Source organism: Enterococcus sp. DIV0086 (genome assembly GCF_050498705.1).
GTDB lineage: Bacteria > Bacillota > Bacilli > Lactobacillales > Enterococcaceae > Enterococcus > Enterococcus faecalis.
Window position 1 is genome coordinate 519,042 of the sequence record NZ_JBNIDN010000001.1, and the last position, 57,671, is coordinate 576,712.

Genomic DNA, 57,671 nt, shown 5'->3' on the forward strand with positions numbered 1-57,671 from the left:
CGCTGGTGGGTCGCCATCCATACTTCCGTTGTTTCCGTGCATTTCAATTAGTACTTCCCGTAATTTCCAGTCTTGACTTAGACGGACCATCGCTTCATAAATACTACTGTCGCCATGGGGATGATAATTCCCCATAATGTTTCCGACAGATTTTGCTGATTTACGAAAGCCTTTATCAAAGGTATTGCCGTCTTTATTCATTGAAAAGAGAATGCGGCGTTGTACTGGTTTTAGCCCATCTCGAATATCTGGTAGGGCCCGTTCTTGAATGATGTATTTGGAATATCTTCCAAAACGATCGCCCATTACTTCTTCAAGGGTTAATTCTTGAACTTCTTGGCGTTTTTCCAAAATTGTCACTCCCTACTCTATGTCAAACAAACTGATTTCAGTGTCATCGGTTTGTTCTGCTTCTTTTGTTTTTTCCGCATCTAAAAGACTTTCTCCTGTTGGTGCAGAAGTGTCTTCTTCTGAACGATCTAAAATACTGCCATCTTCTTCCAACGTAAATTGAACATGTTGTTCAATCCATTTTCGACGAGGTTCGACTTTGTCGCCCATTAATGTGGTCACACGGCGTTCTGCTTGAGCTGCATCATCAATCCGAACACGAATTAAGGTTCTAGTTTCAGGATCCATCGTTGTTTCCCAAAGTTGTTCTGCATTCATTTCCCCCAGACCTTTATAGCGTTGGAGCATATAGCCTTTACCAACTTTATCAATCACTTCTGCCAATTCACCATCGGTCCAAGCATACTCAATGACTGATTTTTTTCCAGTTCCTTTAGAAACTTTATAAAGAGGTGGTAAGGCAATGTAGACTTTGCCGGCTTCAATTAATGGTTTCATATAACGATAGAAGAACGTTAATAGCAACACTTGAATATGGGCACCATCGGTATCCGCATCGGTCATGATGATGATTTTATCATAATTACAATCTTCAATTGAAAATTCAGGACCAACGCCTGCGCCAATTGTATAGATCATAGTATTGATTTCTTCGTTTTTCAAGATGTCTTGCATTTTCGCTTTTTCCGTATTAATGACTTTTCCTCGTAGCGGTAAAATGGCTTGGAATTTCCGATCGCGTCCTTGTTTTGCTGAACCACCGGCCGAGTCTCCTTCGACAAGATATAATTCATTTTTCTTAGGATTTCTGGATTGAGCCGGTGTTAATTTTCCAGAAAGTAACGATTCACCTTTTTTCCGTTTTTTACCGTTCCGGCTTTCTTCACGGGCTTTACGAGCCGCTTCACGGGCTTCACGGGCTTTAATCGCTTTCCGAATTAATGATTGACTCATTTCACTGTTTTCTTGTAAATAGAAGCCCATTTGTTCGCCTACGACGTTATCGACAACGGTTCTTGCTAAAGGTGTACCTAATTTCCCTTTGGTTTGGCCCTCGAACTGTAGTAAGTTTTCTGGTACTCGAATAGAAAGGACGGCTGCTAAGCCTTCACGGAAGTCGCTACCTTCTAAATTTTTATCTTTTTCTTTTAATAGTCCTACTTTACGTGCATATTCATTGTACGCCTTTGTCATTGACGTTTTCATACCGACTTCGTGGGTACCGCCATCTTTTGTGCGGACATTGTTAACGAAAGATAAAACATTTTCAGAATAGCCATCGTTGTATTGGTAAGCTAATTCAACTTCAATACCTTCTTTGGCTCCTGAAAAATAAACAACGGGTGTTAATGTATCTTTTTCTTCATTTAGATAGGCAACAAATTCTTTAATGCCTTCTTCGTAGTGAAAGACTTCTTCTTTGGGTTCTTCCCCACGTTCATCCGTTAAAGTAATTTTGACGCCTTTTAGTAAGAAAGCTGATTCTCTCAAACGTTCTGCTAAAATTTCGTAAGAAAAATTTGTCGTAGAGAAAATGGTGTCGTCAGGTAAAAAAGTAACGGAGGTGCCGTTGCGTTTTTTTGTTTTGCCGATTTTTTTTAAGGTACCAACTGGTTTACCGCCGTCCTCAAATCGTTCCATGTATTCTACGCCATCACGAACAATATGAACTTCTAACCACTTAGATAAGGCATTAACAACACTGGCACCCACCCCATGGAGTCCGCCTGAAGTTTTATAGCCACCTTGGCCAAACTTACCACCCGCATGTAAGACAGTAAAAATTACTTCTACTGTTGGGATACCAGAAGCATGCATCCCTGTTGGCATTCCGCGGCCAGAGTCTGCAACACAAATACTATTATCTTTTTGGATAGTTACGTTGATTTCATTCCCGTAGCCAGATAACGCTTCATCGACTGCGTTATCGACAATTTCATAGACTAAGTGATGGAGTCCACGGCTATCGGTTGAACCGATATACATACCAGGTCTTTTCCTCACTGCTTCCAATCCTTCTAGGACTTGAATAGAGGCATCATTGTACTCATTGTTAATTTTTTTAGCCAAAGAAAAAACTCCTTATACTTAGATTCTCGTTTAGTTAATAAGCGTACATTAACTATTTCTTAAAGAATTAGAAGAAGAGTGAGCCGGTTTCTTGCGTTTTCCGTTCGCTCCTTCTAAAACCATCATTACAATAATACTCTATCTGGGTCAAAAAAAAAAGAGCTTTCCGTTCAGGACGCTCTTTCTTTATAAAATTACACGTGTTTATTCAGCATCTGCCATTTTTGCCAATTCAATTTTAATACAACGGTCCATAATAACTTGACGACCTTCATTTAATAACAAGTTCGCTGCCTCTTCGTTTTCCAAACCTAGTTGGGCCCAAAAGACAGGCGCTTCTGTTTTCAATGTTTCTGCGGCCACTTCTGGCAAAAATTCACTCCGCCGAAAGACGTCAACAATATCAATCTTTTCAGGAATCTCTGTTAATGCCCCATAAACCGTTTCACCAAGCACCGTTTCACCTTTTAAAACTGGATTGACAGGCAATACACGATAGCCATGTTGCTGTAAAATTTCCGCAATTTTGTAACTCGTACGGTCGGACTTGTTACTCAAACCAACCACCGCAATATTTTTTGCTTGTTTTAAAATATCAAAAATTTGATTTTGACTTGGATTCTCAAATGTCATTCACTCAACCCCTTTTTTTCGTTCTTATCTATTATAACGCTGAGTAAAGGGTTTTGGCAAAATTATTCTCTGAATACCGGTAAAATAATTATTGGCTTTGCCAATCTGCTGGATAAGTCACGTAGACAAAGCGGGCATCACCCGTCACTGAAAATTGAATTTTGCTACTTTTCGGGATTAAAATAATTTCGCCGGCTGTTGCAGAAATTTTACGTCCGTCAATCAGTATATCTAATTGTCCTGAAATAATATAATCAATTTCATCGTATTCTAGTGTCCAGTCGAAGGTGGTATCTTTCATCACCATTAAACCGCAACCAAGGCGCGGGCTTTCTTCTAAAGAAAACAGATCTTTTGTGTAAACAATGTCCGCTGGGTTGCCTGTATCTAAGCGATCGTCTTCTGTTACGTCGATTTCGGGTAATTTGATGGACATAATTCCACTTGGATCCACTTGTTTAGTCGGCATTAATTTTTCTGTGACAATTTGTCGAACAAGCGTTTCAATCATTTCACGATTTAATTCTGTCATATTTACACCTCATTATTTCACTTCTGTTTCGGGTTTCCCTAGCATTCGATTTGCCATAAAGATAGCCACAAAAATGGCGGTAATCCCTCCAACTAATTTGCCAACAATCATTGGAAAAATCATTTCTTTTGCTACGCCTGCAGTAAAACCAAGGTGGTCACCTAAAACGAAAGAAGCCGAAACAGCAAAAGCGATATTAATAATTTTTCCTCGATTATCCATGTCTTTTAACATTTGGAACATAGGAATATTGTTAGCTAATGTAGCAACCATTCCTGCAGCCGCTACTTCATTCATTCCTAAAACTTTTCCTAGTTTCATCAATGGTTTATTAAAGGCTTTCGTAATCACAGCTACTAAACAGAAAGCGCCAGCTAAAGTTAAAGCAATCCCGCCAACGACTTCAATTCCTTCAGTAACTGGTGCAATGCCAGGAATCACTGTAATTCCTAATAATAGTTGAATCGCCCCCACAACTAAACCAAAGATAGCGACAATCACTACGCCTTGGCCAAAAATTTGGAAGCCTTTAATCATGCCCTTTGGCGCTAACCATAAACCTAAAATAATTAAAGCGGCAACAATAATAATTGGAATTAAGTTAGGAATAATCAATGACAATGGCATGCCAGCTGTTAAACCACCTGCTAATAAACCAAAAGGAATTGTAATAATCCCGCTCAAAACACCCGTTGCTAAGAATTGTTGGTCGTCTTTTTGGATAATGCCAAGCGCTACTGGAATTGTAAAGACTAACGTTGGCCCCATCATTGCGCCTAAGATTGCCCCCGCAAATAAACCAGCTTGTGGATCATTGGCTAATTGTTGCGCTAACGCAAAGCCGCCCATATCATTGGCCAATAAGGTTGTGGCAAACATTGCTGGATCAGCCCCTAGTAATTCATAGACAGGAACGACAATCGGACTTAAAAGATTGGCTAAGACAGGCGCTAAAGTGATAATCCCTACCATAGAAAGCGCTAGAGAACCCATAGCCATAATCCCTTCCTCAAATTGCTCCCCTAAACCTAGTTTGTTGCCAATACATTTATCGATTCCTCCAATAATCATGAAAAGAACCATAATATACATAATAATTTCATTAATGCTCATGTCTCGTCCTCCCTATTCTTCCTCTGTAGAATCAATGACACCAACAATCATTGCATCAATTGGGACATTCGGATCTTCTGCCGAAATACGGGCAGCATTGCCTTGACTAATTAACACTTTGTCCCCGACACCAGCTCCAGCGTTGTCAGCAGCAATTAAAAATCCTTGCTTTTCGTCCTCTTGATTCAAAATATCAACCATCATAAATTTCCAGCCATTTAATTTTTCATCTTTTCTTGTTGACCAAAGGCTACCAGTCACTTTTCCTAAAAGCATCGTTTTTCCTCCTTACGTCAGCAATTGATGTTTCCTAGCATAATCTTTCGCTAACGGGGTTAAATAGGCGTTTTTACTTAAAGAAACACCTGCTTCTGTCATTCTTATCAATTGTTTTTCAGTAATGTAGGTTCGTTTGGTCTCAGCCAAAGAACGAAGTTGTTTTTGACAGGCCGCCTGAAACATAGCATAATTTTCTGAATCATGATAAAAAATCAGCCCAAACTGTTGGCACGTGTCCACGTTTTCCTGAATCGTTCGTTTCAAACGATACTTCAATCGTGAATTTTTAGTCACTGAAGGTATTGGGGTTAAAACCAATACCGGCTTACCTTCAAATAAGAATGCTAAGATGTTTTTGACTAATTCATCTGTTTCCTGTAAATGCGCAATCGCATTTACTTGGGAAATCGTTAGCCTCTTTACAACCAAACCTCGTGCTAGCTTCTGCTCCTTGGTTACCCAATTTACATCAGGAAAACGAATAAACATTTCTTCAGGAAATGCTTCTTTTGCTTCTGCTAAAGCCACTGAATAAGACGACGACAGCAATTGTTGACAAATTTGATCAGTAATCTGTTGAATCAAATTTTCCATTTCAGAAACGTTCATTGTCCTTCCTCCTTTTACTTAAGAATATAGCCACGAGCTCCTTTGGTTAAGCCGCAAGCGTTGGCTTCATCGTAGTCAATGTGCATGTACGTTGCAAATCGCGGACTGATTCGCACAACCACATCATCAAAGATTAACGGACGTGTGCCTTCCACTTTGACTTGCACAATTTGGCTATTGCTTACTTTATTTTTTAAGGCATCTTCTGGTGTCATGTGAATATGACGTTTGGCAACAATTAAGCCGTGACTTAATGTCACAACTGCTGATCCGTTCATCAGCGTGACGCCAGGTGTCCCTTCTGTCTTGCCACTCTCTCTAACTGGGGCATTAATTCCTAAAATACGCGTATCCGTCATAGAAACTTCGACTTGTGATTCGCTACGTTCAGGGCCTAAAATAACCACATTTTGAAAAAGTCCTTTAGGTCCAGCAACCGTAATTCGTTCTTTACAAACGAACTGTCCAGGTTGTGATAAATCTTTCACTTTTGTTAGTTGATATCCTGGTCCAAATAATGCATCAATCTCTTGACGAGACAAATGAACATGTCGGCCAGAAGCTTCAACTTCAAAAGTATTTTGTTGTTGTTGCTGAATTCGTTTAACAACTTCTTCAACAATTTCATTCATTGAATCCAATTTGTTCATCTCCTAGTTTCGTGATATTTCAGCCATGGTGCTAATTAATTCTGTAGCCCAAGATTGAAAAAGGCCGAACAGTTGTGATTCTCCTTTTAACTTGAGAATAATTTTATCTAGTTGTAATTGAATTTCTTTTGAGGAATAGCGCCATTGTCTCTGTTGGTTAGTTAGAATAGTTACCTTTGATTCCAAAATGACTGGTTCCATTACAATCGACTGTTCTAAAATAAACTTCTCTAACCACTGTTGTTGTTGTTCGAAATATAACCAACCTTCTGTTGATAACGCTTCATTCGTTAAGAAAGGCAAATACAATAGATGGCTTAAGTGCCGAATCTCATAAATTGTTTCTTTCGATAAATGTTCTTGTTTTTGTGAGGAGGCCTTCACTGAATGAACCTCAGAAAGCAATGGGTTTGTTGAAGAGAAGCTGCTATTAATCCGATGCTCGCGTAGATAGCTTTTGGCGGCTGGCGTCAAAAAACTGCCTACAGGAAACACAAAATCCGTGCCATCTTCTAGTTCTTTTTTTAGCCTTTTGATGCGAAGCATATCTTCTGTAATAACTGTCATAACACCCCTCCTCAATGAAAGTTTAGGACAGAAGTAATGAACCTACCTCTGCCCCAAAAAATCAAAATTATAATTCAGTTGTTGCGTGTGGTAAAATAGCGTCTACTTCTGTATGTGGACGTGGAATTACATGGACAGATAATAATTCGCCAACACGTTCTGCTGCAGCAGCACCAGCATCTGTTGCTGCTTTCACGGCACCAACGTCACCGCGAACCATTACTGTAACTAAACCGCCACCGACTTGTTCTTTTCCAATTAAAGTAACGTTTGCCGCTTTCACCATTGCATCGGCTGCTTCAACAGCACCTACTAAACCACGAGTTTCGATCATTCCTAAAGCATTTGTACTTGACATTATAATTTCCTCCTAAGATGTATGTTTTATTTTTAAAAATTTGGGACAATTATCAATTTGACTTAGGTCCCAAACCCTAAATCCAATAATTCATTTGTTTTACTCTTACTCGCTCGTTTCTTGTTAGTTTAAGCGAGCTAAAACTTGGGCTACCACGGCATTTACTAGTTCTTCTTGATTGGTTGTTTCGCAAGAAGTAGCCACAGATGTGGTTGATGTTTGACCAAATTCTTGACGAATCTCTTCTAAATCACGCACGCCATAAGCAACACGACGTAAATTGAACAGATTTTCAACCCCAATATTATCAGAAGTTGAGCTGCCACCAACTGCGCCACAACCAAGTGTTAATGCTGGCACTAAGTTAGTTGAAGCACCAATTCCGCCAAGTGTACCAGAGGTGTTAACAAGCAAACGAGAGACGGGTTTTCTTAAGCCAAATTCACGAATGACTTCTTTGTTTTCTGTGTGAATACCCATCGTATGACCCGCACCTTCACCTTTCAAAATTTCAATTGATAACGCGCAAGCTGCTTCCCAGTTTTCAACTGTATAGAAAGCAATAATCGGTGCCAATTTTTCTCTTGAAAATGGATATTTCAAGCCTACATGTGTTTCCTCGGCAACAATTAAGCGGCGATCTTTTGGAATAGATAAACCAACTAATGAAGCAATATGTTGAACGGAACGACCCACGATTTGCGGGTTCATTGTACCGTTTGGTCGTAAAATAAATTTAGCTAATTTGTCGGCTTCGGCTGAACTTAAGAAATACGCTCCCTGCTTAATTAACTCTTCTTTGACCGCTTCACGGTTGACAGTTTCAACAATAATTGATTGTTCCGATGCACAAATTGTACCGTTATCGAAAGTTTTTGAATCCATTATTTGTTTCACTGCATGAGGAACATTTGCGCTTCGTTCGATGTAGGCTGGTCCGTTACCAGGCCCAACACCGATTGCTGGTGTTCCAGAAGAGTACGCGGCTTTAACCATTGCGTTTCCACCAGTAGCTAAAATTAAATTTGTTTCTTTATTTTTCATTAATTCGCTGGTCGCTTGCATAGTTGGCGTTTTGATGACCGAGACACAACCTTCTGGTGCCCCTGCAGCAATAGCCGCTTTTTGGATAATTTCCACTGTTTCAATAATCGATTTCAACGCATTGGGATGTGGTGAAAAAACAATGCTGTTGGCAGCTTTTAATGAAATTAATGCTTTGTAAATGACTGTTGATGTCGGGTTTGTAGAAGGAATTAATCCTGCAATTACACCAACTGGGACAGCAATTTCAGTGACTTTTTTGGCAGCATCATCATGGATCACACCAACTGTAGCTTTGTCCTTCATTTCGTCATATACTACTTTTGAAGCGAAAGCATTTTTGATGATTTTATCTTCATAGATACCAAATCCTGTTTCTTCATTGGCCATTTTCGCTAACTTTTCTCGTTGGTTAAATGTAGCCTCTGAAACCGCTTGGACAATCGCATCGATTTGTTTTTGCGAAAATGTTGCTAATACTTGCTGTGCCTCTTTGGCTTTTCTGATTAAATTTCTTGTTTCTTGGATGGAACGTAAGTCTTTATCTACTAATTCCACTCGTCTTCACTTCTTTCTATTTCAGCCATGATTGCTTGAATTAAAGCTTCTTTATTGGCAAATTTAATCTCACTTTTCTTTAAACTACTTAGGTTCATTTTGTAGGCTTGTTTGCGTAAATCAACCACGCGTTGTGTTTCTAATTTTTGGCGTGTGCCAGTGTGTTCTTCCAAATCTGGTGTTTCAATCTCTTCTTCAATTACTTCTACTTGTTCCATCGGTTCAGGTGCTGACTTGGGTTCTGGATCTGATAAAATTACTTCCGTTTGAGCATCAACCCGTGAGATCACATGATGAGCAATTAAACAATTTAATTCTTTAGCTACTTCCGTGCCTACTTCAACGGCAGCTTGGACCGCGGCAACGTCACCAATCAGTTCCACAGTTGTTAAACCGCCATTAATAATTTCAGCTTTTAACAAAGTAACGTCGGCGGCTTTCAATGCCGCATCGGCCACACTAATGGCACCTAAAAATCCTTTGACTTCGACCATTCCTAATGCTTTCATTCAGGTCACATCCTTAATAACTCAACGGATTGTCAGCGATATTTTGAATGACTTGTTCAAACGCACTGCAAGCAGCTTTACATGCAGATTGACTACCTGTCAATAAGGCACCGCCAAAGTTCGTTTCAGAAGGTGGGCCATAAAAGACACCCATTTGAACATCGGCAGCTTTCATTGCTGCATCTAAGCCAACCATTGCTTCTAGCGGTGGTGCAATCAGATAAGCAATCGCTTCACCTTCAGGAATATTCGCTTGTTCAGATAAAAAGCTACCCGTTCTTGATACTACATGTGCAAAATAAACAATACTGTCATCTTCGTTAGCACTATAGAAGCTGGCTTCTTCTTCAATGACTTGCGTAATGACACTCAAGCCACTATTGACTTCAGCAGGACTCGGACCAGCAATAATGCCAATCACTTCACCGGCTAATTTGGTTGAAGCATTTGCTGCGCCAGCATACATACTTTTACCGTAAACTACAGTAACATCGGCGGCTTTGGTTGCTTCATCTAATGCAACATAAGTGACATCATCACAATCTGAAGTAACAATTCCTAATGAGCGATGTTCTGGTTTCAATGATAATTCTTTTGCTAATGCCGGATCGACATTGGGAATGACTTTCATACTTAGGACATTTGCGCCTAGACGATCATTTTTCATGAGAAATCCTCCTTTATTCAGCTTCTTTTAAATCAATACCAGATTTTTTCTTGTCTAACATTTTTTTGATAATTTCGGCAATGTAGGCCCCTGCTTCAACAGCCGGTGTCCCACCTTTGTGAATATTTGAAATAACTGTCCGCCGTGCTTCTGGCATACCGACAGTTGGTTTGTAGGCAATGTAGGCACTCATAGATTCTGCTGTTACTAAACCAGGACGTTCGCCAACTAGCAAGCAAACAACATCAGCGTCAGTGATTTCACCAATTTTATCCATTGCTGGCACACGACAATATTTAACAAAAACTACATTGTCGAAATCTAAGTTGTACATGTTTAATCCTTGTTTAATTGCTGGTAGGACTTCTTTAATATTCGCTTCGATAGCAGCTGAACTAAGGCCATCCCCTACGACCATTTGGATTTTGGCTTTTGGTGTCGTATTTTTCCGAATGATTTCACTATTTTCTTCATCAAATTGACGACCATAATCTGGACGTGTTAAATATTCATCTTTACTGTTACAGATTGTTTTTGTAGAAATAAAATTCATTTCTTTTACCAAGTCTTCGCTTACGTCTGAAAAGACCGCATCTTGTGCTGCCGCATGGTCCGCTCGGAAACGTAATGTTGAACTAGTCATATAACGCGTCCCTGCACGACCAACGCCTAAACGAGCTGGCGAGAAAGCTTTCATTTTTAATAGTGCTTCAGGATCTACGGTATTTTTCAATAGTAATTGTTTACGTAAATCTACTTCAGTAATGTCAGGAATTAGGCCTTCTTCAATTTCTGTCGTTTCAGTGACGTGTGTTGTGACTGGTTTTTCTTCAGCAGTCACAGTGGCAGTCGAAACCGCTTGATTGTCAGCGACCATTTCTGTTAAAATTCCGGCAATCATTTCTTTTAATTCTTTTTCGTTCATTTGTATTCTCACCTCGTTTATTTAATAAATACAGATGCATCGCCAGCGCGACTTGTTAATTTTCCGTTTTCCATTAAGCCCATTTTTTCCATCCATTCTTCAAATTCTTTAATTGGACGTAAGCCTAATGTTTCACGAATCGTCGCAGTTTCATGGAACCCAGTTGTTTGATAATTTAACATGACATCATCGCCATGAGGAATCCCCATGATATACGTACAACCAGCTGTTGCTAATAACATTGCTAAGTTCTCCATATCATTTTGATCAGCTTTCATATGGTTGGTGTAGCAGACATCACAGCCCATTGAAATTCCAGTTAATTTGCCCATGAAATGATCTTCTAAACCAGCGCGGATGACTTGTTTTGAATCGTAAAGATATTCTGGTCCAATAAAGCCAACAACGGTATTTACAATATACGGATCAAATTTTTTGGCTAAGCCATAACAACGCGCTTCCATTGTGACTTGGTCTGCGCCAAAGTTCGCTTCAGAAGAAAGTTCTGAGCCTTGACCTGTTTCAAAATACATCACATTAGGACCAGCTGCTTGACCACTGTGAAGCGCTAAATCTTGTGCTTCAGCTAAAATTTCTGCATTTAAACCAAATGCTGTGTTTCCTTTTTCTGAACCAGCGATGGATTGAAAGACTAAGCCAGTTGGCGCGCCTTGACGCATGGCTTCCATTTGTGTCGTTACGTGAGCAAGCACGCAAGTTTGTGTTGGAATTTCCCATTCGCTGCGGAACTCTTCAAATTTGTTTAAGATCCGTTTAACACTTTCTGTAGAATCATCAACAGGATTCAAACCAATTAACGCATCACCGGCGCCATAAGAAAGACCTTCCATAACTGATGCCATAATGCCATCGACATTATCGGTTGGATGGTTCGGCTGTAAACGATTTGAAAAAGTTCCGGGACGGCCAATTGTTGTGTTGGCGGTTTTTTCAATATTGATTTTTTTTGCGCCAACAATTAGATCCATGTTGGACATTAATTTACAGACAGCAGCAATCATTTCAGAAGTGAATCCACGGGAAATTCGTTTGATATCAAAATCGGTTGTTTCCGAAGATAAGATAAATTCGCGTAATTCTGCAACTGTCCAATGTTTAATACTTTCAAAAATTCGCATATTGACTTGGTCAATAATAATGCGTGTCACTTCGTCTTCGTCATAATCAACGACGGGATTGTTAAACAAGTCATTTAAGGACAATTCTGATAAAACGACTTTCGCCGCCACGCGTTCTTCGGCTGAATTAGCAGCTACGCCAGCTAACTTGTCGCCAGACTTTTCTTCATTGGCTTTGGCTAAGACTTCTTTAACGGATGTAAATTGATAGACTTTGCCAAATAGTTTGGTTTTTAAAATCATCTTTGTGTCGCTCCTTTTTAATTAAATACTAAGGTCTTAACAATGACTGGAAGGACGGCTCCTTCTGCCACTGGTAAACCGATATCTACATAATCACCGTTTTCTACTTTGACCGAATCAAGACAGATAAACGGATAGTCTTTTGGCAGATGGGCACTTAAGGCATGCCCTAAAGCTTTCGCCATGTCTTCATCCACCATAACAATAATGGGAATTTGTTCAGCAACTAAACTAGCTAATCCTTCCACAATCCCTTGACCATAGCGTTGAATATCAGCAAATGTTGGATTGCTCATGCCTCTAATTGTTAGGGCAATCTGGGGTGTTTCTTCAATACGATGCCAATTGAGTTTTTCTTGGATTCGCTGGCCTAATTCTGTCACAGTAAGGGTTTCATCCTCTTGCGCTAATTTTAGAATTGGGATATTTTTTACCGGCAAAATTTGCTCACGGTAAGCGATCGTGCTTCCGCTAATTTCAGCAGTGTGTGAACCTGCTCCGACGACCGTCGCTCGGATTGTTTCTGCGCTTTCTAAGACTTCTTTTTCCGAAAAAATCAGTGACTTTCTCAAGTATTTCCCTAAAAGTAAGCCGATGTCCCCATATTTAAAGAGATTCGTACTTGTCGTATTTAAGCAATCAGCCACACCACCAGAAAATGTTACAATTGGTAATTCCTCACCTTTTCGTAGTGGATGGTTGGTTACTAATAACTGGTAGAACGGACTTTGTGTCCCCAAGCCAATGCTATTTTCTAACACGGCAACTAATTCCGAAATAATTGGTAGTAAGTTTTGTTCGGTGGCTTGGTCACCAAGGTGCAAGGTTAGCCCTTTTTTATTTATAATTTCTTGAATCTTCGGAGCTATATAGGTGATTTTTTGTTGTTGATCTAATTTAATTAAGCGTCCGCCAATGTCAAAACAAGCCGTGTCAATCACTTCGCCATCTTTAAAGACAGCTAAATTTGTCGTTCCCCCACCAATGTCTAAATTAACCACCGGTTTGCGTTTCGTTTCAGAATAAGTTTGAGCACCAGCGCCTTTCCCGGCAATGATACTTTCTAAATCAGGACCAGCCGTAGCAACGACAAAATCACCTGCATAGCCACTAAGTGCTCGTAGCACATTGTTGGCATTGCTTTTTCGAGCAGTTTCACCTGTGATAATTACCGCACCCATTTGAATATCTTGTTTATGAATGCCTGCTTGGCGATATTGCTCCGCTACAAACGCTTTGATAGGTTCTGCATCAATTTCTGATTGGTTAAGTAAGGGTGTAAAGATAATGTCACTTCGATAAATGACTTTTTTATCAGAAATGCTGATACGTGGTACTGTAAACGCAGAGGCAAAATTTTCAACAGTTAATTCTGACAAGACTAATTGGGTTGTAGACGTCCCTAAATCAATCCCTACGGTTAAAAGTGTTTCCTTCGACATCGCCTGACTCGCCTCCTTTTGCATACAAAAAGGCACTTAAAGAATCGTTAGAAAATTTCTTTCTACTTTTCTTTAAGCGCCTTTGCTTAATCAATGAACAACATCACTGGTGTTCTGTTCGAAATAGAAACAGGTTTTAGTTCCCTGTTTATTGGATTCAATTGTAATTTTTCCTTTTAATTTATCTTTTACGTAGCTTTTGACAATCATCAAACCTAAACTGGTCTCGTTACTTTGATGAACGTCATAGCCTTTACCATTATCTGTAACAGTAATGGTAATCATTTTATTATCTAATGTTCCACTAAGTTTAACAACGCCAGTTGTTTGTGGCTCAAATGCATGATCAAAAATGTTTTGTAATAGTTCGTTGACAACAAGGGAAATGGTGACCATTTGTTCGCTAGAAACCATAATGGCTGGATCAACATTCATCATCATCTCAATGGGTTGTGCGCCTTGAAAAAGATGTCTAAAATTATACATCACTGCTTCCAATGTTTGCCGTAAAGCAACGTCATCTTTGACTTGTTTTGACAGCAATTCATGGGTGGCTGCAATCGCCATAATTCGATTGACACTTTCATGAAGGACTTTCTTTGCTTCGGGGCTTTGCGTTCGCCGTTCTTGAATACGCAATAAGGAAACCACCGATTGCAAGTTATTTTTAACACGATGATGAATTTCACGAATCGCAACAGATTTGGAAATAATTTCCGCTTCTTTTTCTTTAAATTCTGTATTGTCTTGAATAATCATAATCAGTTGTTCTTCTGATGCCAACCACACTTTCCGAACCTTAAAATAATAATTAAGGTAGGTCGTTTTGCTTTCAATTGGTTGATTACTCATTTTATATTTCATTTGATACAACACATATTCAAAAGTTGTATAATCGATGGACAAATTGTCATAACTCATTCCAATGATATTATCCCGATAACCAAGTTTGCGATAAAGCTCTTGTGCATTGTGATTGGTAATTAATAAGTGACCCGCCGCATCAAAAATCAAAACGGCTTCTGCCAATTGATCAATAAATAATGCGCCGACTTGACTAGTTGATTTCGCTACTTTTGCTAACTGGCAGTTATTTAGCTCCTCTTTTTGTAAGTCCGCTTGAATCTCTTCATCTGCCGCAATCTCGACAATAATGACACCAATCGTTCGATGTTCATTGCGAATGGGATAGATATTTTGCTTAATCAAACGATTTTCCTGAGTCACTGCTAACAAACCAATGCTATTTAAGCTAGTTTGCATGGTACGCAGAACACCAGGTTCATTTTTTAATAAAGCTTCCATCCCGACGACATCTCCGCTATATAAAGAAGTTGTCTTCGCAGGCGGCTTATGATAAACGACTAGTGCTTGCTGTGACATTTCCTTATACACATCAATAAAAACATCTGCACTTTGATAGAGTGTCGTCGAAGAAAGATAACGTGCTGTACGTTGTAATTCTTTAATGTCTGATTCTGAAAGATTGGTATATTGGTGACATAATTGCTCTAATCGTTTCATTTATTCATCATCCATTACAATCAATTCTGCAATTTCACTCATACGTGCGCGTTTGTTCATACTTAACGTACGCAACATTTGGTAGGCTTCTTCTTCCGATATATGATTTTCTTTTACAAGAATACCTTTGGCTTTTTCGATAATTTTACGTTCTTCTAATTTTAAACTTAATTTATCGATTTGACTTAGTAACAGCTGCGTTTGTTTGCCTCGTTCAATGCTCATTTCAATTGTAGGTATTAATGATTTTTCGTCTAGAGGTTTAACTAAATAACCCAGTGCGCCTAATTTTTTAGCCTTGTCCGTATTTTGTACGTCACTGTATGCAGATAAAAAGACAATACTACTGGCTAGTTGGTCTTGAACAATTTTTTTACCTGCTTTTAGACCATCTAAAATTGGCATTTGAATGTCCATTAATACTAGGTCAGGTTGTGTTTTTTTACATACTTCAATTGCTTCAAAACCATCGGCTGCTTCACCGACTACTTCGTACCCTGCTTCTATCACAATATCACGAATATCGAGTCTCGTAATAGGTTCATCATCGACTATTACAATTCGTCCATCCATTTTCTTCACGCCCTTGTCCTTTCAACGCTATGTTCTGGTAATTTTACAAGTTACAGAAAAGTTTAAAATCTGTTGTAAACCTTCAATCACCGCTTGTAAGGCTGCTTCCACTGAGCTTACGTCACCAGAAATGACTACCGATCCAGAAAAACGATCAATAAAACCGATTTGGATATCTCCGCTTTTAGTCGCAATATCAACAGCGATAATTGCCGCTTCGCTCGGAGTGATTGTCAAAATACCTAGTGCATTGCTGGTGCCTTCTGGCAACCCTAATTTTGTATAAATTTCTTTATTAGGACTAGCAATGATGTGCGCTAACGTTACTTGTTTCCCAGGAACATATTCTTGAATCATTCGTTGTTTTTCTTCCAACCAGACTCGCTCCTTTAATTTAGCAAATAAAAAATCCTCAATAAAAAACGTAAAGGTTCCACTTTCGCTTTCTACTAAGGAGCTTCTTTGCTCTTAAATTTTGAAGCACGCCGTTGTGCTACCCACATTATATGTTATCGATTTCATCCTGTCAATCGCTTATAAGATAGAATTTAAAATTTTTGTCACTTCTGCTGCTGTTGGTTGGACAGGATTTGTTTTGGTGCAGCCATCCATCAATGCGCCTTCAGCTATTTTTGGGATCGCAGCTTGGACTTCTTCTTTTGGTAAACCATAATCACTAAAAGTGGCAGGCATGTTTAATTTTTGACGGAGTTGCTTGATTTGTCGAATAAATTGTTGAACACCAATCCGTGCATTGGTTGTCTGTGTATCATTTAGACAATTTGCTAACTGCGCATAACGTTTAGCTGTTGGTTCGTTGGTGACTTTGCCATTCGCTAAGCCACTGTTATATGCAATGACTTCAGGTAAGAGCATTGCATTCATTCGTCCATGTGGCACATGTAAACGCGCACCGGCCGCATGAGCAATACCGTGATTCAAGCCTAACGAAGTAACATTAAACGCCATCCCTGCCATACATGAAGCTAAATGCATATTTTCACGGGCTTGTTGGTTGCTACCCTCATTAAAGGCTATTTCTAAATTGTCGAATACTAAGCGAACGACTTTTTCGCACAACGCATCTGAAATCGGATTTGCTTCTGTTGAAACATAAGCTTCAATAACATGCGTTAAGACGTCCATTCCTGTATCCGCTGTGATTTTTGGTGGCACACTCATCACTAAATTTGTATCTAAAATCGCAATTTCTGGTTGAATTTCATCTGTTACAAGCGGGATTTTGGTGCCAGTTTCAGCAACCGTAATCACTGAAAAATTCGTAACTTCTGAACCAGTTCCACTAGTTGTAGGAACCGCAATAAACTCAGCAATCTGAGTTTGCAAAGTACGTTTGCCAAAAAATTTCATTGCTTTGGCCGCATCAATAGCGGATCCCCCACCTAAAGCTAATATCGTATCTCCTTGAAATGTCGCTAACTGCTTAATTCCCGCAGCGATCTTATCAATTGGTGGATCGGGGATGATGTCACTAAAAATTTGCCATTCACTTTTTGTTAAATGCTTTGTCACTTCATTCACAAATCCAGAGTCAACCATGAATGGATCTGTGACAATGAAAACACGTCTATCATGAAGTGTTTCCAAATTGGCTAATGCGCCTTCTCCTACCCATAGTTCGGTAGGGAAATGAATTGTTTTCATCTCAATTCCTCCTTAATAAAATACAAAAAGACACTTCAAACAAACGAAAAATCATCTGTCTGAAGCGTCTTTGCTTCCTTATGTATACGCCATTGTACACGAAACCTTATCCATAGAGTACAACGCCTTTAATTAATTGTCAATAAAAAAAGGGAATATAGCAGTACGTCATTGTACCTGAAATCTCCTTCAACATTGAAAGACCAGCCCAAAATTCCCAAAAGCACTTCCTCGTGCCATTAATTGGATTAATACAAATATCTTGGGCTGGATTTTCAACACAAGCGTTGTTAAGAAACATCCTGTTTTGCCTCGAAACAGCATGCCCAATAATGAAAAAATGAAAAGACCTGACTTAAAAGCAACCTTGCTTCTTCACAGTGGCGGGACCGTGCCAGATTCTCACTGGCTTCCATTCATATTTTTCATAAAATATTCGTTTAATCTATCTGAAATTTACCATAAGTTTTTTAGAAAAGCAACTGTTTACAATCCATCTTCTTTAATTTTATGGAAAACCTTTTCGCTTCGTTCATAAAAAACATCAGGTCGTTGTGCTTGAACATTTAAATAGCGAGCCAACGCATAAAAATAATCTGATAAACGATTGGTAAAAATTAATACCTCTTCGTTAATTTTGGCTGTCCAATTTAAACGAACAATGATGCGTTCTGCGCGCCGTGCAATCGTCCGAGCCACATGAACCATACTGGCTGCTGGGGTTCCGCCAGGTAAAATAAAACGATCAATATCTGGTGATTGTGCAGTGTAGAAATCAATCCGCTGTTCTAGCCAATGCACACTTTCCTTTTGTAATTTAAATGGTCGTTGTGCTTCAATCGGTGTTGACAAATCTGTTCCCGCATCAAAAAGTAAATGTTGTAAAGCTTCTAGTTCTCCTTTAATTTCTTGATTTTCTTGTGGAAGTTGGCTGATAATATAGCCGACCCAAGAATTCAATTCATCAATCGTTCCATAACTTTCAACTCGATCAGAATCCTTAGCGACGGTTGAGCTGCCGACTAATTTCGTCATTCCCTTATCGCCAGTTTTTGTATAAATTTTCATTCTGCTTCATCCTCCTCTAAATAATCTACTAATTCTTGCAAGCCAATTTTTTCAACAGAAGAAATTTCAAAAATTCTTGTTGCACCCGCACTTTTTAATTGTTGCCGAACAATCTCTAACTGCTGAGAATCTTGTGCTAAATCAATCTTGGTTAAAATACCAATGATTTCTTTCGGGAAAATACTACCAAATCCTGGTGAAAAAACTTGTTGTGTTTCTACAGCACTTTGAACCAAACCAATCACATCTGCTTCTGCCGCTGTGACGTTTAACGCATTATAATATTGTCGATGCAAAATAAACTCGCCCGGTGTATCAATCATTTCTGTATGAAATTCCACCGCCTGTGTTTTATCATAAATTAATTCTTTGCCTTGCAGAGCTTGACATAACGTGGTTTTGCCACAACCGATAGCTCCCATTAAAATGATTCGTTTCATCGCTACCTCCATAAAAAAGGAGCCCAAAGCAAGTACCATCACGTACTTAGTCTTGGGCTCCTTTGCCGATTTGTTAAAACACGCCATTGTGTTTCTGATTCTTTGCCTTTATCTTACCTGTTTCCAAAAAACTTGTCAAAATTATTGAATAGTTTCCCAAACTTTATGTTGTTTCTGAAAATAGGAGACAATATCTGTTTCAAAAATTGTTTGTAAAAATTCTTTGGAAGCCAACGTTTGAAAATCACCTTGCGCGGCCACTTTCCCTTGCTTCATAAACACAATTTTTTCACTTAGCGTTAACGCTAAACGGATATCATGAAACACCCCGATTAACGTTTTCCCTTCTTGCGCACTCCACTCATTTAACTGATGAATCAATTCTTGTTGATACCGAATATCCAAATGATTATTGGGTTCATCCAATAAAATAATTTCTGGATCTTGTACAAATAATTTAGCCAAAAATACTCGTTGTTGTTGTCCTCCTGAAAGCTGATTGACAACTTTATCTTTTAAAGGCAATAAACCCGTGTGTTCTAAATAATAAAGGACTCGTTCTTTTTCTTGTTTAGAAACAATAGGTAAAAAACGTTGTGCTTGTTGTCGATACGCCCCCATCAAAACTGTTTCGTAAACCGTATAATCAAAAGCAACTGTCGTGAATTGACTCATCATCGCTACTTTCGTTGCCAATTCCTTCCGCTTTTGTCCATGAACTTCTTGACCATCAATTAAAACAGAACCACTATAAGGGACAAGTCCGGCAATCGTTTTTAAAAGTGTCGTTTTACCGCAACCATTTGGACCTAAAATACAAGTTTTACTACCTGTCGGAAAAACGAGGGAAATATCTTTTAAAATGGGGGTTTGTTGGAGCGTTACAGCTGTTTTTTTTAATTCAATCATGCAGCAACGCCCCTTTTTTTAAAGTAAATATACAAGAAGAATGGCGCTCCAATCAAGGCTGTTACGGCCCCGATGGGAATTTCTCTTGGTGATAAAATCGTGCGGGCAATTGTGTCCCCTATTACCATGATGGTCCCACCTAAGATTGCTGAACCGGGAATCAGCCAGCGATGAGTCGCCCCTAGATAGCGACGGACAATATGTGGTGCTATTAAATCAACAAAACCAATCACACCGACAAATGAAACCGCACTTCCTGCTAGTAAACTAGCCAAAAGAATAATGCGTAGTTTTGCTGTTTTGACTTCTACTCCCGCTAACATCGCATGTTCTTCTCCTAAACCGAGAACATCCAATGCGTTGGCATCAAACCAAAGAAACAGACTGCTGACAAGCAAGATTGGACAATAAATAGCAATTTTTTGCCAATTACTGCCAGAAAAACTACCCATTTGCCAAAAGACTAATTGTTTCAAATAATCTTGGAAAAGTGCTGTAATCAACGTCAAAATAGCACCGACAAACAAGGTCATAATCATTCCTACTAAAACAACTGTTTGATTGGACATTTGACTATCCATTGTTTGCGTAAATAACAAAACTAAAAAGACCGTTGCTAAGCCAAAGATAAAACCAGTTAAAGGCAATAAAAACGCCCCTAAGATCGAAGCAGTTACTCCAGTTACCATGATTAACGCAGCGCCTAAGGATGCTCCCGCTGATACGCCCAAAGTATACGAAGAAGCTAAAGGATTACCTAAGAGCGATTGCATCACCGTGCCACTTACTGCTAAGCCTGCGCCCACGAGATAGGCCATCACGACACGCGGTAACCGAACATTCCAGATGATTCCTTCTAAAATCCCGTCTTCTGAAACCGTCTTTTTCAATAAAATTTGAAGCAAATCCGTTAACGAAATCTGAACACTTCCAATTTTAATACCCAAAAAGAGCATGCTCATACTGATCAAGAGCATCAGTATGAGACACGTTTTTTTACTCATCTTTTAAATCCTTATATTCCTCTGGATAAACAGCTTTTGCCATTTGTTTTAATGCTTTGGTAATGTGGTTATTTGGTAAAGAGCTAGACATGTTATCGATTTCGAAAACTTCTTTGTTTTGAACTGCAGGAACGCTTTCCCAGTTTTTACGAGCTAAAATTTCTTTGGCGGGATCTTTCATATAGTTAACATTGGTTAAAATGACTTCTGGTTTTGCAGCAATGGCCGCTTCTTCTGTCACTGGTAACCAGCCTTTTTCATTTGCCAAAACATTTTTTGCCCCAATTGTTTCAATCATTTCATTTAAAAATGTCCCATTACCAAAACTATAAATGTCTGGTAAGGCAGCCACTTCAAACAAAACAGTTTTTGGTTTTTTAATAGTTTTCCCAATTTTCGCTACTTCGTCGATTTCTTGATCCATTGTTTTGATTAACTTTTGTCCTTTTTCATGTTCGGATAAGCTATCCGCGATGAATTGGACGTCTTCTTTGATTGCTTTGATACTTGTACTAGTGGGAATATTAACGACTGTAATTCCAGCATCTTCCACTTGTTTCCAAACACTTTCTGAGCTAGCTAAATTGATGTCATTCACATAAACAATTTGTGGTTTCAAGGCAATCAATTTTTCTGCATCGACAGCCATCATATCCATTTGTGGTAATTTTTTTAAATCAGTCATCATTGTACTACTTTGAGTATCAACTGCGATTAATTGGTCGGTTTTACCTAAGTCTTCAATCACTTCTGTTGTTGATGGCACTAGGGAAATAATTTTGGTTGCTTCTTTGGGTAAAGTAATTTCTTTGCCGCTACGGTCTTTGGTTGGTAACGTTACTTCTGTTTTTTCAGAAGAGGTAGTTGCTTTCTTTTCCTGTTTACCACATCCTGCTAAGCCAAGTGTTGCTACTAAACCTAAAGTCATCATTGTTAAAGTAAATTTTTTCATTTTTTCATCCTCGCATTCGTCTATTTTATTTTGGGGAAAATTTTCTGAAATGAACCTCCTTTGTCTCAACGTCAAAACAATACAAAAAAACCACTTTTTTCTCCAATAGAAAAAAAGCAGTCACTTAACTATGCTAATGATATACTCAGCCAGTTATCTTCAAAGCCCCTTCTTTTTCCTACAAAAGAATGATTAGACTTATCAAGCCGGTATCCTGACTTAGCTTCTTCTTACTCCCAATCCTTCCAGAATAATCTGTGGTCTTATTGGTTTCATCCACCATACAGTAGGTAGGTCTGTAGAGGATTCACACCTCTTTCCCTGACACTTCATAAGTACATATATATTGTATCTTCGTTGATAACTAATTTTCAAACCAGTGATTAGACGTCTTTGTCTAATGACACACATTTATTATAACGGTTATCAACCATTTGTCAACGCTTCCTCAAGCAAAAGAAAAACTTTTCTTGTTTTAGTTATTAGACGTTGTTCCGTTTTTCTATTCATGATAAAATAAATCCTAGTTTGAATAAGAAAGAGGTTAACTTGATGAAAATCGTCATTTTGTTACTTGTTGCCTATTTATTAGGTTCGATTCCCTCAGGTGTTTGGATTGGTAAACTTTTCTTTAAAAAAGATATACGCCAATTTGGGAGTGGGAATACAGGAACAACCAATACATTTCGTGTCTTAGGGAAACCTGCCGGAATTACGGTATTATTAATGGATATCTTGAAAGGAACGTTAGCCACTTCATTACCCTATTTGTTTGGTTTACAAGGCGTGAATCCGCTCTTCTTTGGGGTAGCAGCTGTTTTAGGGCATACCTTCCCTATTTTTGCCAATTTCAAAGGTGGTAAAGCCGTAGCCACTAGCGCTGGCATGTTATTAGCATACAGCCCCACATTTTTTATTTATTCTGCTCTTATTTTTGTGATTTGTCTGTATCTAACCAGTATGGTGAGTTTAACAAGTATGATTAGCGCTGTACTAATTACACTTTCTACTATTATTTTGCCTTTCACTGTCCCAGCTATTTTACCAACATTTAACTGGTTATTAACCGTGATTGCGATTGCTTTGACTACTTTTATCTTTGTCCGTCATCGTGAAAACATTCAGCGAATTAAAAATGGAACAGAAAGTCATCTTTCTTTTGGCTTACGTGCAAAAAAATAAAGAAAAAGGCTGTGAACAAATAATGTTCACAGCCTTTTTCTTTATTTTACACTAATCATATACTGTGTTTTAAATAGTTCGTTAGCTGGTAACTTATTGATGCCAAATTTTTCAGCAAGTTGGCCAGTTGCGTCGACAGCATCAGCAATCCCGCACCAAGGTTCGATACAGACAAAAGGCGCTTCTTTCGGTGTCGGTGACCAAATCCCCACAAAAGGCATTTCTGGATAACTCAAAGTGACTTGATGGTCACTTTCGTCTGTGGCAATCGTAATTGCTGTTTGACCTTTTGTTTCAAAAATCATTGCATCATTTTCAAATAATTGATGCGTTAAGTCAAAGCTGGTATTCGTTTGGGCTAGCGTTTTATTCGCTAAATCAATAAACGGGCCTGCTAAGGGAATCTGTGTCCGTGATTTTTTAGGTGAAAAACTTAGATAATAATCTTCAAACGTTAGTGAAGATTCTAAAGGTACATTAAAGGCTGGATGACCACCAATCCCAAAATACATCTCTTCTTTCCCTGTGTTTTCTACTTGGTAGTTTACAGTCAATTCTTGATGTTCTAATGTATAAGTAATCACAAGTTCAAAATCAAAAGGATACTTCTTCTTGGTTTCTTTTGTTGATTTTAGTGAAAAAGAAACTTCTTCTCCACCTTTTTCAATCACATCAAATACTTGATCACGAGCAAAACCATGTTGAGTTAAATGATACGCTTGATTTTGGTACATATACGTATCTTCTTTTAGACGACCGACAATCGGAAAAAGTACGGGCGCATGGCGGGCCCAAAATTCAGGATTTCCTTGCCAAATATATTCAATGCCGGTTTCTTTTGATTGTAAACTTACTAATTCTGCTCCTTCTTCAGCAAATGTTGCGATTAGAAATTCATTTTCAATTTGTACAGTCATTGCGTTGTCCTCCTAGTTGATACGAGCAATTGCTTATTTTTCCAACTCTTTAATAAATTGTTGATTTAACACTTTTAAATAAGTCCCTTTCATACCAAGAGAACGTGATTCAATAATTCCAGCTGATTCTAATTTTCTTAAGGCATTCACAATTACGGAACGAGTAATGCCTATTTCGTCTGCAATACTTGAAGCAGTTAAACGACCTTCTTCGCCATCTAAGGCTTCAAAAATGGCATGGACGGCTTTTAATTCACTATATGAAAGAGTGTTGATGGCCATTTGCACGGCAGTCGCACTGCGAACTTCTGCTTCAATTGTTCTGGATTGATGATACAAAATTTGCATGCCGACAACGGTCGCACTATATTCAGCTAACACTAAATCATCCTCGTTAAAGGATTTTTCAACACGCGCTAAAATAATCGTACCCAAGCGTTTGCCAGCACCGTACAAAGGCACAATAGTGGTTAACCCAAACGGATACAGCTCTCGTGATTCAAAAGGAAATGCAGTTAAATCACTGTCTATTGGAATATTGGCTTCGGTTACTTTGAGCATATCCACGGCCTCGGTGTATCCTTGAGGAAATTTTTTCTCTTTAAACATATTTTTGATACGGGCATTATTAACATCTAATTTTTCAGTATACCCCAACAAATCCCCTGAACTGCTAATAATATACGCATTACTTTCTAAAATATCTCCTAAAATCATTGCCATTTTGTTGTACGGAAGTTCTGCTTGTACGTCAAACAGATTGTTTTTTTGCAAAAGCTCGTTCACTTGACGTGTTTTTTCTAATAATGTAGCCATCTTTTCTCCTCCAGCCTTTTTTATAAGATGTAACGACTTAAATCTTCATTTTGAACAATGTCATTCAATTTTTCATTGACATATGCTTCGGTAATCGTAATTTCACCCATTTGCATATCTGGTGCTTCATATAATAAATCTTCTAATAAACGTTCTAAAATTGTGTGTAAACGACGCGCCCCAATATTATCTGTATCACGGTTTACATCATAAGCGATGTGTGCTAACCGTTCAATTGCTTCTTTTGTAAAGATGACTGAAACATTTTCTGTGCCAATTAATGCTACATATTGTTTAATTAAAGCATTGTTTGGCTCAGTTAAGATACTTACGAAGTCATCAGCCGTTAAATCATCTAATTCAACTCGAATTGGGAAGCGGCCTTGTAATTCTGGAATCAAGTCACTTGGTTTTGACAAGTGGAAAGCACCTGAAGCGATAAATAAAATGTGATCCGTTTGTAAAGGACCATACTTCGTGTTAACTTGGGAGCCTTCAACAATCGGCAAAATGTCTCTTTGTACTCCTTCACGAGAGACTTCGCCCGAATTTTGTTGACTTTTGGAGGTGATTTTATCAATCTCATCGATAAAAATAATTCCGCTTGATTCAGCTAAACGAATAGCTTCACTATGAATATCAGCGTCATTGACAATTTTTGCTGATTCTTCTATCACTAATAATTCTTGTGCTTCTTTCACCGTTACAGTACGTTCGATTTTTTTCTTTGGTGACAGAGCGCCTAACGTTTCATTTAAGTCGATACCCATTTGTTCTAGGCCATTGTTCATAGCTGGCATCGTTTTCTTCGGTTCTTCAATTTCAATTGTTACTTCACGATTATCTAATAGACCTTTTTCCAGCTGTTCCAAAATTGTTCGGCGATTCGTTCGAATATCTTCCGTTACTTCTTCTTGTGCTTCTTGCTGTTGCTGAGCCATGTTAAACATGTTCATCATTTGTTCAAATTGATTACCGCCAGCCTGTTTTTGTTCTTTTTTAATTCCAGGCACTAATACTTTGACTAAACGTTGATTGGCCTTTTTCAACGCTTGCGCATACACGCGACTGTATTGTTGTTTTTCAACAATTTGGATCGCATTTTCTACTAAATCCCGAACCATTGATTCGACATCCCGACCGACATAGCCTACTTCTGTAAATTTGGTTGCTTCAACTTTTACAAAAGGCGCATTGACAATTTTTGCGAGACGACGAGCAATCTCAGTTTTACCAACACCTGTTGGTCCAATCATTAGTAAGTTTTTAGGCGTAATATCTTGTTGCATATTTTCTTCTAATTGCAAGCGACGATAGCGGTTACGTAAAGCTACCGCCACTGATTTTTTGGCAGCTTGCTGTCCAACAATATATTGATCTAGTTCTTTGACTATTTCTTTTGGTGTTTTGTTTAATTCATTCATGGATTTTCCCTCGCTTATAATTCTTCTACAATGATATTATGATTCGTAAATACACAGATATCTGCAGCAATATTTAAGGCATTTTTAGCAATCTCTTTCGCTGGCATTTCTTTATCGCCAAAGTTTTTCATGGCTCTTGCAGCGGACAAAGCAAAATTACCGCCTGAACCAATTGCTAAAATACCATCGTCTGGTGTGATGACTTCCCCAGTTCCTGAAACTAAGAGCATTTCTTCCTTATTCATCACAATCAGCATAGCTTCTAATTTTTGCATAGACTGTTGTGTACGCCACTCTTGGGCTAACTCAACCGCAGCTCTCGTTAAGTTTCCGTTGTATTCATTTAATTTTCCTTCAAACTTTTCTTCTAATGTAAAGGCATCTGCCACACTCCCTGCAAAACCGACAACGACTTCATCATTGTAAATACGGCGCACTTTTTTGGCCGTACCTTTCATAACGACAGATTCGCCCATTGTTACTTGGCCGTCACCAGCCATTGCAAATTTTCCATCTTTTTCGACTGCACAAATTGTTGTAGAGTGAAATTGTGATTCAACCATTATTGTTCCTCCTAGACGTTTACCTCCATTATGCACGAGGATGAAACGTTCGATAATTTTTTTGTAAACTTTCTTTTGTCACATGCGCATATATCTGAGTTGTTGATAAATTAGCATGTCCTAATAATTCTTGAACTGTCCGCATATCGGCGCCATTATTTAATAAATGTGTCGCAAATGTATGGCGTAACATGTGGGGATGAATTTCCGCATTTAATGAACTTTTTTTAATTAGTTGGTTTAAGACATATTCAATCCCTGTTGGCGTGATTTGTTCACCATGATGATTAACAAAGACATACGGATGTTTTTTTTGATATTTTGTCATTAATAGCGCGCGGCCATTCTCTAAGTAATCCTTTAAGGCGTCTTGTGCAAATGAACCAAAAGGCACATAGCGATCTTTATTTCCTTTTCCGTGAACCAATAAAACAGAAGCTTGAAAGTCAACTGCGTCCACCGTTAAGTTCGCACATTCACTGACCCGAATACCAGTCCCATACAGAACTTCTAGCAACGCTTGATTTCTCAAATCAAGCGGTTGCTCCCCTTGTGCGCTCTCAAATAATGCATCCATTTCTTTTTCATAAAAAAAACGGGGCAACCGTAACTGTTTCTTTTTCATATGAACATAGGAAAAAGGATTCTCTTGGATTGCTTCATTTTTTAATAAGAATTGATAAAAAGAACGCAAACTGGCAATTTTTCGACTAATCGAATTGCGGCTATATTCCTGATCGTATAATTCGCTCAAATAAGCCCGAACATCCAAATGTTCCACAGTCAAATAATTGTCATTACCTGAAGTCTTTAAAAACGAAAAAAAATGTTGTATATCTTCTTGATATGCTTTTTTTGTTTTTTCTGAATAGCCTCTTTCGACAATAAGATAACGAGCAAATAACTCAGGCCAATTCTTTTCTTCCATGTGATAGCCCTCCTCATTCGATTACAAAGTAACTTTAGCATAACCTTTTTCAAAAGACAATTAAGTTGTCAGAATTTAATCAATATTTCTAAATATGTTCACAATTTTAACTATTCTTTAGCTTTTGTTATTTTTTTCTAAAAATTAAAAGACTGAGTATCATCGCATTTCTTAGCAATGATGCTCGGTCTTTTCTCATATTTTTTCTAATTTAGTCTAAAGATTGGATAACTTGAGCTTGGACATCTAAGGCCCGATTAGCAATTGCTTCATAGCGTTCTTTTTTGTCACGAATTCGTTCAGGTAACTCTGGGAAAAGCCCAAAGTTTGCATTCATTGGTTGGAAATGTTTGCCTTCTGCATGTGTAATATAATAAGCCATACTTCCTAAAGTCGTTTCGCGAGGGAATTCAATCGGCTCTTCCCCTTTGGCAAGACGAGCTGCGTTAATACCTGCAAGTAAACCACTTGCCGCGCTTTCAACATACCCTTCAACACCAGTCATTTGTCCAGCAAAAAACAGATCGTCACGTTTTTTTGATTGGTAGGTTGGTTTTAGCAACTCTGGAGAATTCATAAAACTATTACGATGCATGACGCCATAGCGAACAAATTCAGCATTTTCTAATCCCGGAATCATACGGAATACTCGTTTTTGTTCACCCCATTTTAAATGCGTTTGGAAACCAACAATATTGTATAAAGAAGCTGCAGCATTGTCTTGACGTAATTGAATTACAGCATAAGGGCGTTTACCTGTTTTAGGGTCTTCTAGTCCGACAGGTTTCATTGGACCAAACAACATGGTTTTAATGCCACGTTGCGCCATTACTTCGATGGGCATACAGCCTTCGAAAAACTTCTCTTTTTCAAACGTGCGTAAAGGAACCACTTCTGCATTGACTAGTGCTTCATGAAAAGCATTGAATTCTTCTTCAGTCATCGGACAGTTTAAGTAAGCCGCTTCTCCCTTGTTATAACGAGATTTCAAATAAACTTTATCCATGTCAATAGTTGATTTATCAATAATTGGTGCTGCTGCATCGTAAAAATAAAAGCCTTCAGAACCATTAAATTCTTGAATTTTTTGAGATAAGCTTTCAGAGGTTAAGGGCCCCGTTGCAATAATTACAATCCCTTCCGGAATATCAGTGATCTCTTCATTTTTGATTGTAATTAATGGATGACTTTTAATTTTTTCAGTGATTGTTTCAGAAAAAGAATCACGGTCAACTGCTAAGGCGCCGCCAGCTGGTACAGCGGTTTGATCTGCACTACCAATAATGATTGAATTTAAACGGCGCATTTCTTCTTTCAAAACACCTACCGCATTGGTTAAACCATTTCCACGTAATGAATTAGAACAAACTAACTCTGCAAAATTTTCTGTTTGATGCGCTGGTGTCTTTTTGACAGGGCGCATTTCATATAAATCAACTGGTACGCCAGCATTGGCCACTTGCCATGCCGCTTCACTTCCGGCTAAACCGGCACCAATAATTGTGACTTTTTTTGTCATGTATAAAAATTCCTTTCTATGTCAAGAAGTTAAGAGCTGTCTCTTACAAACTCAATTCATTTTACTAAAAGAGAAGACCGAAGTAAATTCTTCGGTCTCAATTTTTCTTATTTTTGGACGTTTTCTTCATAATCGCCATTGATACAAACGACTTGTTTGCCGCCTTTAACTTTTTTCTCTACTAAATATTGCCCACATTTTGGACATGGTCGGCCTACTGGTTTGTCCCAAGAAGTGAAGTCACACTCTGGGTACCGACTACAGCCATAGAAAATCCGATTTTTCTTTGATTTGCGTTCGATAACTTGTCCTTCGTGACACACAGGACACGTCACGCCAATTTCTTTAACGATCGCTTTTGTATTCCGACAATCTGGGAAATTACTACATGCATAAAATTTTCCGTAGCGACCCAGTTTAATCACCATTGGATGTCCACATAGTTCGCAGTCAAAGCCTGCTGGTTCATCTTTAATTTGGATTTTTTCAATCTTTTCTTCGGCATTTGTTAATTCTTTTTCAAAGGGCTTGTAGAAACGATCGACAACTTCAACCCATTTTTCTTGGCCTTCACCGACTTTATCTAAGTCCGTTTCCATTGTCGCTGTAAAATGTGTATCGACAATTTGTGGGAAAAACTCTGAAACTAGGGAATTCACAATTTCACCTAATTCCGTTGGTTCAAACCGCTTATTGGTTAGCTTCACGTAATAACGCCGTTGAATGGTTTCTAATGTTGGCGCATACGTTGATGGTCGGCCCACACCATTTTCTTCTAAAGTCCGGATTAACGTGGCTTCACTAAAACGAGCCGGTGGTTGAGTAAAGTGTTGTTTCGGTTCGATATCGACCGATTTAACAACGTCACCTTCCACTAATTCAGGTAAAATATTTCCCTTGTCTTCTTTACCATCATCGCGTCCTTCAACATATACTTGCATAAACCCTTTAAATTTCACTTTGGAGCCATTGGCAATAAACGTTACGCCGTTTTGTTGAAGCGTGACCTTCATGGTATCTAAAATCGCTGGTGTCATTTGACTAGCAACAAAGCGCGACCAAATAAGAGTATATAATTTTAATTGATCTTTATCTAAATACTTCTTCATTTCATCAGGTGTTCTTAAAACGCTTGACGGACGAACCGCTTCATGGGCATCTTGTGCACCTTGCGTATTTTTTGCTTTGCGGCCGCCATGTGCTGAGAACTCATCTCCGTAGGTCTTTTCAATGAATTCAGCAGCTTCTGCTTTGGAGGAATCGGCAATTCTGGTTGAGTCTGTACGCATGTAGGTAATCAGCCCCACAGTGCCTTGTTTCCCTAAAGCAATTCCCTCATACAATTGTTGCGCAACCATCATGGTTTTACGGGTACGGAAATTTAATTTACGTGCCGCTTCTTGTTGTAAACTACTGGTTGTAAAAGGTAATGCAGGATTACGTTTCCGTTCTTTTTTCTCAACTTTTGTAACATCGTAATCTTTACCGTCAATCCGAGAAGTGATTTCTTTCACCGCTTCTGCATTTGGTAATTTTTTCTTTTTACCATCTACGCCCCAGAAATTTGCTTTGAATTTCTTGCGACCTTTTTGGAAATTCCCATCAATGCTCCAATATTCTTCAGGTTTAAATTCTCGAATTTCATTTTCTCGATCAATAATCATTTTTAAAGCAACAGATTGCACACGACCAGCACTCAAACCTTTTTTGACTTTACGCCATAAAATAGGACTAATCGAGTATCCAACTAAACGGTCTAAAATGCGCCGTGCTTGTTGTGCATCAACTAAATCAACGTTGATGGTTCTAGGTTCTTTAAATGCCGCTTTTACCGCTTCTTTAGTGATCTCATTGAATACCACACGGTTTTTATCTTTTAAATCAAGGCCAAGAAGATAAGCTAAATGCCAAGCAATTGCTTCACCTTCTCGGTCCGGATCGGCTGCGAGATAGACTTTTTCAGCTTTTTTTGCAGCCGCTTTTAAACTTTTGATGACATCGCCTTTTCCGCGAATCGAAATATAATGAGGTTCATAATTATTTTCAATATCAATCCCCATTTTACTTTTTGGTAAATCGCGAATGTGACCAACACTGGCAACCACCTTGTAGTTTCTTCCTAGATATTTTTCAATTGTTTTGGCTTTGGCAGGTGATTCTACAATCACGAGATACTTATAGGCCATTCAATTAGCTCCTTTCGCGTTCGCTTTCCTACTATATAATATATGTAAAAAACGCACAAATCGTAATACATCATATGCTATATAGAATAGGTTTGTCAAGACTAGGCTTTCTAACATTTCTGTCATTTCTGTTTGACTGTCCGAATTTATAAATAAAAAATGCCTATGATTTATAGATTTTATCCTAAAGCATTAAAATACCCAAAACATTCCAAATAAAATGAGTCAAGACAGCAGCTTCAAAGCGATCCGTGCGTAGATAGACCCAACTTAAAGCTAAACCCATGCCCCAATAAATAACAAAACTACCTATATCTGTCGGCGTATGCACAAGTGCAAATAAAATAGAAGAAACGAGTATGCCTATTTTTGAAGCTGGCTTGAAAAACGCTTGAATCCCGACACGAAAAATTCCCTCTTCGAAAATTGGCCCAATCACACCTGCAAAAATAAGTATAAGCCCTTTAGGAATAGATTGGACAATTTCTTCAACACTTTGTTGGTTAGAGGTCGTCTCTAATCCTTCCAGACGTAATAAGAAATCACCAAATATTCCCACACAAAAGATTATCACCAAACCTAACAAGACCACTGGCAAGGTTTCTTTGATTCCTAAAAAAGTCCAAGTTATGAGCTTTTTCTTTTTCAAAAAAGCAACAAATAGATAGACGAAATAGGCACCAAGTCCAACAGCCACTAATCCACTAACAAAGCGAAACCAAAAGTTTTCTGTAGAAACTTGAACAACTGAGACCATCATCAAAGGAATTTGATCCAAAATCAAAAAGCCCAGTAGCTGCATACCAAACAACCATCTTTTTCTAACAACCGTTTCCATTTAGACACTCCTAACTACCAACCAAAAGATTAAAATCTGATTAAATAGTACCGAAGTGAACGTAGGTTGTCAATTCACAATTAGTAAAAGTCACAATTCTTCACAAATATCATCAATTGTCTGAACACATTTAGCGCCGTCCTGAATTAATTCATGGCAGCCTGTTGAAAAAGACTGGAAAATACTTCCCGGTACGGCAAATACCTCGCGCCCGTAATCCATCGCCGCTTGTGCAGTAATTAAAGAGCCACTATTCTTACGAGCTTCCATCACGCAGACCCCTAAAGATAATCCAGCAATAATGCGATTACGTGCAGGAAAATGATATTTTTTCGGCCCACTCCCATTCACATATTCTGTTAAAACAAGCTGATTCTGCTTCATAGTTTGCTGTAATTCTTTCTTTTCATACGGATAATATACATCTAATCCAGTGCCTAAAATTACAATTGTCTGACCCCCGTTCTGGATGGCCATCTCATGGCTACGACTATCGATACCTTTGGCAAGACCACTGACGATTGTGAATCCTTCTTTGACTATTTTAGGAACCAGAGCTTCAGTCACTCTTAACCCATACGAAGTGGCATAGCGAGCGCCGACGATGCCAATTTTCCTTCTACTTAACAATTGTAAATTTCCTCTATAAAAAAGAATTGCTGGTGGATTATAAATTTCTCGTAATAATTTAGGATAGACGGCATCTAAAATTGTCATAAATTGGTGTTGGCATTGTCGTATATATAACGCTTCACTATGAATCGTATGGTGTAACCAAGATTGTTCAAATAATTCACGATATTTCTTGATTTCAGCAATTCTAATAATTTCTGTACTGGAAAAATCAACACGCTTTTGTGCGATAGCTTCTTGTAACACTTTTAAGATACCTAAATTGCCAATTCCTTGACATACCGCTAATTTAAATAATAATTGTCGTTGTAAAATTTCCAACAAAAAACACCTCTTTCACATCTTCTTAAAATAAGAATACGTAAAAAAAGTGTTTTATTTTTAAATCATATCTTTTATTGGCGCAAACGTACGTCGATGAATGGGTGTTACACCGTATTTTTCTAACCCGAGAAGATGTTCTTTTGTTCCATAGCCTGCATTGTTTTTAAATCCATATCCAGGATATAATTCATCATATTCTTCCATTAATCGATCTCTTGTTACTTTTGCAATAATACTGGCTGCTGCAATCGAAATGGAGCGTGCATCCCCTTTAATCAAACTTTCTTGTGGTTGGGGAACGTCTAACTGCATTGCATCAATTAATAAATAATCTGGTGCAAAAGCTAAATCGTCAATTGCCATTTTCATCGCTTGTTTAGTTGCTTGATAAATATTAATTTGATCAATGACTCCTTGATCAGCGATACCTAACCCGATAGCGACAGCCTGTTCTTGAATCTGGTTATATAACGTTTCCCGTTTTTTAGCAGATAGTTTTTTTGAATCATTTAAGCCTAATAATTGACAATCTTTCGGCAAAATAACTGCAGCTGTCACAACAGGACCAGCTAATGGTCCGCGGCCTACTTCATCAATTCCTGCAATTAAACGATGGCCTTTTTTATAGGCCGCTTCCTCAAATTGACTCATTTCTTTAAAAAGTTGCCATTCTTTTTCTTTGGCTAACTGGCGACGTTCCCATTGTTTGATCGCTTGTTGCACTCCTGAACGTTCATCTTCTCGCCAGCTTGCTAATCGTTCATCGGTTGCATCAGTGACAGTTAACAGCGCTTCTTTGATTGCCTGAATCGACTCTTTTGCCATGTTATTCGTCTCCTAGTTCTTCCCAGCGGTCCAAAGTATACGTACCTAATTTTCCACTGCGAATTTCTAAAATAATCATTTCGCTGGCTCGATTATAATCATCTCTAAAACCACGTTTTTGGCTAATTAACATCAACTGTTCTGGGGCAGGTAAAAATAGCTCTTCCTCTGTTAAACCATATCGTTCCGTCAAACGTTGCGGATAAAAACGTGCAAAAAATTCTAATCCATAAATCGCCAAATCATCTAGATGCAATAATTGATCTTTTATAGCGCCAGTTAAAGCTAATTTTTTTCCAATTTCTTCATCTTCAAATTTTGGCCAGAGAATCCCTGGTGTATCCAGTAATTCCAATTGGGAACCAGAGCGTAACCATTGTTGTCCTTTTGTCACGCCTGGCTTGTTCCCAGTTTGCGCAATTTTTTTTCCGACTAAACGATTCATTAAGGTTGACTTACCAACATTGGGGATCCCAATACACATTGCGCGAATCGCACGCGGTTTCAAGCCTTTCGCCTGTTCACGAGCCAATTTTTCTTTTAACGCTTTCTTGGCTGCTGGCACAATTTTATTGATTCCTTTATTTTGTTGGGCATTGATGACTAGGGTTTGATACCCTTTCTTTTGAAAGTAATGTTGCCATTTTTTATTTTGGTCGTTATCTGCTAAGTCCCCTTTATTTAAAAGGACTAATCGTGGTTTTTGTTGGACAATTTGGTCCATCATTGGGTTACGGGAAGAAAGCGGTAACCGCGCATCAACTAGTTCAAATACAATATCGACATATTTGATTTTTTCCGAAACTTCTCTTCTTGCTTTGGCCATATGGCCGGGAAACCATTGAATGGTCATAATCTGTTCAAATCCCTTCTTTAACACATTGTTTCTTTGATTCAATTCTTCAACGAGTCCTGTGTTCCGCGTAGATTCTTGCGAAAAAACACCTTCTCTAGTTTAACATATTTTTCACGGATTTGATTTATTTTCTGTAGTGTTCTTTAAAAAACAAAAAAGCTGAGACAAACTCACTTTGGATTTTGTCTCAGCCTTGTACACTGGCAAAGTATAGAAAGAAGTAGGTCAAGCTCTTCTCAAGACCGACTCAAGAATATTTCTGTTTTTACTTGTTATTTAGCATGAAGTAAATTTTCTTTACAATGAATTAACTCTGTTAAAAACTGACAGTACGGTGTAGCAATCCCATAGACTTTCCCTTTGCGAACAATTGCTCCATTGATATAATCAATTTCGGTTAAACGATGATTGGTTATTAAGTCCTGATACATCGATGGATGGTGCAAACCAATTGTTTCTCGATTATAACACGAGCGGATTTGTTGAAGCACTGCTTGTTTATCTAACGTAACTTGTTCCACTTCAGCGACTGCTAAAAATTCATTAACTATTTGTTGAACAATTTGATCTGCTTGCTCTGTTTCGCCAAAGTCTGCCATATTACAATCCAACAAAGTACATAAACCATTCATTGTTCCATTCACACAGGCCTTCTTATAAATGGATGATAAAATATTCTCAGAATAACGAGCATTTAAGCCAGCGTTATTTAATACCTTAATGACTGCTTCTGCTGCTTGTTCACTTTGCGCTCCTAAATTTTGTAAATCAATCGAACCATTGCCAAATAATTTTACTTTGCCAGGTCCTTCTAACCCAGCGGTCCACATTGTGTTTCCTAATAAAATATTTTCGTATGGCACGTATTTTTTGATAATATCTTCGTGACCAATTCCATTTAACAAGCATAAAACTTTCGTATTTTTATTAAGGAAATGTTCTAATGCTTCAAGCATTCCTTCCAGTTGCATTGCTTTTGTAAATAGGATAACTAAGTCTGCTGTAAAATCGATGCTTGCTACTTCTGTCTGAGGATAAATAGGAATTTTAGCGGTCACCACTTCGCCATTAAAATCAGCAACTAACCCGTTTTTTCTTATTGCTTCAATATGTTCTGGCCAACCATCAACAAAAATAACGTCATTTCCTGCTTGATGTAACATTAGTCCAAAGCGACTGCCCATAGCGCCAGCACCTGCGATAATAATCTTCATTTCTTTTCCTCCGTTCAATTTTTTATTTTTAGATAAAAATCTGCTAAGAAAATTTATCTCTTACTTTTATAGCAATAAAAAGGCAAAACATATGTTATATTATAAGTGATCTATTTGTTATTTTTTATCCAAGCGCATTTATGTAAGCGCTTTTAAAAAGAAGAGGAGTTTCTGATGAATATTCAGCTTTTAAAGTACTTCATTGAAATTGTTAATACCCGCAGTTTATCGGCGGCCGCTCGCAATTTATTTGTCACCCAACCAACACTTTCTTTAGCATTGAAAAAAATGGAATCTGAGTTAGGCACAGCGTTGTTTGATCATTCTGATCAACCGTTTCAATTAACCGATACAGGTGTTTATTTATATGAACATGGCCAAGAAGTTGTTTTTCAATTCGATCAATTGGTAACAGATATTCGTGAAATGAACCAGAAACCAGTTAAAAAGCAATTGCGTTTAGGCTTAACTACTTTATTTGCTGTACAATTTATGAAAGAAATTTCACGATTTTTAACAACCCATCCACATGTGAATTTAATATTACAGCAAGATGGCTCGCCAAAATTACAAACGATGTTAGCAAATAAAGAAATTGATATGGGACTAATTTCTTTCCCAAATACCTTACCTGAAATTATTCATATTGAACCTTTAGAAACGACTACCAAAGGCTACCATGTTTATGTCGTGGTACCAGAATCAAATCCTCTCTCCCAATATGAAAAATTAACTTTTAAAGATTTGAAAGATCAACGATTTTCATCGTTAAGTGATAATTTTATGATTGGTCGCCTACTACTAGATCGGACTCGGAGCTTCGGTTATGAGCCGAATATCATTTTGCATAACGATGATTTACAAGTACTTCTTTATAGTTTACAAAAAAATAATTCGATTTGTTTGCTGCCGATTGAATATTATGAAGTGGGAAAAAGTCAGGGACTGAAATGGATTCCTTTAAAAGATAAGTTTGACTATTTCCCCATCGGCATTGCTTTGCGCCGCGATTTTAGTATGACAGAAGATGTTAGAGATTTTATCCAAATCATTAAAGAAAATTAATGGATAGCCTAGCCTTGATAAGCAAAGACGACTTTACTATCATAAAGTTTCAACACTTTTTCAAATAAGAATTTTGAGAATAAACCCGCGACAATTGGAACAACAAACCAAGAAAAGAGTAAGGGTAAGATCCCTAAGCCCGCATCCAATGAAGCAAGTGGTCCCACGAGTCCAACCAAGCCAAATCCAGCCGATTGTGGGGTTCCTGAAATGTTGAATAGAACCACAGGAATTGCTGAAATAGTCGCTGTAAATAAACAAGGAATTAAAATAATTGGGTATTTAAATAAGTTAGGCATCATCATTTTCATGCCGCCCAAAGAGACAGCCAGTGTCACTCCTGATTGGTTGACATTCCAAGAATTAATCACAAGAACAACAGTTGTGGCTGCAATTCCCATTGCAGCAGCACCTGCAGACAAGCCATTCAACTGAATCGCCAAACCGATTGCCACAGTAGTGATTGGCGAAATAATCAGTGCAGCAAATGAACAAGCAATTAAAATACTCATGATAATTGGCTGGAAATCAGTAAAATTGTTAATCACTTTACCAATGGCGACCGTGATCTGTGTCACATATGGGTAAATCAACATGCCAAACAAGCCTGCACCTACTCCAACAACGATCGGTAAAGCAATGATTTCCACTGAACCGAATTTTTTATCGATGACTAATAAAAGTAAGACTGCAACAGAAGCGGTAATCATAATATTAATGATGTCACCAGTGCCTGCACCAATAAAGCCTTTCACTTCTGAATTAAATTTAATCACGCCAGAGCCAGCAAATGCTGCACCGCCAGCAATCATCATTTTCTGTGGCGTTAAGCCAAATTGAAAAGCAATCAGTCCACCAATAATTAAAGGGGTGGCTAGTTGGAAAATTTGCGCCGCATGAATAATCATTTCGATAATCTTGTATTCTGCAAAATATTTTAAAATGGCTCCTAATACAGCATTGGGAATTAAGGCGATAATGGTGCCGGAAGCTGTTCCAGCTAACACTTTGTTAAAAAATATTCTTGGGGTTAATTGAGCATCCAGTTTATCAGCGGGCATTTTCAACACTCCTATTGATTATTTTTGTTTTTTTAAAACAAGTTTGAGAATGATTGAACTTTCTGTTAGATAAAGAGCGGCCTCAAAGAAGAGCGCTTATTTCTTTGAGGCGCTTTTTATTTAACTAAAGCAAGGAACGATTTTTAATATACATCCGTATCCGCATTATATTTCGCTAAATTATCTTTAACATCTCGCAAGAACTTACCTGCTTGTTGTCCATCTAAAATTCGATGATCAATAGAAAGACATAAATTAACCATATCTGCCACTTTAAAGCCTCCATCTGCGGTTGGCACAAGGCGTTTATTAATTGACTCTACTTGTAATATCGCAGCTTGTGGATGGTTAATAATTCCCATCGATTGGACGGAACCTAGTGTTCCAGTATTATTAAGAGTAAAGGTCCCTCCTTGCATTTCTTTGCTTGCTAGCGTTCCTTGTCGGACTTCTTGTGCCAAGCGATTGATTTCTTTAGCTAGCCCTGCAATTGAATAGTTATCCGCTTGTTGAATCACTGGCACATAAAGATGCTCGTCTGTCGTTACAGCTATGGATAAATTAACATCTTTATGATAAATAATTGAGCCATCATCCCAAGATGTATTGATTTTTGGATTTTTCTTTAACGCTTGAATGACTGCTTTGGCAAAAAATGGGAAGAAGCTTAGAGATAGGCCCTCTTGTTGTTTAAATTCATCTTTTAATGAATTTCTAAGTTGGACTAAGTTGGTCACATCCGCTTCCACCATTAACCAAGCGTGAGGGATTTCGTTGACGCTTTGGACCATTTTTTTAGCAATTGCTTTACGTACAGGATCTGCAGAGACAATTTTATCTGTGGTTGTTTCAGTTGGACTAGCTGTTGCGGCGCTTTCATTTTGCGAAGCAACTGGCTCCTCTGAAATTGAAGGGCTAGTTCCTGGACTCACTGTTTTCTCAGGTGTTCTTGCCTGTGTTGGTGTAAAGTTTGTAACATCTTTTCTAGTAATTCGACCATCACGACCTGTCCCTGTAACTTGTGTTAAATCAATCTTTTTTTCTTGGGCAATTTTAAGGACTGCTGGGGAATAACGACCATTATTTTTTTGATGGGACGTCGCAGCGCTTGTTGTTTCAGCCGTTTCATGTTCTTGCGCTTGTTCCGCACTTGCTTCTTTCACTGGTGCTAAAGTAGCTACTTCTGTTTTTTCGGTTGTTTCTTCTGTCTCTAACGTCATCACCGCTGTTCCGATGGGTACATCTGTATCTAGAGAAATCAGAAATTCTTTTACTACACCATCAAAATCTGATGGGACTTCCGTGGTGACTTTATCAGAAACGACTTCCATTAAGGGATCATAGCGTTTCACTGAATCTCCTGGTTTAACTAACCATTGGACAATGGCTGCCTCTGTGACACTTTCGCCTAGATGAGGCATTTTGATTTCTTTTGTGGCCATTTATTTTTTCCTCCTTGCTTCAATTAAAATTCTGCTAATTCTTTCATTGCTGCTAATACTTGTTCTTCATTGATTAAAAATTCTCTTTCTAAAGGTAATGCATAAGGCATGCTTGGACAATCAGGTCCTGCAAGTCGTTGAATCGGTGCATCTAAATCAAAGAGAGCATCTTCTGAAATCATTGCCGCAATTTCACTCATCACGCTGCCTTCTTTATTGTCTTCTGTTACGAGTAAAACCTTCCCTGTTTTCTTAGCTGCAGCTACTAATGTTTCGCGATCTAAAGGATATAATGAGCGAACATCGACGATTTCGGCATCAATTCCTTCAGCGGCTAGTTTTTCTGCCGCAGCTAAAGCTAATTGCAAGGTCATGCCGTAACTAATCACGGTTAAATCACTACCCGTTCTAACGACATTGGCTTTGTCAATTGGTACGATATAATCATCTGCAGGCACTTCATCTTTTAGTAGACGATATAAACGCTTATGTTCGTAAAAAATGACTGGATCATCGGAACGAATCGCTGCTTTAATCATCCCTTTTGCATCATAAGGATTAGAGGGGGTCACAACTCTTAATCCTGGTTGTCCACAAAAAACTTTTTCTGTAGACTGAGAATGATACAGCCCACCACGAACACCGCCGCCATAAGGTGTCCGATAAACGATTGGCGCAGTCCAATCGCCTTTTGTTCTATAGCGCATTGTCCGAGCCTCTGATAACAATTGATTGGTTGCAGGCAAAATGTAATCCGCAAATTGAAATTCACCAATTGCGCGATAGCCCATTAAACCTAAGCCGACAGCTAAACCACCAATTAAACCTTCTGTTAACGGTGTATTAAAACAACGCTCGTCACCGTATTTAGCAGCCAAGCCCTTTGTTACACCGAACACGCCGCCTTTGTCGCCGCCGACATCTTCCCCAAAAATAACTACTTTTTCATCACGAGCCATTTCTTCAGAAATTCCTAAGTTAATTGCTTCTAAATAAGTCATCTCAGCCATTATATTTCTTCTCCTCTTCTCTTATTTTGCATACACTTCTTCTAAAATTGATGTCGGTACAGGATCTGGCATTGCTTCTGCTTCATCCGTTGCTTGATTGATTTCTGCACGAATTTCTTCATCAATTTTGGCAATGTCTTCGTCTGTTAAATAGCCCTCTTCTAATAATTGTTTTTCAAAAAGCTTCACTGCATCGTTCTTTTTCATCTCTTCAATTTCTTCTTTTGAACGATAAACAGATTGATCATCGTCAGCGGAATGAGAAGTCAATCGAGAAACCATTAATTCAATCAATTTTGGTCCTTTTTTCCCGCGAGCCGCTTTTACTGCTTCTTTAAATGCTAGATAGACTTCAGTAAAATCACTACCATCAACGGTTACACCTTCAAAGCCATAAGCTTTCGCGCGATCGGCCATTCGTTTATTGGCATACTGTTCTTCAATTGGGACAGAAATCGCATATTCATTATTTTCAACAACAAAAATGACTGGTAATTTTTTTACGCCTGCAAAGTTCATAGCTTCTTGGACTTCTCCTTGATTGGCAGAGCCTTCCCCAGTGGTGGTCAATGCAACAAAATCAGCTTTTTGAAGTTGCGCTGCATAACCAACACCTGTTGCTAATGGCATTTGTGTACTTACTGTTGAAGAGAAGGAAACAATATTATGCTCTTTTGAACCATAATGATTCGGCATTTGACGACCATGGGAAGAAGGATCCGCTTCTTTTCCAAAAGAACCCATTAAAATATCTTTGGAGGTCATGCCCCAAACCAAGCACGCGGTCATATCACGATAATACGGTAAAAAATAATCTTTTTGAGGATTAAAAGCCATCGCCATCGCTACTTGTGCAACTTCTGCCCCTTGACCAGAAATATTGAAAGAGGTCTTACCAATCCTTGTTAATTGCCACAACCGTTCGTCTAAACGACGTCCTCGTAGTACTTGACGATATGCCTGAATCAATTCTTCTTTTGATAAACCCGATTTTTTAAGCGTTTTCATTTTCATCAACCTTTCTCTATTTGTGAATCGCTAAGCCATAAGTATCTAAGGCTGCTTCTTGCAATACTTCTGTCATTGTTGGATGCGCATGGATTGCTTCACCAATTTCAATGGGCGCGGTATCTAAATACATGGCAGTACTTGCTTCGGCAATTAAATCCGTGACATGTGGCCCAATCATAGAAACCCCTAATAAATCATCGGTCTTCTTGTCACGAATTACTTCTATAAAGCCATCTGTTTCTCCATAAACAAGTGATTTACCATTACCATTAAAATTAAAGGTGCCAATCACTACTTCTTTTTCTGCTGGCAAAGTTTCTCTAGTATAGCCGACACTTGCTATTTCAGGATTTGTATAAACACCTCGAGGCACGTTTGTATAATTTAAAGGTTCAACTGTCTCGCCTAAAAGATGCTGAACAGCTAACTCTCCTTCTTTCATAGCCACATGTGCTAGTTGGAGTGTATCGATACAATCACCAATCGCATAAATATGTCCTTCTGTGGTTTGATAAAATTCATTTACTTCAATGCCTTTGTCAGTATATATCACTGAGGTATTCTGTAACCCTAACTTATTGATATTGGGCTGACGTCCAATTGCTACCATGACTTTGTCAACAGTGAGGGTTTCTTGTCCTGCAACTTCTAGTTGAACCTTTTGTCCGGTAACTTTCGCTTCTTGGACTTTGCTATCTAATAAAATGTTAATTCCTCGTTGCTCTAAACGTTTCTTTAATTCTTTAGAAATTGTTGCACTCTCATTTATAAGTAACCGATCCAAAAATTCAATGATAGTTACGTTGACACCTAAACTATTTAATAAAGAAGCCCACTCGACACCAATAACGCCACCACCAATAATTGCAATTGATTCTGGTAGCTCTTCTAATTCAAGCATCCCATCAGAAGATAAGATAAATTCTTCATCCAGTGGCAAATTAGGTAACGTTTTAGGACTAGAACCTGTCGCAATAATGACATTTTTAGGAACGATAATTTCTTCTTCCCGTGTTGGATCATTAAACGTAACTGCCACTGCGCCAGAGACTGGTGAAAAAATAGAGGGACCTAAAATTGCACCTTCGCCTGCTAAAATTTTGATTTTATTTTTCTTGCATAAGCCTTCAACACCTTTGTGCAACTGCTCAACAATTCCTTCTTTCCGTTGTTGTATTTTAGAAAAATCAATGGACGCTGCCTCTGTTTCAATCCCAAAAGAAGCCGCTTGTTTTAAGGTATCAAAAACCTCTGCGCTTCTTAATAAAGCTTTTGTAGGGATACAGCCTTTGTGCAAACAAGTGCCACCTAATTTGTATTTTTCAACAATTGTGACGTTTAGCCCTTTTTGTGCGGCTCGAATTGCTGCTACATAGCCTCCTGTTCCGCCACCTAAAATCAGTAAATCTGTTTGTTCCGCCATTTTGATCACTCCTGCTCAATTTTTGCTTCACTATAATTTAAAGCTTGTTCTTCCCCTGTTAATACTCGATTGACGCCTTCATATAAAGCAGCCATCTCCATTTCACCTGGGTAAACCTTAATTGGTGCAATCCAAGTGACTTTTTGACTAATTTCTTGAACAACGGTTTGCGAATAGGCTGCGCCCCCTGTTAAAATAATTGCATCAATTGCGCCTTCAAGAACCACGGCCATCTCGCCAATACTTTTTGCGATTTGGTAACACATTCCTTTTAAATAGTAATTTGCTGTTTGATCACCTGCAGCTATTTGTGCTTGGATATGCCGTAAATCTGTTTCACCTAGGTATGATTTAAGTCCGCTATTACCCGCAATTAGCTTTTTCACTTGGCTAATCGTCAACTCCTGTTCAAGTATCCATTGCGCAAATTCAACGAGCGGTAAGGCCCCACTGCGTTCAGGCGTATAAGGACCTTCACCATCAAGCCCATTTACCACGTCCACCATGCAGCCTTTTTGATGCGCCCCCAAGCTAATACCCCCACCTAAATGAACAACGATAAAATTGCTTTGCTCATATGTTTTCCCTAAATCCTCAGCGATTTTTCGAGCGACCGCTTTTTGATTTAAGGCGTGACCAACGCTACGCCGGTGAATGCCTTTTAATCCGGAAATCCTGGCTAATGGCTGTAGCTCATCTACAACAACAGGATCGACAATAAAGGCTGGCACGTGATATTTTTCTGCAAACTCATTAGCTAAAATCGCCCCTAAATTTGAAGCATGGGTATTAAAGCGTTCTGTCCGCAAGTCTTCTAGCATTTGTTGGTCGACAAGATACGTACCGCCAGGAATAGGCTTAAGCAAACCACCACGCCCCACGACAGCGGCTAATTGTGTGATGTTATGTGTTTCTAAAAATTCCGCGATCATTTGTTTTCGAAATGGTGTTTGACTGACAACATTTTCAAAAGGTGCCAATTCTTGGACGCTATGTCTAAGCGTTTCTTCTGCCAAGCAATCATGATTAGCAAAAAGCGCTAACTTCGTGGAGGTCGAGCCAGGATTAATAACCAATACTGTTTCCATTTTTTTCTGCTCCTTTTTTTAAACTTGTCTCATGGCAAATCTTAATGAATGGAATTTGCTTTCTGTTGAATCGCTTCTAGATGTTAAAACGACTGGGACTTTTGTGCCAACAATCGTTCCTCCCACTTTGGCGTGCCCAAACAAGGTTAATGATTTGTATAAACAATTTCCAACATCAATAGTTGGGACCACTAAAATATCTGCATCCCCCATGATAGGACCGCTGTAACGTTTATGCGCAACCGCTTCTTCAGAGGTCGCTAAATCAAGCGAAAGTGGCCCAAAAACCGTAGCCTCTTGTTGACCATTAAAATGTGCCGTGACTTCTTTTGCTAAAACAGACGAAGGCATTTTAGGATTGAAATTTTCCGCTGCGCTTAACAAAGCAATTTTCGGATGATGCAGTCCCAATTTTTGGGCGACTTCTTTAGCATTTTCAACAATTTCAATGAGGGTCGCTTGAGTGGGGGCGATATTCATCGCACAATCGGTTAACAAGAAGGTTTTTCCCGCAGGCAGCTCCACCATTGCTACATGGGAAAGAATCGGTTTATTTTTTAATTGATGCTCACTTTTCAACATTTCTTTTAGTAATGTGTGGGTCTGAATAATTCCTTTCAATAAAATTTGTGCTTGACCAGTTGCAACTAGACTGACAGCTTCCCGTGCTACCGCGGCCTCATCTGAGCAATGAACATATTTCCAGAGATTTTCAGTATCAAGATTTTCGTTTGTATCAAATACAATAAACTGCAACGGTTGCTCGGCTTCTTTTAGCGCTTTTTTAACTAGCTGTAAAATCTCTGGTTGTGAACCTCCTGCAATTGAAACAGTGATCATTTTCTCACCTCATTTTTTCTTCTTTACACTTTAAATCTACCTCAGTATGTAAGCGCATACAAATTGTTAATTTTTATGCCCTTATTAATATTTTTTATAGAGACGGAAAAGCTTAGTAAATCAAGCTTTTCTTTCTCTAAACAATTGTTATCTAATTTACTTTTCATGAAAAAACTTCTTTTCTAAGAATGAAAGGAAAACTTATGCTTCGGCACAGCTGTTTATTTATGTCAGATCCTAAAGCATGTTATACTTTAGATACTTATTTTTAGGAGGAATTAAATGGCACTACTACTATTCTTTTTGTTTATCGCCCTACTAGGATTTGGTATATTAAAAATTAATAACCGCAGTATCCTCGGCGGTATCACTCTGGCTTCTGGCACCTTATTGTCATTAGTCACTTTACTATTTATCGGACTAGACAAAATTTATTTACATTTTAAGAATGGCGACCTAATTACTTTGGCCATTGCTTATCTATTAATTCCCGCTGTGTTTATCGGCATTTGCCTTTACTTTATTTTTAACTCACGTACGATGCAAACGAAAGAAGGCAAAAGTGTCACGGCTAAATTGTCGGCGGGCTTAGGGCTGAACTTATTAATTGCTTTACCAGCCTTTCTATATTTATTATCAGTTGGCACAGCGCAAATACCTTATGTGCTTTTTCTGTTCTTACTTTTTCTATTGTTAATGGATCTTTTGCTGACCTTTCTATTTGCTGCTTACGTCTTGTATTCATGGATGTACCAAATGATTCCTTTAAAAAAAGCGGTTGATTATATCATTGTTTTAGGTTCGGGAATTCGTAGCGAGGAAGTACCTCCACTTTTGAAGAGTCGGTTAGATAAAGGGATTGAATATTATGAAAAAAATCCCACCGCTAAATTTGTAGTCAGCGGTGGTCAAGGTCCTGACGAACCTGTGACCGAAGCATTCGCAATGAAAAAATATTTGCTTTCACAAAATATTCCTGCAGAAGCAATTTTGATGGAGGACCAATCCACAACCACTTATGAAAATATGTTGTTTTCTAAAGCAATAATTCAGGCAGATTGGCAAAAGATGCCGTCTGATTCTAAACAACCCTCTGTTATTTTTTCAACAAATAACTATCATGTCTTACGAGGAGCTATGTATGCCCATCGTGTCGGCTTAAAAGCTGAAGGTGTCGGGGCGCCAACTACCTTATATTTTTTACCAACTGCTCTAATCCGAGAATACATTGCCTTACTGGTTCATGATAAGCGAATTGTGCTTTTTGTTTTTCTACTTGTCACTCTTCTTTTAGGAATCAGTATCTTACCCATCTAAAAAAACAGCGACTCACATTTTTGTGAGTCGCTGTTTTTATTCTTTTAATATAAAAAGGTTTAATGAACGTAATTGGCTATCAATGCAATCAGCCATAAATGGAGCGGATAGAATCCGTAAAATAAATATTTGAAAAATGGTGTTTTGCTCCCTCTCTCACCATTGTAAAGCGATATAAATGGTAACACAGTGATAAACATAAAATCAGAATTATAAGCTAACATTTCAATTGTCGTTGGCCAATCTCCCAACCATTGAAAACTTGTAACTAAGAAAAAGAGCGCTAATGCACCATATAAACAGTTCCGTAAGACAAGTCTCTTTCTGGCAAGATACGTAATCAACATAAAAGGTAACATCACAACGCCACCTTCAGCAAACATTGCTCCTATTCCTAAAATGGCTAATATACTAATCAATAAAACAATTTTTAAACTGATTTTTGGCATCTCTAGCATCGCTTTTGTCACAATTAACATACTGACACCAAGGGCTAAGGTGAAGAAAATATTGTTGTGAACAGCGACAGCTGGATTATTCACTAAATGATTTAGAAGCGTATTTCCAACAAACATGATTGCTGCCCAAATATACAAACGACCATTGTAACGATAAACATTCCGTGTATAGTTGAACCCTTCTACAGCCATGTAACCAAAAAACACACCGACACAACGAGTAATTACATGAAAAATCAGTGCCCATTCTGGCGGAACAAAATAACTAATATGGTCAAGAACCATTAACCCCATCATCAATAACTTTAAGCGATTTGCGTTCATGAATCGTCTCCTTTATTTTTTCTACAGAAACTATCATATCTTTTTATATAACAGAAAACAACGAACATTCTTGTTAGATTCAACCATTCTTTTTGTCACTTTCGTTAAACTTGGTACCGCAAAGATAAATCTTCAAATAAATAATGTTGGTATTTAAATTGTTCAAAATGAATTTTTCGAATTTCTTGCTTAATGGCTATTAAGCATTCATCGACCGTCATCAATGATTCTTCTTTTAGAAGCGCCTCTTCTATTAATAATTTGCATTGGCAATCAATCAATAAAAGTTGACTATAGAATGTGTAAAATGTTTCTTTATTTAATTTTCCAATCAAATTTTTAGCTTGATTCTGCAGCTTTTGATAACATTTGGTCAATTTTTGATAATCCATTAAATCAACTAACTGACCTTGTTTTAACATGTTACTAAAGTCTAAATCCCAAAGCATTTCTTTAGTCGGCTGTTGCAATAAATAATACATAGAATGACTACTAATAATTTCAGTGGTCGGTTCTTCAATTGTTTCATAAAAAGTCACAAAATATTCTCGCTCAATCACAGTAATAATTTCTTCTTCTGAAAGCTCACAATCTTCTAAATTTTGATAGAATATCAATAATTTAATCCGCTCATCTATTTTATTCAGCGAAGCGACTAATTCAGGAAAAAGAACCGACTGACAATTCTCTACTAATTCTCTTGCCTTATTTTGTTCATTTTTATAAAAGCTGTATAACTTTTTCCGCTGTTTTAACGAGTTTAATAAGTTATCGGGTATATTCCAGTAATATTGTTTCTTCATAGCATTCCCACACTTCTTTTTTATGTACAATTTTACAAAATTGGTCTTAGCCAATTTCGTCTCTAGTTATTCTATCAAAAAAGTGACGCTTTTTTACTGACAATAATTACTCGTTTTACGCCCAAAAAGTGAAAACTCAGCTGTTAATTAATTATTGGGGCTTGTTTCTCGCGGGCCGAAAAAACTTTTTCCTTTTAAAAGTCCAGAAAAAGACCTACACTAGAGATAGACAAACGTTGGAGGGATTTAAATGGATTTACACTTAACGAATAAATTAGCATTAATTACTGGTTCAACCAAAGGAATTGGCAAAGCAATTGCGATTGAAATGGCTCGTGAAGGGACCGATGTCATTATCAATGGGCGCAATGAAGCCGAAGTAACTAAAGTTGTTAAAGAAATACAAACAATGTTTCCAGACACTCATCCTCAAGCAGGGACTGCCGATATTTCCATTGAAAGTCAACGAGCTACTTTGCTTGAAAAATTCCCTAAAGTCGACATTTTAGTGAACAATATGGGGATTTTTGAACCAATGGAATACTGGGATATCGATGACGCCACTTGGGAAAAATTTTTTACTGTGAACGTGTTGTCAGGCAATGCATTAGCAAAAGCTTATCTACCTAAAATGCTTGCACAAGATTTTGGTCGCATTATTTTCATCGCTAGCGAAGAAGCGGTGATGCCTTCTGGCGAAATGCCCCAATATAGCATGACAAAAACGATGAATCTTTCCTTAGCTAAAAGTTTATCTAACTTAACTGTTGGCACACATGTCACCGTTAACACGGTTATGCCTGGCTCAACCCTTACCGAAGGTGTAGAAAAAATGTTGGAAGATATGTACGCTGATTCAGACATTCCCAAAGAGGATTGGGAAAAAGATTTCATGAAAAATCATCGTTCTCGTTCACAAATCCAACGGCTCATTCGACCAGAAGAAATTGGTCGTTTTGTTACCTTTGTGGCCAGCCCAGATTCTTCTTCTTTCTCAGGAGAAGCCTTAAGAATCGATGGCGGCTTAGTTCCAACAATCTTCTAAAATAAACAAAAAAGACAGCCAGCAAAAATTCACATTTTTTGCTGGCTGTCTTTTTAAGCATATTAATTGATTACTTACCAAAAGTAAGTTATATTTATCTCGAATTCGAAATAAAAAGAGGTGAAACAATGACCCAACAGCAAGAAGCTTTAAAAGCCTATATCGGTTTATTAAGAACCAGCCATCGACTAGAGCAACTTGCCAAGCAAGATGTCACTTGTTATGACTTAAACATTACAGAATTTTCAGTATTAGAGCTGTTACTCCATAAAGGTCCTCAGACCATCCAAAAAATTAAGGAGAAAATTTTAATCGCTAGCAGTAGCACCACTTATGTTATTGACCAATTACATAAAAAAGGCTATGTAACGCGCACCCCCAGTGAAAAAGACCGACGCATTACTTACGTTGAATTAACAGAAGCTGGAAAAACATTAATTAAAGAAATTTTCCCGACGCATGCAAAGCGAATTGCAGAAGCATTTGAACAACTCTCTTCCGAAGAATTAACACTTCTTCAAAAAACTTTACGAAAAATAACAAATGAAACGAAATGAGGAAATAATGATGAAAAAAGAAGATCAATTATTAGGAATCCACCACGTTACAGCTATGACAAGTGATGCAGAAAAAAACTATCACTTCTTTACAGACGTTTTGGGGATGCGTTTAGTCAAAAAAACAGTGAATCAAGATGATATCTATACTTACCATACCTATTTTGCTGATGATTTGGGTACACCAGGTACAACCATGACCTTTTTCGATTTTCCCAATAACCCTAAAGGATTAAAAGGAACCAATACAATTTCAAGAACAGGGTTCCGGGTTCCTTCAGATGCAGCTTTGACTTATTATGAAAATCGCTTTAATGAATTTGCGGTCAAACACACAGGTATTTCTGAAGAATTTGGCAAAAAGATCCTTCGCTTTTGGGATTTTGATGATCAAGCGTATCAATTAATCTCTGATGAATTAAATCAGGGCGTTGCAGCGGGCATCCCTTGGGAAAAAGGACCTGTTCCAACAGAATTTGCGATTTATGGCTTAGGACCTGTCGAAATAGCTATTTCCTATTTTCATGAATTCAAAGAAGTCTTTGAAGAAATTCTAGGCTTTCACGTAGTGGCACAAGAAGGCAAGCGCTATTTACTAGAAGTTGGCCAAGGTGGCAATGGTGCCCAAGTCATTTTGGTAGACGATGATACTAGCTCACAAGCGCAACAAGGATATGGTGAAGTACATCACGTTGCATTCCGCCTAGCGGATCGTAAATCACTTGGGACTTGGCAAGCGCTCTTTGATCATTTAGGCTTACAAAACTCTGGCTATGTCGATCGTTATTACTTTGAATCATTATATGTTCGCATTGGACATATTTTAGTCGAATTAGCCACCGATGAACCAGGATTTATGGGGGACGAACCTTACGAAACATTAGGAGAAAAGTTATCTCTTGCGCCATTTTTAGAAAACCGTCGTGAGTATATTGAGAGTGTTATCAAGCCTTTCAATACAAAACGAGCCTAAGGAGGAAAAAACATGCATTCAATTTTTAAAAAAGGACATCCTGAAGCACCTGTCTTTGTGCTACTTCACGGTACAGGTGGTGATGAAACATCTCTCCTACCAATTGCCCAAGAACTAAATAAACAAGCTACTGTGCTAAGTATTCGTGGTGATGTTTCAGAAAATGGAATGAATCGTTATTTTAAGCGCCTAGCGGAAGGTCATTATGACTTAGAAGATCTAGAAAAACGCGGCGAGGCGCTTCATAAGTTTATTCAACAAGCCGCTAACGAGCATCAATTTTCATTGGATAAAATTATTTTTATTGGCTATTCAAATGGGGCCAATATCGCTATTCAATTATTGCTTACTCATCCCGACAGCTACCATCAAGCTGTCCTCTATCATCCCATGTTTCCTGTTGAATTGACCAATCAACCAGACTTGACCGACACTTCTGTTTTATTATCTCTAGGAGAGCATGACCCGATTGTCCCACTTCCTGAGAGTATGCGTGTGATTCAACTATTTCAGAATCATGGAGCAACCGTACAAGAGGTTTGGACACAAAGTCATCAATTAACTTATCAAGAAATTAAGGAAACACAAACTTGGTTGGCACATCTGTCCTCTTAACAAAAAGTGGGTCCTAAGTCGAAATGACTTAGAACCCACTTTTTCTATTTTAAGATAATTCACTGTCTGAGCTTCTTTTTATTCTGCCATTTGAACAACTATTTTACCAACTGCATGGTGCGTTTCACTGAGTGCATGTGCATCATAAATCCCTTGTCTAGAAAAAGGGAAAACTTCACCAATAATTGATTTAACTTTTCCAGCTGCCATCAAATCAGCAATTTTTTGTAATTGTTCTCCATTTGGTTGAAGCCAAATACTTTCAGCAGAAATATTTTTTTCGGCTGCCAATTGTTTATCTTCAATGCCCACAATTGAAACAAGACGACCTGTGTTTGGTTTTAAGACGTCAAAACTATTTTTTTGAACCTCACCACCCATTGTATCAAAGACCAAATCAACATCAGTTAATACCTCTGCAAAATTCGTTGTATGATAATCAATCACTTCATCTGCACCAATTTTTTTCAGTAAGGCATGATTTTTTGCGCTAGCGGTCGTGATGACATGTGCGCCCGCTTCTTTTGCTAGTTGAATCGCATAAGTACCGACCCCACCTGCACCAGCATGAATTAAAACAGTTTCTCCTTCTTTAAGGTGACCATGATCAAACAATGCTTGCCAAGCGGTTAAACCAGCCAACGGAACGGCAGCCGCTTCTTCAAAGCTAATTGTTTCAGAGATTTTTGCTAATAAATGATCATCCACAATCGTTACTTCTGCATAGGTACCAAAACGAGTAGTTTCAGGACGAGCAAAAACTTTATCGCCAACTTGCCAATCCGTTACTTGACTCCCCACCTCTGTAATCACACCAGCGACATCCCAACCAAGAATAATCGGAAAGGACCAATCAAACATCTGTTTTAAATATCCTTCACGCAATTTCCAATCAATCGGATTAATTGATGTCGCGTATTCTTTTACCAACACTTGATGTTCCGATAATTCTGGCAGTGTTACTTCTGCTTCTTCAAGTACCTCTTTACTTCCGTACTGATTAATCACAACAGCTTTCATAAACCAACTTCCTCTCATTTGTTTCATTTTTCACACTTTTAGTATACGCCTATTGCCTTCTTTTTATATAAGAATATGCTTTAGTTAAATTGAGAGAAAGTAGCTGTTTTTAGTCTATTATTCATAACGTAAAGATTCAATTGGATCTAATTTTGCTGCTCTTCGAGCTGGTAAAGTTCCTGCTAAAAAAGCAATAAACATAATAACTAAGATAATCGTTAGTGAAGATGGCAATGAAAATTGAATTAATTTAAATCCTGTTAAAGCCTTTAAAAAAGAATCCGTTGCCAAACGATTAACTAAATTTCCAACCCCAACAGCTCCTAAAATGCCTAATATTGAGCCAAAAAAGCCAATTAAAGCCGCCTCAACACTAAAAATTGTAAAGACTTTCCCATTGCTAAGACCCATGGCTTTCATTAAACCAATTTCTCGCGTTCTTTCTTGGACAGACATATACAGTGTGTTAATAATGCCAAAGCTTGCAGCTAACAAGGCAATTGCACCAAACATGGTTAAAACACCAGTGATTGCATTGATTATATTACGAATCATGCCAATTTCATCTTCGACAGTAGTCGCTAAATAGCCAGCTTTGTCTAAATCTTTTTTGATGTCCTTAATCTGCTCTGGCGTGCTGTCTTTTTTAACTTCAGCAATAATCATCGCGTATTGATTTTTTAAATGTTCTGGAAGATCTGCTTGATTGATTGAGACAACTTTATCAATCAATGCTTTATTCATCAACGAGAGCCCATTTTGAATGACACTGGCATTTCTAACTCCAACAATTTTTGCTTCAATAACTTGCTCTTGTCCTTTCAAGGAACTTGAGATACCTAATTGAATTGTTTCTCCCGCGGCAGCTTTACTAGATGTATAGCCGAGCGCTTTTACATATTCTGGTGACAAATTAATTTCGAAGTCCTGGCTCGTTTGCGAAACTTTACGGCCAGCCGCTAAATCAATGGTCATCTCATCTAGCGCAGAAGTAGCTGAAAATACATATTTATGCTTATCTGCTCCTTTTATATAATCGATAGCAACGGATTTCATTGGTTCCACTGATGTAACATCCGAGATTTTTTTAATCTTCTCAATATCTTTTTCAGCAAGCATACTTTGTTGTTGAATCGTACTGGTTTTTTTCTCTGGATTATATTTACTTGGTTCTGTTCCGTTACCAACATTCATCTCCATTTTTGGCTGAATAAATAGCTGATTTGCACCACCGACACTGCCGACTTGTTTGTCAATATAATCATTTACACCAATATTGACTCCTGTAGTTAAAGCTATGGTAAATGCTCCAATAAAGATTGCAATAATGGTCAATACGGTTCGACCTTTATTACGCATTAAATTGGTACTAGCTGATTTTAAAATATCTCTAAATTTCATTTACTCATCTCCTCCTACAATCAAGCCGTCTCGAACATGAACTTGCCGATCACAACGTGCTGCTAAGTCTGGATCATGTGTCACAATAATTATGGTAATTCCTTTATTTTTATTTAAATCAAATAATAATTCTTCAATTTTCTTCCCAGTGGCAGAATCTAAATTCCCTGTAGGTTCGTCCGCAAAAATAATTTGCGGATTATTAACTAAAGCACGCGCTATGCATACCCGTTGTTTTTGACCACCAGATAAATTATTCGCTTTGTTTTGAACTTTATCTTCCAAACCGACTGCTTTTAACGCATCTAAAGCCATCTTTTTCCTCTTGCTACCGGAAATACCACCAATTTTTAATGGTAAAAGAACATTATTTAAAACTGTATCCTTGGCATTCATAAAGAATTGTTGAAAAACAAAACCAAATTCTTCATTTCTCGTTTTATTCAGCACTTTCTTTCTAATACTAGTAACATTTTTACCATTTAAATAAATATCTCCTGAAGTTGGTTGATCTAACAATGCCAAAATGTGCATAAATGTTGATTTCCCAGAGCCACTTTTACCAATTATGGCCACAGATTCACCTTTTTCAACTTTTAAATCAACACCTTTTAACGCATCAAATTTTGTTTCGTTCTTTCCATAACTTTTTTTAATATTTTTTGCTTCAATTACTGCCATGTTACCCCTCCATTTTTCATTCTTTGTCGTTTACTTATTTACAAAGTTTTTTACTCTTTTCATACTCCTTTCTTCTCTTTCTATTTTGACGGAAGCCCTTTCCTTTGTCATGGTACTTCCGATGTATCTCTCAATTAAAACAATAAGAACATGTTCCAAATTCACTTCATTGAACATGTTCTTATTAATTAGTTATGCATTTACGCGTTTAATTTCACGATGTTTATTCAATAAATAGGCCAAACCAAGATTAATACCAACAAAGCAACTGATTGTCAGAAGAAGTGGTAGGACAGTAAAACCAGTGGATTGATAACCAACCATTGTTTGCAAGATGTGGAGCATTCTCAGGCGCATTGGTGCTCCCCCTAATTGTGCAATCGTGCCCAATAAAATAGGAATCATTAATAACAGCAATAAAACAATGAGTTTTTTTACGCCATCTATCCGATCATTAAAGACACCTGCTAACAAGCCAAGTGAGCCGCTAAGCATTAGTAAGATAAAAAAGAGCAACCACGACATGAAAAAGTTTCCTTGCGCATAGACATCAATTAATTTCATTGATAATTGAAAATGAGAAATGAAATTGCCGCTAAATACTTTAATCAGTACAAGTACAGCCAAGGATCCAACCAAAGATAAAATAGCATTACTTACAAAATTCACCAAAAAAATTGTCCAGCGGGAAAGCCCGTTTTGAATAAACAGTTTAAAATCTGTGTTCATCCCCAAAAATGATAGTATCCCCATAAAAACCAGACAAGGAATTACTGCATCAGAGCTGACAGTGTTCACGTCGTTAGAAAAGAGCAACCCAATAAGAGGAAAAAGAATGCCGAACAAAGCATAAAAGCCAAAATAAATTGCTAAGGAACGGACTTGATAAATAACACGATACCGCAAAGCTGTTTTAAATTTCATTTTACTTTTCCTTCTTTCTATTGGTTAATTGTACAAAATATGTTTGTAAATTTAGCGGCGCAATTTGAACCTCTGCTTTTTCAGTCGGCAAGTCGCCGTACACGTAAGCCGTAACTGCCCCACCTAAAGTGTCCATGCCTAAGATTTCCAATGACTGAGTATAGCGCTCTACTTGTTCTTTCGGCCCAGAAACAATGCGACCGTTTTTCAAAATTGTTTCAATGGATTCTGCGCGAATCAATTTTCCTTGATCAATGATGATAATATCTTCTAATAAATTCGCAATTTCTTCAATCAAATGGGTGGAAATCACAAACGTACGGGGACGTTCTTGGTATGTCTCAATTAAATAAGTATAAAATAATTCCCGATGATTGGCGTCTAAACCTAAGACTGGCTCATCTAAAAAAATATACTCACAGGGGACGGATAGCGCCACTATTAGTTTAGCAATACTCCGATAACCAGTTGATAATTTTTTGAATGTCTTTTTACTATCTAAATCAAAATCGCTTAACATTTGTTCGGCTAAAGACCAGTCAAAGGATCCATAAAAACCTTCAGTCGTTTTAAAAATATCTTTAATTTTTAACTGAGGAGGAAATAAATTATCTTCACTCATTAAGTAAATATGATTCAAAGCAGTCTCATTATCGGTCACTGTTTCTCCCGCCAATTGAACGGAACCTGAAGTGGCAAAACTTCGATTATTTATGATATTTAATAACGTACTTTTACCAGCCCCGTTTCTGCCTAAGAGCCCATAAATCGTTTCTTTTTCAAAAGTAATTGAAATATTATCTAGTGCTTTTTTTTGATGATATTTTTTACTTACTGATTCCACCCGCAAACTCATGCTTCATACCCTCTTTCAATTAGTTGTTTTAATTGTTCAGCTGTAATCCCTAATTTTTTAGCTTCTGCGACAACTTCTAAGACTTCTTTATTTAAAAATTCTTCTTTCCGTGCACTTCTTACTCTCTCTTGAGCGCCTGGTAAAACAAACATGCCAATCCCCCGTTTCTTTTCAATCAACTGTCGTTCTACTAATAAATTCATTCCTTTTAAAACGGTGGCTGGGTTGATTTGATAACTTTTTGATATTTCTGTGGTTGAGGGAATTTGTTCGCCTTCTAAGTAAGCGCCATTAAAAATTCCTTCGGCAATCTGATCGGCTACTTGCTGAAATAAAGGCTTTTCCCCCGAAAAATTAAATTCCATTTTTACACCTCGCTTAAATGGTTAACTAATTATGCAACTAACTATATATCCTAGAAATTCTTTTGTCAATAAAAAAAACCATTGTTTCCAAAGAAATTTTTCTTTGAAAACAATGGCTATACTTTTGAGTTTATTGAATGGTTTCGTTCTTATAAGGTTCCATTGTATAACAATTCATCGGTTGTTTCGTTGACAATTTTTAAGCGATTTTGTTTTTTGATCAAAATACTTTTATAGGTCGTTCCTGTAGCCTTTTCTTCCATCACAAGAATGCGTTTATACTCATTATCAGTGACTTTCTTAATCGTTGTTTGATTTAAGGACGGGATTTTTTCTTTTAGCGTTTTTTCTTCCGCCAGACCTTTTAAGATTTCTGATTCTGTAGTGGAACTTGTGGGTTTATTAGAATCGCTTGATACACCTTCGTTATTAGACGCACTTTCAGATGACTTGCGACTTGATTCGGTTACTTTAGGCTGTGATGATTCACTGGTATTGGTTGAATTCATTTGAGTTTGGGTTTGATTCCCACATGCACCAATTAGCAACCCAACGCCTAAGATAGAACTTGCTAAAATTGTTTTTCTAATCATTTGCATGACCTCCTACATCTATCATTACTTTAACCTTAACATTTTTCAGCTAAGAGAACAATTTTTCAGATTAGAAAAGACCACTAGTCGTTATTTAAATAAACGAACTAGTGGTCTTACTTATTTAGGAATGATCTTCATATGAGTGAGTGGGTAATAAACAAATTGTGCTTTCCCTAAGATTTGATCTGCATGTATTGCACCAAAAGAACGACTGTCTTTAGACATACGGCGATTATCACCAAGCACAAAATAGCTATCTTTAGGTAATTTTTCTTGCATTAACAATTCTTTTGAATCAAAATTCGTAGTGTAAGGCATCGTTTCATGATCTTTTTTTCTGTTTTTAGTTAAATACGGTTCAGCGATTGGCTGATTATTGACATATAACTGATCGTTTTCGTAACGCACAGCTTCTCCTGGTAAACCAATCACACGTTTAATCAGAATCGATCCTGTGTCTGTTTTAAAGACCACCACATCAAACCGTTTAATGGCGGAGAATTTTTCCATCACAATCATATCTCCTTGATTCAAGGTTTTTTGCATAGAATGGCCATCCACCCGAACAGGAATCAGGAAAAATCCTCTTAAAATAAAAACGGCTACGATTGCTGGTACTAAGATTTTCAGAAAGTACATTAAATACCCAACATAATCACGTTTCTTCTTCAACTTCGTGCCACCTTTTTTCTAGTTTTTTTGAATTTCTTTGACTGCTGTATCGTAGGCAGCGTCATTTTCAAGAAT

The 57,671-nt window shown here is 37.9% G+C and carries 61 protein-coding genes, 2 pseudogenes and 2 riboswitches (2 of these 65 cut by a window edge); of the genes and pseudogenes, 7 read left to right on the forward strand and 56 right to left on the reverse strand.

Annotated features, from left to right (window positions below; translation table 11 throughout):
* The 25 genes from parC to IGI63_RS02550 all read right to left on the reverse strand — a co-directional run.
* Positions 1-351 carry the 5' portion of a DNA topoisomerase IV subunit A gene (gene parC / locus IGI63_RS02430; protein ID WP_002357527.1) on the reverse strand. 2,112 nt of this gene lie to the left of the window's left edge, so only the first 351 of its 2,463 coding nucleotides appear in the window; it begins with the start codon at positions 349-351; its stop codon lies off the left edge, out of view.
* A 12-nt stretch (positions 352-363) separates the two neighbouring features.
* Positions 364-2,421: a DNA topoisomerase IV subunit B gene (parE, locus tag IGI63_RS02435; protein WP_002381887.1), complete on the reverse strand. Its 2,058-nt coding sequence runs from the start codon at positions 2,419-2,421 to the stop codon at positions 364-366.
* Positions 2,422-2,625: 204 nt separating this feature from the next.
* Positions 2,626-3,054 carry a CoA-binding protein gene (locus tag IGI63_RS02440; protein WP_192189697.1) on the reverse strand — a complete coding sequence of 143 codons (429 nt, stop codon included), beginning with the start codon at positions 3,052-3,054 and terminating at the stop codon, positions 2,626-2,628.
* 88 nt (positions 3,055-3,142) lie between these two features.
* Positions 3,143-3,586: an ethanolamine utilization protein EutQ gene (locus tag IGI63_RS02445; RefSeq protein ID WP_002357522.1), complete on the reverse strand. Its 444-nt coding sequence runs from the start codon at positions 3,584-3,586 to the stop codon at positions 3,143-3,145.
* Positions 3,587-3,598: 12 nt separating this feature from the next.
* A complete protein-coding gene (eutH, locus tag IGI63_RS02450) occupies positions 3,599-4,699 on the reverse strand; it encodes an ethanolamine utilization protein EutH (RefSeq protein ID WP_429975246.1) in 1,101 nt (366 codons plus the stop codon).
* 12 nt (positions 4,700-4,711) lie between these two features.
* The gene (locus IGI63_RS02455; RefSeq protein WP_002357519.1) at positions 4,712-4,975 is read right to left on the reverse strand and encodes a EutN/CcmL family microcompartment protein; all 264 of its coding nucleotides are present in this window, start codon (positions 4,973-4,975) and stop codon (positions 4,712-4,714) included.
* A gap of 12 nt (positions 4,976-4,987) precedes the next feature.
* Positions 4,988-5,587, reverse strand: a complete 600-nt coding sequence (locus tag IGI63_RS02460; RefSeq protein WP_429975247.1) for a TIGR02536 family ethanolamine utilization protein — start codon at positions 5,585-5,587, stop codon at positions 4,988-4,990.
* Positions 5,588-5,601: 14 nt separating this feature from the next.
* Complete coding sequence (gene eutD / locus IGI63_RS02465) at positions 5,602-6,237, reverse strand: ethanolamine utilization phosphate acetyltransferase EutD (RefSeq protein WP_002357516.1); 636 nt, start codon at positions 6,235-6,237, stop codon at positions 5,602-5,604.
* A 3-nt stretch (positions 6,238-6,240) separates the two neighbouring features.
* Positions 6,241-6,804, reverse strand: coding sequence for a hypothetical protein (locus tag IGI63_RS02470; protein WP_429975248.1), 564 nt, complete (start codon positions 6,802-6,804; stop codon positions 6,241-6,243).
* Between the two features lie 67 nt (positions 6,805-6,871).
* Positions 6,872-7,162 (reverse strand): BMC domain-containing protein, encoded by a 291-nt coding sequence (locus IGI63_RS02475; protein ID WP_002357513.1) that lies wholly within the window; start codon positions 7,160-7,162, stop codon positions 6,872-6,874.
* A 123-nt stretch (positions 7,163-7,285) separates the two neighbouring features.
* The gene (locus IGI63_RS02480) at positions 7,286-8,764 is read right to left on the reverse strand and encodes an acetaldehyde dehydrogenase (acetylating) (protein WP_016627022.1); all 1,479 of its coding nucleotides are present in this window, start codon (positions 8,762-8,764) and stop codon (positions 7,286-7,288) included.
* On the reverse strand, positions 8,755-9,273 hold the full coding sequence (locus IGI63_RS02485) for a BMC domain-containing protein (protein ID WP_002357510.1): 519 nt from the start codon (positions 9,271-9,273) through the stop codon (positions 8,755-8,757). The genes IGI63_RS02480 and IGI63_RS02485 overlap by 10 nt, the downstream gene beginning before the upstream one ends.
* Positions 9,274-9,286: 13 nt before the next feature.
* Positions 9,287-9,940, reverse strand: coding sequence for an ethanolamine utilization microcompartment protein EutL (gene eutL, locus IGI63_RS02490; RefSeq protein WP_002357509.1), 654 nt, complete (start codon positions 9,938-9,940; stop codon positions 9,287-9,289).
* A gap of 13 nt (positions 9,941-9,953) precedes the next feature.
* Positions 9,954-10,865 (reverse strand): ethanolamine ammonia-lyase subunit EutC, encoded by a 912-nt coding sequence (gene eutC / locus IGI63_RS02495; protein ID WP_429975249.1) that lies wholly within the window; start codon positions 10,863-10,865, stop codon positions 9,954-9,956.
* Between the two features lie 17 nt (positions 10,866-10,882).
* Entirely contained in the window at positions 10,883-12,247 is a 1,365-nt protein-coding gene (locus IGI63_RS02500) for an ethanolamine ammonia-lyase subunit EutB (protein ID WP_429975250.1), read from the reverse strand.
* A 17-nt stretch (positions 12,248-12,264) separates the two neighbouring features.
* Positions 12,265-13,713, reverse strand: a complete 1,449-nt coding sequence (gene eutA / locus IGI63_RS02505; RefSeq protein WP_429975251.1) for an ethanolamine ammonia-lyase reactivating factor EutA — start codon at positions 13,711-13,713, stop codon at positions 12,265-12,267.
* A gap of 66 nt (positions 13,714-13,779) precedes the next feature.
* A complete protein-coding gene (locus tag IGI63_RS02510; RefSeq protein WP_429975252.1) occupies positions 13,780-15,213 on the reverse strand; it encodes a sensor histidine kinase in 1,434 nt (477 codons plus the stop codon).
* Positions 15,214-15,786 (reverse strand): ANTAR domain-containing response regulator, encoded by a 573-nt coding sequence (locus IGI63_RS02515; RefSeq protein ID WP_002384488.1) that lies wholly within the window; start codon positions 15,784-15,786, stop codon positions 15,214-15,216. It abuts the gene before it with no gap.
* Between the two features lie 27 nt (positions 15,787-15,813).
* Entirely contained in the window at positions 15,814-16,161 is a 348-nt protein-coding gene (gene eutS, locus IGI63_RS02520) for an ethanolamine utilization microcompartment protein EutS (protein WP_002345864.1), read from the reverse strand.
* A gap of 159 nt (positions 16,162-16,320) precedes the next feature.
* Complete coding sequence (locus tag IGI63_RS02525; protein ID WP_010707558.1) at positions 16,321-17,451, reverse strand: 1-propanol dehydrogenase PduQ; 1,131 nt, start codon at positions 17,449-17,451, stop codon at positions 16,321-16,323.
* A 292-nt stretch (positions 17,452-17,743) separates the two neighbouring features.
* Positions 17,744-17,893: riboswitch (adenosylcobalamin (AdoCbl) riboswitch) on the reverse strand.
* A 44-nt stretch (positions 17,894-17,937) separates the two neighbouring features.
* Positions 17,938-18,519, reverse strand: a complete 582-nt coding sequence (locus tag IGI63_RS02530; RefSeq protein WP_016617361.1) for a cob(I)yrinic acid a,c-diamide adenosyltransferase — start codon at positions 18,517-18,519, stop codon at positions 17,938-17,940.
* Complete coding sequence (locus IGI63_RS02535; protein ID WP_002363995.1) at positions 18,516-18,959, reverse strand: EutP/PduV family microcompartment system protein; 444 nt, start codon at positions 18,957-18,959, stop codon at positions 18,516-18,518. The genes IGI63_RS02530 and IGI63_RS02535 overlap by 4 nt, the downstream gene beginning before the upstream one ends.
* A gap of 141 nt (positions 18,960-19,100) precedes the next feature.
* On the reverse strand, positions 19,101-19,868 hold the full coding sequence (locus IGI63_RS02540) for an ABC transporter ATP-binding protein (protein ID WP_429975253.1): 768 nt from the start codon (positions 19,866-19,868) through the stop codon (positions 19,101-19,103).
* Entirely contained in the window at positions 19,865-20,872 is a 1,008-nt protein-coding gene (locus tag IGI63_RS02545; RefSeq protein WP_429975254.1) for a FecCD family ABC transporter permease, read from the reverse strand. Before IGI63_RS02545 ends, IGI63_RS02540 begins: the two co-directional genes overlap by 4 nt.
* Entirely contained in the window at positions 20,865-21,893 is a 1,029-nt protein-coding gene (locus IGI63_RS02550; protein WP_002382345.1) for an ABC transporter substrate-binding protein, read from the reverse strand. Before IGI63_RS02550 ends, IGI63_RS02545 begins: the two co-directional genes overlap by 8 nt.
* Positions 21,894-22,011: 118 nt before the next feature.
* A riboswitch (cobalamin riboswitch) is annotated at positions 22,012-22,171 on the reverse strand.
* 205 nt (positions 22,172-22,376) lie between these two features.
* Between IGI63_RS02550 and plsY the strand changes: the two genes are divergently transcribed.
* On the forward strand, positions 22,377-23,006 hold the full coding sequence (gene plsY, locus IGI63_RS02555) for a glycerol-3-phosphate 1-O-acyltransferase PlsY (RefSeq protein WP_429975255.1): 630 nt from the start codon (positions 22,377-22,379) through the stop codon (positions 23,004-23,006).
* A 41-nt stretch (positions 23,007-23,047) separates the two neighbouring features.
* Here the strand turns inward: plsY and IGI63_RS02560 are convergent, their stop codons facing one another.
* From IGI63_RS02560 to IGI63_RS02615, 12 genes are all read right to left on the reverse strand, one after another.
* Positions 23,048-23,923 (reverse strand): aldose 1-epimerase family protein, encoded by an 876-nt coding sequence (locus IGI63_RS02560; RefSeq protein ID WP_002363997.1) that lies wholly within the window; start codon positions 23,921-23,923, stop codon positions 23,048-23,050.
* Between the two features lie 33 nt (positions 23,924-23,956).
* Positions 23,957-24,739 carry a GTP-sensing pleiotropic transcriptional regulator CodY gene (gene codY, locus IGI63_RS02565; RefSeq protein ID WP_002357492.1) on the reverse strand — a complete coding sequence of 261 codons (783 nt, stop codon included), beginning with the start codon at positions 24,737-24,739 and terminating at the stop codon, positions 23,957-23,959.
* A gap of 20 nt (positions 24,740-24,759) precedes the next feature.
* Complete coding sequence (hslU, locus tag IGI63_RS02570; protein WP_429975256.1) at positions 24,760-26,163, reverse strand: ATP-dependent protease ATPase subunit HslU; 1,404 nt, start codon at positions 26,161-26,163, stop codon at positions 24,760-24,762.
* Between the two features lie 14 nt (positions 26,164-26,177).
* Positions 26,178-26,726 carry an HslVU peptidase proteolytic subunit gene (gene hslV / locus IGI63_RS02575; protein WP_002357489.1) on the reverse strand — a complete coding sequence of 183 codons (549 nt, stop codon included), beginning with the start codon at positions 26,724-26,726 and terminating at the stop codon, positions 26,178-26,180.
* A 28-nt stretch (positions 26,727-26,754) separates the two neighbouring features.
* Positions 26,755-27,654 carry a tyrosine recombinase XerC gene (xerC, locus tag IGI63_RS02580; protein ID WP_002357488.1) on the reverse strand — a complete coding sequence of 300 codons (900 nt, stop codon included), beginning with the start codon at positions 27,652-27,654 and terminating at the stop codon, positions 26,755-26,757.
* Between the two features lie 211 nt (positions 27,655-27,865).
* Positions 27,866-29,173: an FADH(2)-oxidizing methylenetetrahydrofolate--tRNA-(uracil(54)-C(5))-methyltransferase TrmFO gene (gene trmFO / locus IGI63_RS02585; protein ID WP_429975257.1), complete on the reverse strand. Its 1,308-nt coding sequence runs from the start codon at positions 29,171-29,173 to the stop codon at positions 27,866-27,868.
* A 107-nt stretch (positions 29,174-29,280) separates the two neighbouring features.
* The gene (topA, locus tag IGI63_RS02590) at positions 29,281-31,359 is read right to left on the reverse strand and encodes a type I DNA topoisomerase (protein WP_429975258.1); all 2,079 of its coding nucleotides are present in this window, start codon (positions 31,357-31,359) and stop codon (positions 29,281-29,283) included.
* Positions 31,360-31,543: 184 nt separating this feature from the next.
* Positions 31,544-32,197: a CPBP family intramembrane glutamic endopeptidase gene (locus IGI63_RS02595; protein WP_429975259.1), complete on the reverse strand. Its 654-nt coding sequence runs from the start codon at positions 32,195-32,197 to the stop codon at positions 31,544-31,546.
* A 90-nt stretch (positions 32,198-32,287) separates the two neighbouring features.
* Positions 32,288-33,151, reverse strand: a complete 864-nt coding sequence (gene dprA, locus IGI63_RS02600) for a DNA-processing protein DprA (protein WP_429975260.1) — start codon at positions 33,149-33,151, stop codon at positions 32,288-32,290.
* 60 nt (positions 33,152-33,211) lie between these two features.
* The gene (locus IGI63_RS02605; RefSeq protein ID WP_002357481.1) at positions 33,212-33,979 is read right to left on the reverse strand and encodes a ribonuclease HII; all 768 of its coding nucleotides are present in this window, start codon (positions 33,977-33,979) and stop codon (positions 33,212-33,214) included.
* Between the two features lies 1 nt (position 33,980).
* Positions 33,981-34,832: a ribosome biogenesis GTPase YlqF gene (gene ylqF / locus IGI63_RS02610; protein WP_429975261.1), complete on the reverse strand. Its 852-nt coding sequence runs from the start codon at positions 34,830-34,832 to the stop codon at positions 33,981-33,983.
* 275 nt (positions 34,833-35,107) lie between these two features.
* A complete protein-coding gene (locus IGI63_RS02615) occupies positions 35,108-36,049 on the reverse strand; it encodes a 2-dehydropantoate 2-reductase (protein WP_002361867.1) in 942 nt (313 codons plus the stop codon).
* 174 nt (positions 36,050-36,223) lie between these two features.
* On the opposite strand from IGI63_RS02615, the gene IGI63_RS02620 reads away from it, so the two are divergent.
* Entirely contained in the window at positions 36,224-37,114 is an 891-nt protein-coding gene (locus IGI63_RS02620; protein ID WP_002357478.1) for a LysR family transcriptional regulator, read from the forward strand.
* 8 nt (positions 37,115-37,122) lie between these two features.
* Here the strand turns inward: IGI63_RS02620 and IGI63_RS02625 are convergent, their stop codons facing one another.
* From IGI63_RS02625 to ptb, 8 genes and pseudogenes are all read right to left on the reverse strand, one after another.
* Complete coding sequence (locus IGI63_RS02625) at positions 37,123-38,175, reverse strand: PTS sugar transporter subunit IIC (protein ID WP_429975262.1); 1,053 nt, start codon at positions 38,173-38,175, stop codon at positions 37,123-37,125.
* A 143-nt stretch (positions 38,176-38,318) separates the two neighbouring features.
* Positions 38,319-39,251 (reverse strand): annotated as a pseudogene (locus IGI63_RS02630) (dihydrolipoamide acetyltransferase family protein); the annotation flags it as partial.
* A 195-nt stretch (positions 39,252-39,446) separates the two neighbouring features.
* Positions 39,447-39,617: pseudogene (locus IGI63_RS02635) on the reverse strand (biotin/lipoyl-containing protein); the annotation flags it as partial.
* Between the two features lie 23 nt (positions 39,618-39,640).
* On the reverse strand, positions 39,641-40,627 hold the full coding sequence (locus IGI63_RS02640; protein ID WP_002357475.1) for an alpha-ketoacid dehydrogenase subunit beta: 987 nt from the start codon (positions 40,625-40,627) through the stop codon (positions 39,641-39,643).
* A 21-nt stretch (positions 40,628-40,648) separates the two neighbouring features.
* Entirely contained in the window at positions 40,649-41,641 is a 993-nt protein-coding gene (locus IGI63_RS02645; RefSeq protein WP_016622399.1) for a thiamine pyrophosphate-dependent dehydrogenase E1 component subunit alpha, read from the reverse strand.
* 10 nt (positions 41,642-41,651) lie between these two features.
* Positions 41,652-43,061 (reverse strand): dihydrolipoyl dehydrogenase, encoded by a 1,410-nt coding sequence (gene lpdA / locus IGI63_RS02650; RefSeq protein ID WP_429975263.1) that lies wholly within the window; start codon positions 43,059-43,061, stop codon positions 41,652-41,654.
* Between the two features lie 5 nt (positions 43,062-43,066).
* On the reverse strand, positions 43,067-44,149 hold the full coding sequence (gene buk / locus IGI63_RS02655; protein WP_429975264.1) for a butyrate kinase: 1,083 nt from the start codon (positions 44,147-44,149) through the stop codon (positions 43,067-43,069).
* Positions 44,150-44,167: 18 nt separating this feature from the next.
* Complete coding sequence (gene ptb / locus IGI63_RS02660; RefSeq protein WP_429975265.1) at positions 44,168-44,989, reverse strand: branched-chain phosphotransacylase; 822 nt, start codon at positions 44,987-44,989, stop codon at positions 44,168-44,170.
* Positions 44,990-45,271: 282 nt separating this feature from the next.
* Between ptb and IGI63_RS02665 the strand changes: the two genes are divergently transcribed.
* The gene (locus tag IGI63_RS02665; RefSeq protein ID WP_429975266.1) at positions 45,272-46,306 is read left to right on the forward strand and encodes a YdcF family protein; all 1,035 of its coding nucleotides are present in this window, start codon (positions 45,272-45,274) and stop codon (positions 46,304-46,306) included.
* A 59-nt stretch (positions 46,307-46,365) separates the two neighbouring features.
* On the opposite strand, the gene IGI63_RS02670 is transcribed toward IGI63_RS02665, so the two are convergent.
* Together IGI63_RS02670 and IGI63_RS02675 are read right to left on the reverse strand one after the other, a co-directional pair.
* Complete coding sequence (locus IGI63_RS02670) at positions 46,366-47,088, reverse strand: TraX family protein (RefSeq protein WP_429975267.1); 723 nt, start codon at positions 47,086-47,088, stop codon at positions 46,366-46,368.
* Positions 47,089-47,192: 104 nt separating this feature from the next.
* Entirely contained in the window at positions 47,193-47,945 is a 753-nt protein-coding gene (locus IGI63_RS02675; RefSeq protein WP_429975268.1) for a DUF7006 family protein, read from the reverse strand.
* 196 nt (positions 47,946-48,141) lie between these two features.
* On the opposite strand from IGI63_RS02675, the gene IGI63_RS02680 reads away from it, so the two are divergent.
* The 4 genes from IGI63_RS02680 (at position 48,142) to IGI63_RS02695 (ending at position 51,081) form a co-directional block, all read left to right on the forward strand.
* Positions 48,142-48,936, forward strand: coding sequence for an SDR family NAD(P)-dependent oxidoreductase (locus IGI63_RS02680; protein ID WP_002364009.1), 795 nt, complete (start codon positions 48,142-48,144; stop codon positions 48,934-48,936).
* Positions 48,937-49,064: 128 nt separating this feature from the next.
* Positions 49,065-49,493, forward strand: coding sequence for a MarR family winged helix-turn-helix transcriptional regulator (locus IGI63_RS02685; RefSeq protein WP_002380343.1), 429 nt, complete (start codon positions 49,065-49,067; stop codon positions 49,491-49,493).
* A 10-nt stretch (positions 49,494-49,503) separates the two neighbouring features.
* Entirely contained in the window at positions 49,504-50,466 is a 963-nt protein-coding gene (locus tag IGI63_RS02690; protein ID WP_429975976.1) for a ring-cleaving dioxygenase, read from the forward strand.
* Positions 50,467-50,478: 12 nt separating this feature from the next.
* Positions 50,479-51,081, forward strand: a complete 603-nt coding sequence (locus tag IGI63_RS02695; protein WP_002361880.1) for an alpha/beta hydrolase — start codon at positions 50,479-50,481, stop codon at positions 51,079-51,081.
* A 78-nt stretch (positions 51,082-51,159) separates the two neighbouring features.
* Here the strand turns inward: IGI63_RS02695 and IGI63_RS02700 are convergent, their stop codons facing one another.
* From IGI63_RS02700 to IGI63_RS02740, 9 genes are all read right to left on the reverse strand, one after another.
* Positions 51,160-52,128 carry an NADP-dependent oxidoreductase gene (locus tag IGI63_RS02700; protein WP_306593707.1) on the reverse strand — a complete coding sequence of 323 codons (969 nt, stop codon included), beginning with the start codon at positions 52,126-52,128 and terminating at the stop codon, positions 51,160-51,162.
* Positions 52,129-52,218: 90 nt separating this feature from the next.
* Entirely contained in the window at positions 52,219-53,502 is a 1,284-nt protein-coding gene (locus IGI63_RS02705) for an ABC transporter permease (protein WP_429975269.1), read from the reverse strand.
* A complete protein-coding gene (locus tag IGI63_RS02710; protein ID WP_429975270.1) occupies positions 53,503-54,183 on the reverse strand; it encodes an ABC transporter ATP-binding protein in 681 nt (226 codons plus the stop codon).
* Between the two features lie 192 nt (positions 54,184-54,375).
* Entirely contained in the window at positions 54,376-55,107 is a 732-nt protein-coding gene (locus IGI63_RS02715) for a hypothetical protein (protein ID WP_002369334.1), read from the reverse strand.
* A gap of 1 nt (position 55,108) precedes the next feature.
* A complete protein-coding gene (locus IGI63_RS02720) occupies positions 55,109-55,963 on the reverse strand; it encodes an ATP-binding cassette domain-containing protein (RefSeq protein ID WP_429975271.1) in 855 nt (284 codons plus the stop codon).
* The gene (locus IGI63_RS02725) at positions 55,960-56,328 is read right to left on the reverse strand and encodes a GntR family transcriptional regulator (RefSeq protein ID WP_002365712.1); all 369 of its coding nucleotides are present in this window, start codon (positions 56,326-56,328) and stop codon (positions 55,960-55,962) included. Before IGI63_RS02725 ends, IGI63_RS02720 begins: the two co-directional genes overlap by 4 nt.
* Before the next feature lie 149 nt (positions 56,329-56,477).
* The gene (locus tag IGI63_RS02730; RefSeq protein WP_002360207.1) at positions 56,478-56,927 is read right to left on the reverse strand and encodes a hypothetical protein; all 450 of its coding nucleotides are present in this window, start codon (positions 56,925-56,927) and stop codon (positions 56,478-56,480) included.
* A gap of 114 nt (positions 56,928-57,041) precedes the next feature.
* Positions 57,042-57,596, reverse strand: a complete 555-nt coding sequence (gene lepB / locus IGI63_RS02735; RefSeq protein ID WP_002382369.1) for a signal peptidase I — start codon at positions 57,594-57,596, stop codon at positions 57,042-57,044.
* An 18-nt stretch (positions 57,597-57,614) separates the two neighbouring features.
* Positions 57,615-57,671 carry the 3' portion of a S41 family peptidase gene (locus IGI63_RS02740; RefSeq protein WP_050590288.1) on the reverse strand. The gene runs 1,386 nt beyond the window's last position, so the window shows 57 of its 1,443 coding nt (coding positions 1,387-1,443); its start codon lies beyond the right edge, outside the window; its stop codon occupies positions 57,615-57,617.

Excerpts from the sequence above, each read along its gene's own strand:
- IGI63_RS02560 (WP_002363997.1), bottom strand. The coding sequence starts at position 23,923 with ATGACTGTACAAATTGAAAATGAATTTCTAATCGCAACATTTGCTGAA.
- IGI63_RS02715 (WP_002369334.1), bottom strand. The coding sequence starts at position 55,107 with ATGAAATTTAAAACAGCTTTGCGGTATCGTGTTATTTATCAAGTCCGT.
- eutC (WP_429975249.1), bottom strand. The coding sequence starts at position 10,865 with ATGAACGAAAAAGAATTAAAAGAAATGATTGCCGGAATTTTAACAGAA.
- IGI63_RS02540 (WP_429975253.1), bottom strand. The coding sequence starts at position 19,868 with ATGATTGAATTAAAAAAAACAGCTGTAACGCTCCAACAAACCCCCATT.
- IGI63_RS02620 (WP_002357478.1), top strand. The coding sequence starts at position 36,224 with ATGAATATTCAGCTTTTAAAGTACTTCATTGAAATTGTTAATACCCGC.
- eutL (WP_002357509.1), bottom strand. The coding sequence starts at position 9,940 with ATGAAAAATGATCGTCTAGGCGCAAATGTCCTAAGTATGAAAGTCATT.
- IGI63_RS02720 (WP_429975271.1), bottom strand. The coding sequence starts at position 55,963 with ATGAGTTTGCGGGTGGAATCAGTAAGTAAAAAATATCATCAAAAAAAA.
- IGI63_RS02525 (WP_010707558.1), bottom strand. The coding sequence starts at position 17,451 with ATGAAAACAATTCATTTCCCTACCGAACTATGGGTAGGAGAAGGCGCA.
- IGI63_RS02625 (WP_429975262.1), bottom strand. The coding sequence starts at position 38,175 with ATGCCCGCTGATAAACTGGATGCTCAATTAACCCCAAGAATATTTTTT.
- IGI63_RS02485 (WP_002357510.1), bottom strand. The coding sequence starts at position 9,273 with ATGAAAGCATTAGGAATGGTCGAAGTCAAAGGATTTTTAGGTGCCATT.
- eutD (WP_002357516.1), bottom strand. The coding sequence starts at position 6,237 with ATGAACAAATTGGATTCAATGAATGAAATTGTTGAAGAAGTTGTTAAA.
- IGI63_RS02605 (WP_002357481.1), bottom strand. The coding sequence starts at position 33,979 with ATGGCAAAAGAGTCGATTCAGGCAATCAAAGAAGCGCTGTTAACTGTC.
- IGI63_RS02595 (WP_429975259.1), bottom strand. The coding sequence starts at position 32,197 with ATGGAAACGGTTGTTAGAAAAAGATGGTTGTTTGGTATGCAGCTACTG.
- ylqF (WP_429975261.1), bottom strand. The coding sequence starts at position 34,832 with ATGACCATTCAATGGTTTCCCGGCCATATGGCCAAAGCAAGAAGAGAA.
- hslV (WP_002357489.1), bottom strand. The coding sequence starts at position 26,726 with ATGGTTGAATCACAATTTCACTCTACAACAATTTGTGCAGTCGAAAAA.
- eutH (WP_429975246.1), bottom strand. The coding sequence starts at position 4,699 with ATGAGCATTAATGAAATTATTATGTATATTATGGTTCTTTTCATGATT.
- codY (WP_002357492.1), bottom strand. The coding sequence starts at position 24,739 with ATGGCTACATTATTAGAAAAAACACGTCAAGTGAACGAGCTTTTGCAA.
- IGI63_RS02710 (WP_429975270.1), bottom strand. The coding sequence starts at position 54,183 with ATGGCAGTAATTGAAGCAAAAAATATTAAAAAAAGTTATGGAAAGAAC.
- trmFO (WP_429975257.1), bottom strand. The coding sequence starts at position 29,173 with ATGACAAAAAAAGTCACAATTATTGGTGCCGGTTTAGCCGGAAGTGAA.
- IGI63_RS02640 (WP_002357475.1), bottom strand. The coding sequence starts at position 40,627 with ATGGCTGAGATGACTTATTTAGAAGCAATTAACTTAGGAATTTCTGAA.
- IGI63_RS02705 (WP_429975269.1), bottom strand. The coding sequence starts at position 53,502 with ATGAAATTTAGAGATATTTTAAAATCAGCTAGTACCAATTTAATGCGT.
- IGI63_RS02470 (WP_429975248.1), bottom strand. The coding sequence starts at position 6,804 with ATGACAGTTATTACAGAAGATATGCTTCGCATCAAAAGGCTAAAAAAA.
- buk (WP_429975264.1), bottom strand. The coding sequence starts at position 44,149 with ATGGAAACAGTATTGGTTATTAATCCTGGCTCGACCTCCACGAAGTTA.
- IGI63_RS02700 (WP_306593707.1), bottom strand. The coding sequence starts at position 52,128 with ATGAAACAAATGAGAGGAAGTTGGTTTATGAAAGCTGTTGTGATTAAT.
- hslU (WP_429975256.1), bottom strand. The coding sequence starts at position 26,163 with ATGAATGAATTAAACAAAACACCAAAAGAAATAGTCAAAGAACTAGAT.
- IGI63_RS02680 (WP_002364009.1), top strand. The coding sequence starts at position 48,142 with ATGGATTTACACTTAACGAATAAATTAGCATTAATTACTGGTTCAACC.
- IGI63_RS02535 (WP_002363995.1), bottom strand. The coding sequence starts at position 18,959 with ATGAAACGAATCATTTTAATGGGAGCTATCGGTTGTGGCAAAACCACG.
- eutA (WP_429975251.1), bottom strand. The coding sequence starts at position 13,713 with ATGCAAAAGGAGGCGAGTCAGGCGATGTCGAAGGAAACACTTTTAACC.
- IGI63_RS02695 (WP_002361880.1), top strand. The coding sequence starts at position 50,479 with ATGCATTCAATTTTTAAAAAAGGACATCCTGAAGCACCTGTCTTTGTG.
- IGI63_RS02690 (WP_429975976.1), top strand. The coding sequence starts at position 49,504 with ATGAAAAAAGAAGATCAATTATTAGGAATCCACCACGTTACAGCTATG.
- IGI63_RS02645 (WP_016622399.1), bottom strand. The coding sequence starts at position 41,641 with ATGAAAATGAAAACGCTTAAAAAATCGGGTTTATCAAAAGAAGAATTG.
- IGI63_RS02455 (WP_002357519.1), bottom strand. The coding sequence starts at position 4,975 with ATGCTTTTAGGAAAAGTGACTGGTAGCCTTTGGTCAACAAGAAAAGAT.
- IGI63_RS02440 (WP_192189697.1), bottom strand. The coding sequence starts at position 3,054 with ATGACATTTGAGAATCCAAGTCAAAATCAAATTTTTGATATTTTAAAA.
- IGI63_RS02510 (WP_429975252.1), bottom strand. The coding sequence starts at position 15,213 with ATGAAACGATTAGAGCAATTATGTCACCAATATACCAATCTTTCAGAA.
- IGI63_RS02545 (WP_429975254.1), bottom strand. The coding sequence starts at position 20,872 with ATGAGTAAAAAAACGTGTCTCATACTGATGCTCTTGATCAGTATGAGC.
- xerC (WP_002357488.1), bottom strand. The coding sequence starts at position 27,654 with ATGGAAGAAAAGAATTGGCCTGAGTTATTTGCTCGTTATCTTATTGTC.
- IGI63_RS02475 (WP_002357513.1), bottom strand. The coding sequence starts at position 7,162 with ATGTCAAGTACAAATGCTTTAGGAATGATCGAAACTCGTGGTTTAGTA.
- lpdA (WP_429975263.1), bottom strand. The coding sequence starts at position 43,061 with ATGGCGGAACAAACAGATTTACTGATTTTAGGTGGCGGAACAGGAGGC.
- IGI63_RS02725 (WP_002365712.1), bottom strand. The coding sequence starts at position 56,328 with ATGGAATTTAATTTTTCGGGGGAAAAGCCTTTATTTCAGCAAGTAGCC.
- ptb (WP_429975265.1), bottom strand. The coding sequence starts at position 44,989 with ATGATCACTGTTTCAATTGCAGGAGGTTCACAACCAGAGATTTTACAG.
- IGI63_RS02615 (WP_002361867.1), bottom strand. The coding sequence starts at position 36,049 with ATGAAGATTATTATCGCAGGTGCTGGCGCTATGGGCAGTCGCTTTGGA.
- IGI63_RS02685 (WP_002380343.1), top strand. The coding sequence starts at position 49,065 with ATGACCCAACAGCAAGAAGCTTTAAAAGCCTATATCGGTTTATTAAGA.
- IGI63_RS02670 (WP_429975267.1), bottom strand. The coding sequence starts at position 47,088 with ATGAACGCAAATCGCTTAAAGTTATTGATGATGGGGTTAATGGTTCTT.
- IGI63_RS02530 (WP_016617361.1), bottom strand. The coding sequence starts at position 18,519 with ATGAAAATTTATACAAAAACTGGCGATAAGGGAATGACGAAATTAGTC.
- IGI63_RS02500 (WP_429975250.1), bottom strand. The coding sequence starts at position 12,247 with ATGATTTTAAAAACCAAACTATTTGGCAAAGTCTATCAATTTACATCC.
- plsY (WP_429975255.1), top strand. The coding sequence starts at position 22,377 with ATGAAAATCGTCATTTTGTTACTTGTTGCCTATTTATTAGGTTCGATT.
- IGI63_RS02515 (WP_002384488.1), bottom strand. The coding sequence starts at position 15,786 with ATGGATGGACGAATTGTAATAGTCGATGATGAACCTATTACGAGACTC.
- IGI63_RS02445 (WP_002357522.1), bottom strand. The coding sequence starts at position 3,586 with ATGACAGAATTAAATCGTGAAATGATTGAAACGCTTGTTCGACAAATT.
- IGI63_RS02665 (WP_429975266.1), top strand. The coding sequence starts at position 45,272 with ATGGCACTACTACTATTCTTTTTGTTTATCGCCCTACTAGGATTTGGT.
- IGI63_RS02730 (WP_002360207.1), bottom strand. The coding sequence starts at position 56,927 with ATGCAAATGATTAGAAAAACAATTTTAGCAAGTTCTATCTTAGGCGTT.
- IGI63_RS02460 (WP_429975247.1), bottom strand. The coding sequence starts at position 5,587 with ATGAACGTTTCTGAAATGGAAAATTTGATTCAACAGATTACTGATCAA.
- topA (WP_429975258.1), bottom strand. The coding sequence starts at position 31,359 with ATGGCCTATAAGTATCTCGTGATTGTAGAATCACCTGCCAAAGCCAAA.